At 65.5% G+C, this 54,463-nt stretch carries 57 protein-coding genes, 1 tRNA gene and 1 pseudogene (2 of these 59 cut by a window edge); 42 read left to right on the top strand and 17 right to left on the bottom strand.

The window, feature by feature from the left end; all coding sequences use genetic code 11:
* A protein-coding gene (gene purQ, locus ASD73_RS04805; RefSeq protein WP_056368689.1) for a phosphoribosylformylglycinamidine synthase subunit PurQ crosses the window boundary here: on the top strand, window positions 1-200 show its end. It extends 466 nt beyond the left edge of the window; the window shows 200 of its 666 coding nt (coding positions 467-666); its start codon lies beyond the left edge, outside the window; it ends in the stop codon at window positions 198-200.
* Here purQ and ASD73_RS04800 read toward each other — a convergent pair.
* Both ASD73_RS04800 and ASD73_RS04795 read right to left on the bottom strand, forming a co-directional pair.
* Window positions 162-620 carry a hypothetical protein gene (locus ASD73_RS04800; RefSeq protein ID WP_082521358.1) on the bottom strand — a complete coding sequence of 153 codons (459 nt, stop codon included), beginning with the start codon at window positions 618-620 and terminating at the stop codon, window positions 162-164. The two genes, purQ and ASD73_RS04800, sit on opposite strands and share 39 nt — an antisense overlap.
* A gap of 4 nt (window positions 621-624) precedes the next feature.
* Window positions 625-1,413, bottom strand: a complete 789-nt coding sequence (locus ASD73_RS04795) for a queuosine precursor transporter (protein ID WP_056368691.1) — start codon at window positions 1,411-1,413, stop codon at window positions 625-627.
* Window positions 1,414-1,484: 71 nt separating this feature from the next.
* On the opposite strand from ASD73_RS04795, the gene ASD73_RS04790 reads away from it, so the two are divergent.
* The 4 genes from ASD73_RS04790 (at window position 1,485) to ASD73_RS04775 (ending at window position 5,777) form a co-directional block, all read left to right on the top strand.
* Window positions 1,485-1,561: transfer RNA gene (locus ASD73_RS04790), tRNA-Arg, on the top strand.
* 140 nt (window positions 1,562-1,701) lie between these two features.
* Complete coding sequence (locus ASD73_RS04785) at window positions 1,702-2,781, top strand: NAD(P)H-dependent flavin oxidoreductase (protein WP_235534141.1); 1,080 nt, start codon at window positions 1,702-1,704, stop codon at window positions 2,779-2,781.
* 81 nt (window positions 2,782-2,862) lie between these two features.
* Window positions 2,863-5,136: an FdhF/YdeP family oxidoreductase gene (locus ASD73_RS04780; protein ID WP_056368694.1), complete on the top strand. Its 2,274-nt coding sequence runs from the start codon at window positions 2,863-2,865 to the stop codon at window positions 5,134-5,136.
* An 8-nt stretch (window positions 5,137-5,144) separates the two neighbouring features.
* Window positions 5,145-5,777, top strand: a complete 633-nt coding sequence (locus tag ASD73_RS04775; RefSeq protein ID WP_056368696.1) for a DUF1345 domain-containing protein — start codon at window positions 5,145-5,147, stop codon at window positions 5,775-5,777.
* Here the strand turns inward: ASD73_RS04775 and mobA are convergent.
* The 3 genes from mobA to ASD73_RS04760 are packed head-to-tail and all read right to left on the bottom strand — an operon-like array spanning window position 5,772 to window position 8,029.
* Window positions 5,772-6,281: a molybdenum cofactor guanylyltransferase gene (mobA, locus tag ASD73_RS04770; RefSeq protein ID WP_056368698.1), complete on the bottom strand. Its 510-nt coding sequence runs from the start codon at window positions 6,279-6,281 to the stop codon at window positions 5,772-5,774. The two genes, ASD73_RS04775 and mobA, sit on opposite strands and share 6 nt — an antisense overlap.
* Entirely contained in the window at window positions 6,278-7,081 is an 804-nt protein-coding gene (gene fdhD / locus ASD73_RS04765; RefSeq protein WP_056368700.1) for a formate dehydrogenase accessory sulfurtransferase FdhD, read from the bottom strand. Before fdhD ends, mobA begins: the two co-directional genes overlap by 4 nt.
* A 33-nt stretch (window positions 7,082-7,114) precedes the next feature.
* Window positions 7,115-8,029, bottom strand: a complete 915-nt coding sequence (locus ASD73_RS04760; protein ID WP_056368702.1) for a LysR family transcriptional regulator — start codon at window positions 8,027-8,029, stop codon at window positions 7,115-7,117.
* Between the two features lie 89 nt (window positions 8,030-8,118).
* On the opposite strand from ASD73_RS04760, the gene ASD73_RS04755 reads away from it, so the two are divergent.
* Genes ASD73_RS04755 through ASD73_RS04745 form a run of 3 tightly spaced genes read left to right on the top strand, consistent with a single transcriptional unit; the run spans window position 8,119 to window position 11,031 of the window.
* Window positions 8,119-9,153, top strand: coding sequence for an aldo/keto reductase (locus tag ASD73_RS04755; protein ID WP_056368704.1), 1,035 nt, complete (start codon window positions 8,119-8,121; stop codon window positions 9,151-9,153).
* A gap of 14 nt (window positions 9,154-9,167) precedes the next feature.
* Window positions 9,168-10,331: an MFS transporter gene (locus ASD73_RS04750; RefSeq protein WP_056368706.1), complete on the top strand. Its 1,164-nt coding sequence runs from the start codon at window positions 9,168-9,170 to the stop codon at window positions 10,329-10,331.
* Window positions 10,332-10,371: 40 nt separating this feature from the next.
* Window positions 10,372-11,031: an MOSC domain-containing protein gene (locus ASD73_RS04745; protein WP_056368707.1), complete on the top strand. Its 660-nt coding sequence runs from the start codon at window positions 10,372-10,374 to the stop codon at window positions 11,029-11,031.
* A 9-nt stretch (window positions 11,032-11,040) separates the two neighbouring features.
* On the opposite strand, the gene ASD73_RS04740 is transcribed toward ASD73_RS04745, so the two are convergent.
* Window positions 11,041-12,591 carry a glycerol-3-phosphate dehydrogenase gene (locus ASD73_RS04740; RefSeq protein WP_056368709.1) on the bottom strand — a complete coding sequence of 517 codons (1,551 nt, stop codon included), beginning with the start codon at window positions 12,589-12,591 and terminating at the stop codon, window positions 11,041-11,043.
* 125 nt (window positions 12,592-12,716) lie between these two features.
* Here ASD73_RS04740 and zwf point away from each other — a divergent pair, with 125 nt between their 5' ends.
* The 11 genes from zwf (at window position 12,717) to ASD73_RS04685 (ending at window position 27,172) form a co-directional block, all read left to right on the top strand.
* Entirely contained in the window at window positions 12,717-14,180 is a 1,464-nt protein-coding gene (gene zwf / locus ASD73_RS04735; RefSeq protein ID WP_082521357.1) for a glucose-6-phosphate dehydrogenase, read from the top strand.
* Window positions 14,173-16,014: a phosphogluconate dehydratase gene (edd, locus tag ASD73_RS04730; RefSeq protein WP_056368711.1), complete on the top strand. Its 1,842-nt coding sequence runs from the start codon at window positions 14,173-14,175 to the stop codon at window positions 16,012-16,014. Before zwf ends, edd begins: the two co-directional genes overlap by 8 nt.
* 91 nt (window positions 16,015-16,105) lie before the next feature.
* Window positions 16,106-16,729: a bifunctional 4-hydroxy-2-oxoglutarate aldolase/2-dehydro-3-deoxy-phosphogluconate aldolase gene (gene eda, locus ASD73_RS04725; RefSeq protein ID WP_082521356.1), complete on the top strand. Its 624-nt coding sequence runs from the start codon at window positions 16,106-16,108 to the stop codon at window positions 16,727-16,729.
* 89 nt (window positions 16,730-16,818) lie between these two features.
* Window positions 16,819-18,390 (top strand): HAD-IB family hydrolase, encoded by a 1,572-nt coding sequence (locus tag ASD73_RS04720; RefSeq protein WP_235534138.1) that lies wholly within the window; start codon window positions 16,819-16,821, stop codon window positions 18,388-18,390.
* A gap of 3 nt (window positions 18,391-18,393) precedes the next feature.
* Window positions 18,394-20,733, top strand: coding sequence for a glycerol-3-phosphate 1-O-acyltransferase (locus ASD73_RS04715; protein WP_056368716.1), 2,340 nt, complete (start codon window positions 18,394-18,396; stop codon window positions 20,731-20,733).
* A 125-nt stretch (window positions 20,734-20,858) separates the two neighbouring features.
* Window positions 20,859-22,415 (top strand): wax ester/triacylglycerol synthase family O-acyltransferase, encoded by a 1,557-nt coding sequence (locus ASD73_RS04710; RefSeq protein ID WP_056368718.1) that lies wholly within the window; start codon window positions 20,859-20,861, stop codon window positions 22,413-22,415.
* 24 nt (window positions 22,416-22,439) lie between these two features.
* Window positions 22,440-23,888 (top strand): DUF3336 domain-containing protein, encoded by a 1,449-nt coding sequence (locus tag ASD73_RS04705; RefSeq protein ID WP_056368719.1) that lies wholly within the window; start codon window positions 22,440-22,442, stop codon window positions 23,886-23,888.
* A 2-nt stretch (window positions 23,889-23,890) separates the two neighbouring features.
* On the top strand, window positions 23,891-24,751 hold the full coding sequence (locus ASD73_RS04700) for an alpha/beta hydrolase (protein ID WP_056368722.1): 861 nt from the start codon (window positions 23,891-23,893) through the stop codon (window positions 24,749-24,751).
* Window positions 24,748-25,680 (top strand): alpha/beta fold hydrolase, encoded by a 933-nt coding sequence (locus ASD73_RS04695; protein WP_056368723.1) that lies wholly within the window; start codon window positions 24,748-24,750, stop codon window positions 25,678-25,680. Before ASD73_RS04700 ends, ASD73_RS04695 begins: the two co-directional genes overlap by 4 nt.
* Before the next feature lie 38 nt (window positions 25,681-25,718).
* Complete coding sequence (locus ASD73_RS04690) at window positions 25,719-26,720, top strand: NAD(P)H-dependent glycerol-3-phosphate dehydrogenase (protein WP_056368725.1); 1,002 nt, start codon at window positions 25,719-25,721, stop codon at window positions 26,718-26,720.
* Window positions 26,721-26,833: 113 nt separating this feature from the next.
* Window positions 26,834-27,172, top strand: a complete 339-nt coding sequence (locus ASD73_RS04685; RefSeq protein ID WP_056368727.1) for a hypothetical protein — start codon at window positions 26,834-26,836, stop codon at window positions 27,170-27,172.
* Window positions 27,173-27,379: 207 nt separating this feature from the next.
* On the opposite strand, the gene ASD73_RS23415 is transcribed toward ASD73_RS04685, so the two are convergent.
* Entirely contained in the window at window positions 27,380-28,003 is a 624-nt protein-coding gene (locus ASD73_RS23415) for a TlpA family protein disulfide reductase (protein WP_056368729.1), read from the bottom strand.
* Here ASD73_RS23415 and argH point away from each other — a divergent pair.
* Genes argH through ASD73_RS04655 form a run of 5 tightly spaced genes read left to right on the top strand, consistent with a single transcriptional unit; the run spans window position 28,002 to window position 32,856 of the window.
* Window positions 28,002-29,378 (top strand): argininosuccinate lyase, encoded by a 1,377-nt coding sequence (argH, locus tag ASD73_RS04675; protein ID WP_056370288.1) that lies wholly within the window; start codon window positions 28,002-28,004, stop codon window positions 29,376-29,378. The genes ASD73_RS23415 and argH overlap by 2 nt on opposite strands.
* Window positions 29,378-29,629: a hypothetical protein gene (locus ASD73_RS04670; RefSeq protein ID WP_056368731.1), complete on the top strand. Its 252-nt coding sequence runs from the start codon at window positions 29,378-29,380 to the stop codon at window positions 29,627-29,629. Before argH ends, ASD73_RS04670 begins: the two co-directional genes overlap by 1 nt.
* 17 nt (window positions 29,630-29,646) lie before the next feature.
* Window positions 29,647-30,912: a diaminopimelate decarboxylase gene (lysA, locus tag ASD73_RS04665; RefSeq protein ID WP_056368735.1), complete on the top strand. Its 1,266-nt coding sequence runs from the start codon at window positions 29,647-29,649 to the stop codon at window positions 30,910-30,912.
* A 1-nt stretch (window position 30,913) separates the two neighbouring features.
* Window positions 30,914-31,684 carry a precorrin-2 dehydrogenase/sirohydrochlorin ferrochelatase family protein gene (locus ASD73_RS04660; protein WP_056368737.1) on the top strand — a complete coding sequence of 257 codons (771 nt, stop codon included), beginning with the start codon at window positions 30,914-30,916 and terminating at the stop codon, window positions 31,682-31,684.
* Complete coding sequence (locus ASD73_RS04655) at window positions 31,681-32,856, top strand: aminotransferase (RefSeq protein WP_056368739.1); 1,176 nt, start codon at window positions 31,681-31,683, stop codon at window positions 32,854-32,856. Before ASD73_RS04660 ends, ASD73_RS04655 begins: the two co-directional genes overlap by 4 nt.
* Here the strand turns inward: ASD73_RS04655 and ASD73_RS04650 are convergent.
* Entirely contained in the window at window positions 32,853-33,803 is a 951-nt protein-coding gene (locus ASD73_RS04650) for a YncE family protein (RefSeq protein ID WP_056368741.1), read from the bottom strand. The two genes, ASD73_RS04655 and ASD73_RS04650, sit on opposite strands and share 4 nt — an antisense overlap.
* A 173-nt stretch (window positions 33,804-33,976) precedes the next feature.
* Between ASD73_RS04650 and ASD73_RS22710 the strand changes: the two genes are divergently transcribed.
* The 8 genes and pseudogenes from ASD73_RS22710 (at window position 33,977) to ASD73_RS04625 (ending at window position 42,161) form a co-directional block, all read left to right on the top strand.
* Entirely contained in the window at window positions 33,977-34,123 is a 147-nt protein-coding gene (locus tag ASD73_RS22710) for a hypothetical protein (protein ID WP_156377285.1), read from the top strand.
* A 68-nt stretch (window positions 34,124-34,191) separates the two neighbouring features.
* Window positions 34,192-35,262, top strand: coding sequence for a HEAT repeat domain-containing protein (locus ASD73_RS04645; RefSeq protein ID WP_056375946.1), 1,071 nt, complete (start codon window positions 34,192-34,194; stop codon window positions 35,260-35,262).
* Complete coding sequence (locus ASD73_RS04640) at window positions 35,250-36,134, top strand: hypothetical protein (RefSeq protein ID WP_056368745.1); 885 nt, start codon at window positions 35,250-35,252, stop codon at window positions 36,132-36,134. Before ASD73_RS04645 ends, ASD73_RS04640 begins: the two co-directional genes overlap by 13 nt.
* 45 nt (window positions 36,135-36,179) lie before the next feature.
* Window positions 36,180-38,003 (top strand): translation elongation factor 4, encoded by a 1,824-nt coding sequence (gene lepA, locus ASD73_RS04635; RefSeq protein ID WP_056368747.1) that lies wholly within the window; start codon window positions 36,180-36,182, stop codon window positions 38,001-38,003.
* A complete protein-coding gene (locus tag ASD73_RS23140; RefSeq protein ID WP_235534135.1) occupies window positions 38,003-38,950 on the top strand; it encodes a site-specific DNA-methyltransferase in 948 nt (315 codons plus the stop codon). Before lepA ends, ASD73_RS23140 begins: the two co-directional genes overlap by 1 nt.
* Window positions 38,938-39,009: pseudogene (locus ASD73_RS23135) on the top strand (DNA methyltransferase); the annotation flags it as partial. The gene ASD73_RS23140 and the pseudogene ASD73_RS23135, both read left to right, overlap by 13 nt.
* 12 nt (window positions 39,010-39,021) lie before the next feature.
* Complete coding sequence (locus ASD73_RS23130) at window positions 39,022-39,534, top strand: hypothetical protein (RefSeq protein WP_235534133.1); 513 nt, start codon at window positions 39,022-39,024, stop codon at window positions 39,532-39,534.
* Window positions 39,534-42,161, top strand: coding sequence for a DEAD/DEAH box helicase (locus ASD73_RS04625; protein WP_056368748.1), 2,628 nt, complete (start codon window positions 39,534-39,536; stop codon window positions 42,159-42,161). The genes ASD73_RS23130 and ASD73_RS04625 overlap by 1 nt, the downstream gene beginning before the upstream one ends.
* On the opposite strand, the gene ASD73_RS04620 is transcribed toward ASD73_RS04625, so the two are convergent.
* A complete protein-coding gene (locus tag ASD73_RS04620) occupies window positions 42,162-43,394 on the bottom strand; it encodes a hypothetical protein (protein WP_056368750.1) in 1,233 nt (410 codons plus the stop codon). It lies immediately after the preceding gene.
* 247 nt (window positions 43,395-43,641) lie between these two features.
* Window positions 43,642-43,983 (bottom strand): helix-turn-helix domain-containing protein, encoded by a 342-nt coding sequence (locus tag ASD73_RS04615; protein ID WP_056368753.1) that lies wholly within the window; start codon window positions 43,981-43,983, stop codon window positions 43,642-43,644.
* Window positions 43,984-44,151: 168 nt separating this feature from the next.
* Here ASD73_RS04615 and ASD73_RS04610 point away from each other — a divergent pair, with 168 nt between their 5' ends.
* The gene (locus ASD73_RS04610; protein ID WP_056368755.1) at window positions 44,152-44,793 is read left to right on the top strand and encodes a GNAT family N-acetyltransferase; all 642 of its coding nucleotides are present in this window, start codon (window positions 44,152-44,154) and stop codon (window positions 44,791-44,793) included.
* A 209-nt stretch (window positions 44,794-45,002) separates the two neighbouring features.
* Here the strand turns inward: ASD73_RS04610 and ASD73_RS04605 are convergent, their stop codons facing one another.
* The 3 genes from ASD73_RS04605 to ASD73_RS04595 all read right to left on the bottom strand — a co-directional run bounded on the left by ASD73_RS04605 (window position 45,003) and on the right by ASD73_RS04595 (window position 46,252).
* Window positions 45,003-45,281: a hypothetical protein gene (locus tag ASD73_RS04605; RefSeq protein ID WP_235534131.1), complete on the bottom strand. Its 279-nt coding sequence runs from the start codon at window positions 45,279-45,281 to the stop codon at window positions 45,003-45,005.
* A 288-nt stretch (window positions 45,282-45,569) separates the two neighbouring features.
* A complete protein-coding gene (gene sciP / locus ASD73_RS04600; RefSeq protein WP_037518529.1) occupies window positions 45,570-45,869 on the bottom strand; it encodes a CtrA inhibitor SciP in 300 nt (99 codons plus the stop codon).
* 2 nt (window positions 45,870-45,871) lie between these two features.
* The gene (locus tag ASD73_RS04595) at window positions 45,872-46,252 is read right to left on the bottom strand and encodes a hypothetical protein (protein ID WP_056368758.1); all 381 of its coding nucleotides are present in this window, start codon (window positions 46,250-46,252) and stop codon (window positions 45,872-45,874) included.
* A 132-nt stretch (window positions 46,253-46,384) separates the two neighbouring features.
* Here ASD73_RS04595 and mnmA point away from each other — a divergent pair, with 132 nt between their 5' ends.
* The 7 genes from mnmA to ASD73_RS04560 all read left to right on the top strand — a co-directional run bounded on the left by mnmA (window position 46,385) and on the right by ASD73_RS04560 (window position 51,340).
* Entirely contained in the window at window positions 46,385-47,539 is a 1,155-nt protein-coding gene (gene mnmA, locus ASD73_RS04590; RefSeq protein ID WP_200934876.1) for a tRNA 2-thiouridine(34) synthase MnmA, read from the top strand.
* A 63-nt stretch (window positions 47,540-47,602) separates the two neighbouring features.
* Window positions 47,603-48,025: a hypothetical protein gene (locus ASD73_RS04585; protein WP_056370291.1), complete on the top strand. Its 423-nt coding sequence runs from the start codon at window positions 47,603-47,605 to the stop codon at window positions 48,023-48,025.
* A gap of 11 nt (window positions 48,026-48,036) precedes the next feature.
* Window positions 48,037-48,522: an NUDIX domain-containing protein gene (locus ASD73_RS04580; protein ID WP_056368760.1), complete on the top strand. Its 486-nt coding sequence runs from the start codon at window positions 48,037-48,039 to the stop codon at window positions 48,520-48,522.
* A 119-nt stretch (window positions 48,523-48,641) separates the two neighbouring features.
* A complete protein-coding gene (locus ASD73_RS04575) occupies window positions 48,642-49,226 on the top strand; it encodes a histidine phosphatase family protein (protein ID WP_056368762.1) in 585 nt (194 codons plus the stop codon).
* Window positions 49,227-49,572: 346 nt separating this feature from the next.
* Window positions 49,573-50,265, top strand: a complete 693-nt coding sequence (locus tag ASD73_RS04570; protein ID WP_082521355.1) for a DsbA family oxidoreductase — start codon at window positions 49,573-49,575, stop codon at window positions 50,263-50,265.
* Window positions 50,266-50,321: 56 nt separating this feature from the next.
* The gene (locus ASD73_RS04565) at window positions 50,322-50,642 is read left to right on the top strand and encodes a hypothetical protein (protein ID WP_056368764.1); all 321 of its coding nucleotides are present in this window, start codon (window positions 50,322-50,324) and stop codon (window positions 50,640-50,642) included.
* A 122-nt stretch (window positions 50,643-50,764) separates the two neighbouring features.
* Complete coding sequence (locus tag ASD73_RS04560; protein ID WP_156377284.1) at window positions 50,765-51,340, top strand: thermonuclease family protein; 576 nt, start codon at window positions 50,765-50,767, stop codon at window positions 51,338-51,340.
* Here the strand turns inward: ASD73_RS04560 and ASD73_RS04555 are convergent.
* Window positions 51,337-52,110 (bottom strand): hypothetical protein, encoded by a 774-nt coding sequence (locus ASD73_RS04555; RefSeq protein ID WP_156407302.1) that lies wholly within the window; start codon window positions 52,108-52,110, stop codon window positions 51,337-51,339. The two genes, ASD73_RS04560 and ASD73_RS04555, sit on opposite strands and share 4 nt — an antisense overlap.
* 138 nt (window positions 52,111-52,248) lie before the next feature.
* Between ASD73_RS04555 and ASD73_RS04550 the strand changes: the two genes are divergently transcribed.
* Window positions 52,249-52,488, top strand: a complete 240-nt coding sequence (locus tag ASD73_RS04550) for a DUF2171 domain-containing protein (protein WP_056368769.1) — start codon at window positions 52,249-52,251, stop codon at window positions 52,486-52,488.
* A 258-nt stretch (window positions 52,489-52,746) separates the two neighbouring features.
* On the opposite strand, the gene ASD73_RS04545 is transcribed toward ASD73_RS04550, so the two are convergent.
* From ASD73_RS04545 to ASD73_RS04540, 3 genes are all read right to left on the bottom strand, one after another.
* Window positions 52,747-53,253, bottom strand: coding sequence for a hypothetical protein (locus tag ASD73_RS04545; protein WP_056368770.1), 507 nt, complete (start codon window positions 53,251-53,253; stop codon window positions 52,747-52,749).
* Between the two features lie 158 nt (window positions 53,254-53,411).
* Window positions 53,412-53,576, bottom strand: coding sequence for a hypothetical protein (locus tag ASD73_RS22990; protein WP_200934875.1), 165 nt, complete (start codon window positions 53,574-53,576; stop codon window positions 53,412-53,414).
* 76 nt (window positions 53,577-53,652) lie between these two features.
* Complete coding sequence (locus ASD73_RS04540; RefSeq protein WP_056368772.1) at window positions 53,653-53,862, bottom strand: hypothetical protein; 210 nt, start codon at window positions 53,860-53,862, stop codon at window positions 53,653-53,655.
* A gap of 430 nt (window positions 53,863-54,292) precedes the next feature.
* On the opposite strand from ASD73_RS04540, the gene ASD73_RS04535 reads away from it, so the two are divergent.
* Window positions 54,293-54,463, top strand: the 5' portion of a protein-coding gene (locus ASD73_RS04535; protein WP_156377283.1) for a hypothetical protein. 327 nt of this gene lie beyond the right edge of the window; 171 of the gene's 498 nt are visible here — the first part of the coding sequence; its start codon is at window positions 54,293-54,295; its stop codon lies beyond the right edge, outside the window.

Here is a 54,463-nt window from a genome sequence, read left to right as displayed (position 1 = left end):
ACCGTATCGAAGGCGAGGGGCGCGTCGCGTTCCGCTATGCCGACCCCGTCAACGGATCGGCGCGCGATATCGCGGGCGTGCTCAACGATGCGGGTAATGTCCTGGGCATGATGCCGCACCCCGAACGCGCGATCGACCGCGCGCACGGCGGCACCGACGGGCTACGCCTGTTCGAGGCGGCGCTCGGCGTACTCGCCTGAGCGCAAGGGCGCTTCGCCGGCAAAGCCTGCGTCCGCTTTCCCGTGAAAGGATACCGGTGCGTCGTCGCTGTACGCGACGATCGCCGAAGTGTTGAAAGGGGGCTCCAGCCACCGCCCGAACAGCAGCAAGACCGTCGGCCAGAACATCGTATTCCAGATATCGTGCCAATGCGCTGCATCGGGCTGGATCGCCGAGCGGCTGAGTTCGGCCGTCACGTCGAGCCACTCGCCGCCGCACGCCATGGCGAGGACCACAAGCCACGCGACGACCCATCCGCCGCGCCAGCGCCAGGCAAGTCGCACCGCAAGAAACACGGTCAGCCCGAAATAAATGTGCAACGCATCCTTATCGAGGCCCGTCGCATCGATGACCGACACTTTTCGCGCCTCGAACAGCGAGGCGATCTCGATTAAAGTCATGCGGTCAAACCTTGGCGCCGAATGGATTGAAATCGGTGCCTTCGTCGAACACATCGACACCTTCGCGCCGCTTCAACGCCCCCACCACCAGATAGGTTGCCGGGGTCAGCGCGGCTTCCCAGGCGACCTTCATCGCCCAGTTCGTGGTCAGGACGAGCAGCACCTGCTCGGTTTCCCAGATGCCGAGGAAGGCGATGGGATAGAAGATCAGGCTGTCGATACCCTGTCCGACGACAGTCGACCCGATCGTGCGCATCCACAGAAAACGCCCGCCCGTCGCCAGCTTCATCCGCGCAAGTACATAGCTGTTCACGAACTCGCCGGCCCAGAAAGCCGCCATCGAGGCGAGGACGATGCGCCACGCGCTGCCGAACACGCTTTCGTAGCTTGCCTGGCACACCGGACCCGTCCCGCCGGCTTCGCCCGCCTTGAGCGTCAGCGCGTCGGCGCCGCTGCACCACCAGTCCTGTGCGGGCGGCATCGCGAGCACGACCCAGCTCATCACCGCCATGAACAGCAGCGCACCGAACCCGGCCCAGATCACGCGGCGCGCGCGCGCATAACCATAGACTTCGGTCAACACGTCGCCGATCACATAGCTGACTGGGAAGAACAGAATGCCCGCGCCAAAGGTGAAGCCGCCGACTGTCGACAATTTCGATGCGCCGATGATGTTGCTGAGCAGCAGGACCGCAACGAATGCCGCCATTACGAGGTCATAATAGCGAAAATGCCGGATGCTCGCGGCGCTGACATGGGCGGGTTTGGCGGGCGGGGTGTCGGAATCGATCATCGGCCGCTGCTTAACCCGCTTTGCAGCCTACGCAAACCACGCTATTCGCCGCGCGACGCAAGCAACGCTGCGCGCCCGTAGCTCAGCTGGATAGAGCACCCGCCTTCTAAGCGGGTGGTCGCAGGTTCGAATCCTGCCGGGCGCGCCATTCCTGTTTGCATGTCGGCTATCGCCGACCCAGGCTGAAGGGCCTGCGCGGCACTCGACGAGGGCGGTCCCGCCGGCGCCGCACGATATGCTCACCCTGCCGGCGCGGCCGATCAGATATGCTCAACCTCGGAGACGATGATGACCAACCGCCTTCTACGCCAGCTGCTTGGCATCGAATTGCCGATCATCCAGGCGCCGATGGCGGGTGTCTCATCGCCCGCCATGGCCGCCGCGGTTAGCGAAGCCGGCGCACTCGGTTCGATCGCCGTCGGCGCGACCGACGCGGGCGGGGCGCTGGCGATGATCGCCTCGGTCCGTGAGCGGACCCGGCGGCCTTTCAACGTCAATCTCTTCTGCCATCGCCCGGCGGTCGCAAATGGCAGCGTCGAACGCGCGTGGATCGATCGCTTCCGCGACCTGTTCGGCGAATATGGCGCCGCGCCGCCCGACCATCTTTCCGAAATCTACCAGAGCTTCGTCACCGACGACGCGATGCTGCGAATGCTCGTTGCCGAACGGCCCGCGGTTGTGAGCTTCCATTTCGGCCTGCCGCCGGCGGAGGCGATCGGTGCGCTGCGTGATGCCGGTATCGTCCTGTTCGCCTCGGCGACAAATCTCGCCGAGGCCCGGGCCGTCGCGGCTGCCGGAGTCGACGCGGTGGTTGCGCAGGGATGGGAGGCGGGTGGGCATCGCAGTGCCTTCGACCCCGACGCGCCCGACGATCGGCTCGGTACGGCCGCGCTGGTTCGCCAGCTCGTTGGCGCGGTCGACCTGCCGGTGATCGCGGCAGGCGGCATCATGGACGGCGCGGGTGTCGCGGCGGCGCTGCGGCTCGGTGCCGCGGCGGCACAGCTCGGCACCGCCTTTCTTGCCAGCGACGAGAGCCTCGCCGATGCGGGATACCGCGCGGCGCTCGCCAGCGATGCGGCCCATCGAACGGCGATGGTGCGCGCGGTATCGGGACGGCCGGCGCGGATATTGGCGAACAATTTCGCCGCGCTCGATGCCGACATCGTCCCCGCCGCCATTCCGGCCTATCCGATTGCCTACGATCTCGGCAAAGCGCTGAACGCCGCCGCCAGGGCGCGCGGCGAATATGGATATGGCGCGCAATGGGCCGGGCAGGGCGCGCCGTTCGCCCGCGCCATGGCGGCGGCCGATCTCGTCGCGGCGCTGGCCGCCGAATTGTCGTCCGCACTGGAGCGGGACGACGGATGACTTTGGCGCAATGGAAACGGCGACGGGCGCATGCAAAGAGCGATGGATATGCCGGGGTCGCTATGCTTTAATCGGGCGGCGATGGCTGACGATAGACCCCGGTACAAATCCTACAACAGCCCCGCCGGCGGCTGGGGCGCGGCCGCCGCGACCGCGAAGGTGCTGCTCGAGCAAAGCGTCGTTACCAAGGGATCGCGTGCGTTGCTGTCGATGAACCAGCCGGGCGGCTTCAAATGCCCGAGCTGCGCCTTTCCCGACGCCAGTTGCACCAAGAAGCTCGAATTTTGCGAAAATGGCGCGAAGGCGCTCGCGCACGAGGCGACGAAGTTCCGCGTGACGCGCGAATTTTTTGCGCAGCACAGCGTGACCCGCCTGATTGAACAGTCGGATTATTGGCTGGAGATGCAGGGGCGGCTGACCGAGCCGATGCGTTATGACGCCGTGACCGATCATTATGTGCCGGTGAGCTGGGACGACGCCTTCGCGCTGATCGGCGCGCACCTCCGCGCGCTTGCCAGCCCGCACGAGGCCGAATTCTACACCTCGGGCCGCACCGCGAACGAGACGGCGTTCCTCTATTCGATCTTCGTGCGCGAATTTGGCACCAATAATTTCCCCGACTGTTCGAACATGTGCCACGAACCGACGAGCCGCGGGCTGCCGCATTCGATCGGGGTCGGCAAGGGCACGGTGATCCTCGACGATTTCGAGCACGCCGAGGCGATCTTCCTGATCGGGCATAATGCCGGCACCAACGCGCCGCGAATGATGACGCCGCTGGTCGAGGCGCGCAAGCGCGGGGTGCCGATCGTCGCGGTCAACCCGATGCCCGAACGCGCATTGGTTCGCTTCACCGAGCCGCAGGACATCGTCCAGATGGCGACTTTCGGTTCGACCGAAGTCACCAGCGAGTTCGTGCATATCAGGATCGGCGGCGACCTCGCGCTCTTAAAGGGCATGATGAAGGCCATGTTCGAACGCGAGGCGGCGGGCGAGATCGTACTCGATCACGCCTTCATTGCCGAGCATACGTCGGGTTTCGCCGAACTGAAGGCCGATATCGAGGCGCAGCACTGGCCCGACCTCGTTGCCGCGGCGGGGATCGACGAGGCGCAGATCCGTCGCTGCGCTGAAATCTATATCCGATCGAAGGCGACGATCATCTGTTACGGCATGGGTGTGACCCAGCATCAGCAGGGGTCGCAGCTGGTCCAGCAGATCGCGAATATCCTGTTGCTCAAGGGCAATTACGGCAAGCCAGGGGCGGGCATCTCGCCGATCCGCGGCCATTCGAACGTGCAGGGCGACCGCACCGTCGGGATCGACGAGAAACCGAGTCCGGCCTATCTCGACAAGGTTCGCGATGTCTTCGGCTTCGAACCTCCGCGCGCGGACGGCCATCACAGCATCGAATCGGTCGAGGCGATGATGGCGGGCACCGCGAAGGTGTTCATCGGCCTCGGCGGCAATTTCGTTCGCGCGGTGCCCGATACCGATCGCTCCTACGAAGCGATGCGCAAACTCGACCTGACCGTCGGGATCGCGACCAAGCTCAATCGCGGGCATCTCGTTCATGGCCGCGACGCGCTGATCCTGCCCGTCGTCGCGCGTTCCGAACGCATCGAAACCGCGGCGGGCGAGCAGTTCGTCACGATCGAGGATTCGATGTCGAACGTCACCGCGTCGCGCGGCGTGCTCGAACCCGCGAGCGAGCATCTGATGTCCGAGACCGAGATCGTCTGCCGCATGGCGATGGCGACATTGCCCGACAGCAAGGTCGATTGGGCCAGCTATATCGACGATTATGACCTCATCCGCGACAAGATCGCCGCGGTATATCCCGAAATATACAGCGATTTTTCGGAGCGCATCAAGGCGCCGATGGGCTTTCACCTCGACATTCCGCCGCGCCGCCGCGTGTGGGCGACGCCGAACGGCAAGGCCAATTTCCTGATCCTGCCGGGGCTAGCGGTCAACGCGCCGGTTGCCGATCCCGACATGCTGCGGCTTGCGACCGTCCGCTCGCACGACCAGTTCAACACGACGATCTACAGCTACAACGACCGCTATCGCGGCGTGTATAACGACCGCATGGTCCTGTTCATGAACGCCGACGATATCGCGGCGCGCGGGCTGGAGGCGGGAACGAAGGTCGCGCTCGAAACGATCAGCGCCGACGGCATCGTGCGTCGGGTAGAGGGGCTGACGATCCTCGACTATCCGATGTCGCGCGGCTCGGTCGCGGGCTATTATCCCGAGCTCAACCCGCTGCTGCCGCTGGCCCATTACGACAGGACAAGCGGCTGTCCTGCCGCCAAGTCGATCCCGGTGCGCGTCGTCCGGGCCGCGGACTGACGCCGCCGATGGCCGTCGGCAAACATATCGCGCCCGTTCGTTTCCTTATCTTTGCGTTCGTGCTGGCCGCCGCGATGGGAGCGGCGCTGGCATCGCATATCGACCCGCGCGCCGCGTTCCTGATCGGCTTCGACGTCGCAGCCTTCGTCTTTCTTTGCACGGTGATGCCGCTGCTGCGTGCCGACGCCGACCAGATGCGCCGCCGCGCCGAATTCAACGACGCGAACCGCGTCGGCCTGCTCGCCATCACCGTGCTGCTGTCGCTCGTCATCCTGTTCGCCGTGGGGACGCTGATCGCGAGCCCGGGCAAGCTGGGCCGCTGCGACGTCATACTGATCATCGCGACGCTCGCGCTCGCGTGGCTCTTCGCGAACATCGTCTTCACGCTCCACTATGCGCATCTCTATTATCTGCAGAAGGACGGACGCGACCGCGCGGGGATCGAGGTGCCGGGGGTGCATGAACCCGGTTACTGGGACTTCCTCTATTTTGCCTTCACCCTCGGCATGACCTTCCAGACGTCGGACGTCACGATATCGGGCGCGCATATGCGGCGCGTCGTGCTCGGCCACTGCATGGCGGCGTTTATCTTCAACATGGGCATTTTGGCGTTCACGGTAAACGCTATTGGTGGATCATGACCCCGCCAGCCGATCGAGGTCGACGGTGCTATTGATGTTCGGCGGCACGAAATCGCTGGAGACCGCCCGCGCGCCGATCCGGCGGGCATAGGCCCGGACCGCAAGGTCGCGTCCGTCCTCCAGGATGGCCCGCAGGTCGTCGATCGAGGCAACCGGCCAGAGACCGATCACCGGCTGTGTCTCGAGAAAGGCCGGCGCCGGTTCTAGAAGCGCGCGAAGATCGTCGGGCAGGCGCACGCAATCGACCGGCGCCGTCAGCACCCGATCGAAGCCCTGATCCGCAGCATGGATAAAGGCCCCCGCCATGCCGCCGAGCGGGCCCATGTCGAGGCGCGGCCAGTCGGCGACTTCGTCCCGACCGACAACGACCACGGCATCGCAATGCGGGCGCAGCGCCGCCAGCGCATGGTCGAGCAAGGTCCGCCCATCCAGCATCGCGAGCGCCTTGTCCGACCCGAAGCGGCTCGACCGCCCGCCCGCGAGAACCGCGCCGAGCGTCCTCACGCGATCATCCCGTGCGGATCGCTGACGACCAGCGCCGAATCGGCCCGCGCCAGCGTCACGAGCGTCAGCCCCGCCTGCACCGCGCGTTCGGCCGCAAGGCTGGTCGGTGCCGAGATGGTGACGAGCATCGGGCAGCCTGCGCGAACCGTCTTTTCGACCAGCTCATAGCTGCACCGCGCCGACAGCAGAATGAAGCCGGAGGAGGGATCGATACCCGCGCGCGCCAAGGCGCCGATCAGCTTGTCGAGCGCATTGTGCCGTCCGACATCCTCGCGTGCGAGCAGGATCTCGCCCGCGGGCGAGCAGAAGGCGGCGGCGTGGACTGCGCCCGTCGCCCGACCGAGCGGCTGATGATCGTGCAGCGCCGCGAGCGCCGCCGCGATGGCGGCGCGGTCGGTTGTGATGCGCGCGGTCACGGGCGACAGCGGCCGCAGCACCTGCTCGATATTCTCGATCCCGCAGAGGCCGCAGCTGCTTTCGCTGACGCGCTTGCGCGCGCGTTCGAGCGCGATCGCGTTGCGCTCGGGCGGTAACCAGATGCGTACCGCCCAGCCGCCTTCGATCGGGTGCGCGTCGATCCGCCCGATCTGATCGGCAGTTTCGACCAGCCCCTCGCCGAGCGCAAAGCCGACGGCATAGTCATCGAGATCGGCCGGGGTCGCCATCATCACCGCATAGCCGATGCCGCCGACCTCGATCGAAACCGGCGCCTCGATGGCAATGCTACGGGTCAGCGCTGCATCGCCGGGCTCGGCGAGGCCCAGTCGCCGGACCGGAAGGTCGATCATCTCTTGGTTCATGTTCGCACCGTACCGCATCCGCGCTCGCCTGTCTCAACCGGCACGGCCGAGCCGTTCGGCAAGGAAATCGACAAACACGCGCACCCGCGCCGGGGTGTTCGCGCCGCCGGCAAACACCGCGTGGATCGCCTCGACATCGCCCGGATTATAGTCCTCCAGTATCGGGACGAGCGCGCCGCTCGCGATCTGGTCGGCGATGCTGAATGCACCGACACGTGCGATGCCGACGCCCGCGGCGGCAAGCTGTCCAAGCGTCTCGCCATTGTTCGCTTCGATATTGCCTTGCACCGAAAGGGCGAATTCACGGTCGCCGTCGCGAAACGGCCAGGTCGGTTCGGCGCGGCGGAAGTTGAAGTTCAGGCAATTATGCCCGTGCAGATCTTCGGGCACGAGCGGTGTGCCATGCGCTGCCAGATAGGCGGGTGAAGCAATGATGACGCGGCGGCTTTCGCCGAGCTTGCGCGCGGTAAGCAGGCTGTCGGCGAGCGGGCCAAAGCGGATAGCCACATCGGCCTGGCCCGTGGCGAGGTCGACGAGCCGGTCGGCGAGGCTGATGTCGACAAGGATATGCGGATGCAGGCGGACGAAGTCGCCAAGCAAAGGCACGATGCTGAGCCGCCCGTGCGCCTGCGCCGCGCTGACGCGCAGCCGCCCGCGCGGCGCGCCCTGATCGGCGATCGCCTGTTCGGCATCGTCCAGATCGGCGAGAATGCGCCGCGCGGCGCGCAGATAGGCCTCGCCTTCGGCAGTGAGCGCGAGCGCGCGGGTCGAGCGCAGCAACAGGCGGACGCCCAGCCGCGCTTCGATACGGTCGATCGTGCGGCTAACCGCCGACGGGGTGAGCCCCAGGCAGCGGCCGGCGGCGGAAAAACTGCCCTCGGCGACCGCGACGGTAAAGACTTCCATCGCGCGCGCCCGGTCGCTCGTTTCGGCGATCTTTGCGTTCATATCAAAAATCCTTCGCTTTTGGGGACGCTACTGCGTGCGGGCTTGCGCGTCCATCTATGCCTCAACATCGCAAATGAAAGGGCAGGATCATGGAATATCGCCAGTTGGGATCGTCGGGCCTTCGTGTTCCGGCCTTGAGCTTCGGCACCGGGACGTTTGGCGGGCAGGGACCGCTGTTCAGCGCATGGGGCACGAGCGACGCGACCGAGGCGCGGCGGCTGATCAACATCAGTCTCGACGCCGGGGTGACGTTGTTCGATACCGCCGACGTCTATTCGAACGGCGCGTCCGAGGAGATATTGGGCGAAGCGATCAAGGGGCGCCGCGATGCGGTGCTGATCTCGACTAAAACCGGGCTGCCGATGGGCGATGGCCCACAGGACTGGGGCGCCTCGCGCAGCCGGTTGGTCCGCGCGGTCGAGGATGCGCTGCGGCGGCTTGGCACCGACCATATCGACCTCTTGCAACTTCACGCCTTCGACGCCTCGACCCCGGTTGAAGAACTGATGGACACGCTCGCTACGCTGATCGCCGCGGGCAAGCTCCGTTACGCCGGCGTCTCCAACTATCCGGGCTGGCAGCTCATGAAGGCGCAGGCCGCCGCTGACCGTCTCGGCACGCCGCGCTTCGTCGCGCACCAGGTCTATTATTCGCTGATCGGCCGCGCTTATGAGGCCGACCTGATGCCGCTCGCCGCCGATCAGGGCGTCGGCGCGCTGGTGTGGAGCCCGCTCGGCTGGGGCCGCCTGACCGGCAAGATCGGACGCGACCGCCCCGTTCCCGCGGGCAGCCGCCTGCACGAAACCGAACAGTTCGCCCCGCCGGTGACCGATGAGTTGCTCTATCGCGTCGTTGACGCGCTCGAAATGATCGCAGCCGAAACCGGCAAGACTGTGCCGCAGATTGCGATCAACTGGCTGCTCCGGCGCCCGACCGTGTCATCGGTGATCATCGGCGCGCGCAACGAGGAACAGCTGCGCCAGAATCTTGGCGCCGTCGGCTGGGCGCTCACCGCCGAACAGATCGCCGCGCTCGACGCCGCGAGCGACGTGCTGCCGCCCTATCCGCACACGCCATATCGGCAGCAGGCGGGTTTCGCCCGGCTGAACCCGCCGCTCGTCTGACAGGATTCTCTCCCATGAAGATCAACTTTCCCCTCCTCGCGCTTGCGACGGGTGCCTTCGGCATCGGCATCACCGAATTCGCCCCGATGGGGCTACTCCCCGACATGGCCGAAGGGCTGGGCGTGTCGATCCCCGCCGCCGGGCTGCTCGTCTCGGCCTACGCGCTCGGCGTGCTGATCGGCGCGCCGCTGATGACACTTACCACCGCGCGGATGAACCGGCGGACCTTGCTGATCGGCCTGATGGCGATCTTCACGCTCGGCAATTTCCTCTCCGCCGTCGCGGGCGATTACACGACGTTGATGGTCGCGCGCGTGATCACCTCCTTGAACCACGGCGCCTTCTTCGGCGTCGGCTCGGTCGTCGCTGCGAGCCTCGTCGCGCCCGAAAAGCGAGCGAGCGCGGTCGCGGCAATGTTCATGGGGCTGACGCTCGCCAATGTCATCGGCGTGCCGCTCGCGCCATGGGTCGGCGAGACCTTCGGCTGGCGTACCGCGTTCGGCGCGATTGCGATATGGGGCCTGATCACGATGTTCGCGCTTCGCTTTGCGCTTCCCGACATCCCGCGCGCCGAGGGCGGCAACATGCTCGCCGAACTGGGCGTGCTGAAGCGCCGCGAGGTGCTCGTCGCATTGGCGCTCACCGCGATCGGTTCGGCCGCGATGTTCACCGTCTTCACCTATATCGCCCCGATCCTGACCGAAGCGACGGGGGCAGGGACCCTGTTCGTGACCGCGATGCTGGTGATCTACGGCCTCGGCCTCACCGCAGGCAACTGGCTCGGCGGGGTGTATGCCGACCGCTCGATCGACCGCACGCTGATCGTCTCGCTCAGCGGGCTCGCGGCGATGCTGCTCCTGTTCGCGGTGACGATGTATTCGCCCATCGCGGCGGCCGTCACGATCTTCCTGTGGGGCGTCGCGACCTTCGCCATCGTCCCGCCGCTCCAGATGCGCGTGATGGAGGCGGCGTCCGATGCGCCCAATCTCGCCTCGGCGGTCAATATCGGCGCGTTCAACCTTGGTAATGCCATCGGTGCTGCGGTCGGCGGCGGGGTGATCGGCCTCGGCCTCGGTTTTCCCGCGGTGTCGATCGCGGGCGCGGTGATGGCGGTTGCGGGTCTCGTGATCGTGCTGGCATCGCGGCAACGCGCTGTCCCCGCGCTCGCGCAGGTCTGACGATTGCCATTTCGGCGGCGGGGTCTATGCAATCGACGGCATGGAAACACCGATTCTCGCTGTCCTCCTTGGCAAGTCACAGCCCTTTCGGGGCGACGAACCCAGCGCCATCGGCAAGCTGCCGGTGGCGGATGTAGTCGCCGTCGGTGCGATGGGCCTCGCGGGCGACGAGCAGGCCGACCGTACGGTGCATGGCGGCATCGACAAGGCGATCCATCATTATCCCGCCGATCATTATGACTGGTGGCGAGGGTATCTGGGCGATGCGCCGCTGCTCGATGCACCGGGCGCGTTCGGCGAGAATATCTCGACCGCGGGCCTCGACGAGCAGAATGTCTTCCTCGGCGACCGCTTCCGCCTCGGCTCCGCGCTCGTCGAAGTGACGCAGGCGCGCCAGCCGTGCTGGAAACTCGATCATCGCTTTGGAACCAAGGGCGTGATGGCGCAGGTGGTCAAGACGCGGCGGACGGGCTGGTATTACCGTGTGGTCGAACCCGGTCAGGTGCGTGCGGGCGATGCATTGGAGCTTGTCGAGCGGCGCTATCCCGACTGGCCGCTGGCATCGCTGTTCGCCTTGCTGATCGGCGGCGAGGCGAAGGATCGCCCGGCGGACCTGCGCGCGCTCCGCGACGTGCCCGTGCTCGCCGAAACGTGGAAGGTAAGGCGCGCCAAGCTCGCCGAGCAGTTCGGCGCGGATTAGGGTCAGGATCTAGCGGGTTCGTTCGTCGTCGAAAAATTCGACGTCGGACTGCCGCGCTTCAGCAGCGAGGCGTTCGACAGGACCCGCGAGACGCTCGGTTTCCGCGGGTGTGAAATGCAGCCCTAGCTTGCTGCGCCGCCAAAGGACATCGTCGGTGGTGCGCGCCCATTCGCGCATCGCCATCCAGCGCAGTTCCGCCACGCTCAGCCCATGCGCGATCTCGCCGCCGAGTGCGTCCCAACCGTCGGCCTGCCCGAGCCACGCCTGCGCATCGGTGCCATAGGCGCGGGCGATGCGGTCGACCGTCGCCGCCGTCAGGAAGGGATAGGAAAGCCTATATTCAGCCTTGAGCGCCGCCACGCCGTTCGTCGGGAAGTTGCCGCCGGGGAGCGGCGCCTTTGCGGTCCAGTGCTTGGCCGACAGCGCCGGAACATGATGGACAAGCTCATCGACGGCGGCCTCGGCGACATGGCGGTAGCTTGTGATCTTGCCGCCATAGATGGTGAGCAGCGGCGCGCCCTCGGCCCTGTCGAGGTCGATGCGGTATCCGCGCGTCGCGGCTTCGGGTCGGCCCGAACCGTCCTCGATCAGCGGCCGCACGCCCGAATAGGTCCAGACGACGTCGGCGGGCGTGATCGGCTCGCGGAAATAAAGGCTCGCGCCTTCGCACAGATACGCGATTTCCTCGTCGCTTGCTGTGGCTTCGCTCGCCGGTCCGTCATGATCCTGATCGGTCGTTCCGATCAGCGTGAAATCGCGCTCATAGGGAATGGCGAAGAAGATGCGCCCGTCGGGAAGCTGGAAGAAATAGGCATAGTCATGCTCGAACAGCTTGCGCACGACGATATGCGAGCCGCGCACCAACCGCATCTGATGGTCGGGTTCGGCGTCGGCGCGTTTGAGCAGGTCGAGCACCGCGGGCCCCGCCGCATTCACGACGCTCCGGCCGGAGAAGCGATACTGATGCCCCTGATCGTCGCGTGCATCGACGACCCACAGGCCATCCTCGCAGCGCAGCATTTCGGCGCGCGTCCGCGTGCGAACGCGCGCTCCGCGGTCAGCCGCATCGCGCGCGTTGAGCGCGACCAGCCGCGCATCGTCGGCCCAGCCGTCCGAATATTCGAAGCCGTGAACATATTGCGGTTGCAGCGGCCCGCCCGCAGCGTGGCGGCGCAGGTCGACCGAGCGCGTCGCGGGCAGCTTCTTGCGGCCGCCAATATGATCGTAGAGGAAGAGCCCGAGCCGCAGCAGCCAGCGCGGCCGCAGCCCCGGCCGGTGCGGCAGGACAAAGCGCAGCGGGCGGATGATGTGCGGCGCGATGCCCCACAGTATCTCGCGTTCCTTCAGCGCCTCGCGGACGAGCCGGAATTCATAATGTTCGAGGTAACGCAGCCCGCCGTGGATCAGCTTGGTCGATTTCGACGACGTGCCCTGCGCGAGATCGCCCGCTTCGAGCAGCAGCACGCGCGCCCCGCGCCCCGCGGCGTCACGCGCCACGCCGGCACCGTTGACGCCGCCGCCGACGACGATGACATCATAGGGTATGGCGCTGTCAGGCATGATGAAATCCCTATGGCAGCGTTGTCGGATTTGCCAAGTGAAGACATCGTATGCGGCCTACGTATGCGCGTTGCATTCGGGCGGCGCATCCGCCAATTCTCGGGCGATATATCTAGGGGACGAATGTGAGCGTGAAAGTCGAAACATTGGTGCTGTTCGGCGCGACGGGCGACCTCGCGCAGCGCATGCTCTTTCCCTCGCTCTACAATCTTCACCTCGACGGGCTGCTCGCCGACGCGCTGACGATCATCGGATCGGGGCGGTCGAAGATGGACCGCGCGGCGTTCCAACAGCAAGTCCGCGATGCGCTGACCGAGCATCTGCCCGCCGACCGCGTCGAAGAGGCGGGCGTCGCGGCCTTCCTCGCGCGGATCGACTATTGCGCGATCGATGCCGGCGCGGGCACGGGTTATGACGAACTCGCGGCGCTGCTCGCTGGCCGCATGGCCCGCCCGATCGGCGTCTATCTCTCGACCCCGCCGTCGATGTTCGGGCCGATCGCGCAGGGCCTAAATGCAGCGGGCATCGCCTGCGCCGAGTGCCGCATTGCGATGGAAAAGCCGATCGGTCACGACCTCACCTCGTCGCGCGACGTCAATGCGCAGGTCGGCGATGCCTTTGCCGAGGACCGCGTCTTCCGCATCGACCATTATCTCGGCAAGGAAACGGTGCAGAACCTGCTCGCGCTGCGATTTGCCAATATGTTGTTCGAACCGCTGTGGAACGCGCAGGCGATCGACCATGTCCAGATCACCGTCGCCGAAACCGTCGGCCTCGAGGGCCGCGTGTCCTATTATGACGGCGTCGGCGCGCTGAAGGACATGGTCCAGAACCATATGCTTCAGCTGCTCGCGATCATCGCGATGGAGCCGCCGTCGAGCGTGTCGTCGACCGCGGTGCGCGACGAGAAGGTCAAGCTGCTGCGCAGCTTGCGCAAGATGACGGCGGCCGACGTGAAGGCGCACAGCGTCAAAGGGCAATATACCAGCGGCGCGGTTAACGGCGGTGCCGTTGCGGGTTACGCCGACGAACTCGGCAATCCGTCGAACACCGAAACCTTCGTGGCGCTGAAGGCCTATATCGACAATTGGCGCTGGAAGGGCGTGCCCTTTTATCTGCGTACCGGCAAGCGGATGCCGCAGCGCAAGTCGGAGGTGCTGATCCAGTTCAAGCCGGTGCCGCACAATATCTTCGCGCGCGTTGGCGCGGGCAAGCTCGATGCGAACAGCATGATCATCAACCTGCAGCCCGAAGAGAATATCCGGGTCAAGGTGATGGCGAAGCAGCCCGGGCTCGACCGCGACGGCGTGAAGCTGAAAGAGGTGACGATGGACGTCTCGCTCTCGCACAGCTTCGCGGGCGAGCGGCGACGCATCGCCTACGAGCGCCTGCTGCTCGATTTCATCGAGGGCGACCAGACCTTGTTCGTGCGCCGCGACGAGGTCGAGGCGCAGTGGCAGTGGATCGACTCGATCCGCGACGCCTGGGCCGAGGTCGATATGGCGCCGCAGAATTACACCGCGGGAAGCTGGGGCCCGTCGAGCGCAATCGCGCTCATCGAACGCGACGGAGCGAGCTGGCATGACTGATCTGAACCCCGTAATCGCTAAGGTTACCGACCGCATCATCGAGCGCAGCGCGCCGCGCCGTGCGGCCTATCTCGGCCTGATGGATCGCCAGCGCGAGGCGGGCACCAATCGCGGCAACCTGTCGTGCGGCAATCTTGCGCATGGCTTTGCCGCGTCGGGCGAGGACAAGCCCGCGATCCGGTCGGGCGCCGAGATGAACATCGGCATCGTCACCAGCTATAACGACATGCTCTCGGCGCATCAGCCGTACGGCCGCTACCCCGAACAGATCAAACTCTTCGCGCGCGAAGTCGGCGCCACCGCGCAGGTCGCGGGCGGCGTCCCCGCGATGTGCGACGGCGTGACGCAGGGGCAGGCGGGCATGGACCTGTCGCTGTTCAGCCGCGACAATATCGCGCAGGGCACGGTGATCGCATTGAGCCACGCAATGTTCGAGAGCGCGCTGCTGCTTGGCATCTGCGACAAGATCGTCCCGGGCCTGCTGATCGGCGCGCTGCGTTTCGGCCATCTGCCGCAGATCCTGATCCCCGCGGGCCCGATGCCGTCGGGCCTTGCGAACAAGGAAAAGCAGCGCGTCCGCCAGCTTTATGCTGAGGGCAAGGCGACCCGCGATCAGCTGCTCGAGGCCGAGGCCGCGAGCTATCATGGCGCGGGCACTTGCACCTTCTATGGCACCGCGAATTCGAACCAGATGATGATGGAACTGATGGGGCTGCACGTCCCCGGCAGCGCCTTCACGAACCCCGGCACCAAGCTGCGTCAGGAACTGACGCGCACCGCGACACACCGCGTGGCAGAGATCGGCTGGGACGGCGACGATTACCGTCCGCTGTCGCGCTGCGTGGACGAGAAGGCGATCGTCAACGCCGCGATCGGCCTGCTCGCGACCGGCGGATCGACGAATCACGCGATCCATCTGCCCGCGATCGCGCGCGCGGCGGGGATCATCATCGACTGGCAGGATTTCGACGAGCTGAGTCACGCGGTGCCGCTGCTCGCGCGCGTCTATCCGAACGGCGCGGGCGACGTGAACAATTTCCATGCGGCGGGCGGGATCGGCTATGTCGTGCGCGAATTGCTGGGGGCAGGCTTGCTCCACGGCGATGTGCTCACCGTCGGCGGGACGATGGCCGATTATGCGTCGGAGCCGGTGCTGGTCGACGACGAACTTCACTGGCAGGCAGCACCCACGACAAGCCGTGACGACACGATGCTGCGCCCCGTCGCTGCGCCTTTCTCGCCTGACGGCGGGATGCGCCTGCTCGCGGGCAATCTCGGCCGCGCGATCATCAAGACCAGCGCGGTTGTCGAGGATCGCTGGACGATCGAGGCGCCGTGCCGGATCTTCGACGACCAGAACCAGGTGCTGACCGCATTCAAGGCGGGCGAGCTCGAACGCGATGTCGTCGTCGTTGTGCGCTTCCAGGGGCCGCGTGCCAACGGGATGCCCGAACTCCACAAGCTGACGCCGGCGCTCGGCGTGCTGCAGGACAAGGGTTTCCGCGTTGCGCTGCTCACCGATGGCCGCATGTCGGGCGCGAGCGGCAAGGTTCCCGCGGTCATCCACCTCTCGCCCGAAGCCTTGCCGGGCACGGATGGGGTGAGCGGCCCGCTCGCCTTTCTCGTCGACGGCGACATTGTCCGCGTCTGTGCGCGCAAGGGGGAGGTGCTCGCGCTCGTCGATCCCGCCATTTGGTCCGCACGCACCGCCGCGGTCCCGCCGCCGCCCGCTGTCGGCGTTGGCCGCGAGCTGTTCGCCTTGTTCCGCCACCATGCCGACGAAGCCGAAAAGGGTGGGTCGGCGATCCTCGCGGCGATGGAAACGGTAATCTAGCTCGTCGCCCCCGCGAAGGCGGGGGCCGCTGGCAACCATGCGCAACACTGATAGCGGCCCCCGCCTTCGCGGGGGCGACGAAGGAATTGAAATGACCGACAAAAGCATCGACCAGATCATGCGCCTCGCGCCCGTCATCCCGGTGATCGTCATCGACCGCGTCGAGGACGCGGTGCCGATGGCCGAGGCGCTCGTCGCGGGCGGGCTGACCGTGCTGGAAGTCACCTTGCGCACCCCCGCCGCGCTCGACGCGATCGCCGCGATGAAAAGCGTCAAGGGTGCGGTCGTCGGCGCGGGCACGGTGCTCGACCCCGCAATGCTCAAGGGCGCGATCGCCGCGGGCGCTGAATTCATCGTCTCGCCCGGCCTGACCGACAATCTAGGCAAGGCCGCGGTCGCTAGCGGCATTCCCTTCCTCCCCGGCACCGCCAACGCTGGCGACATCATGCGCGGCATGGATCTCGGTCTCGACCGCTTCAAATTCTTCCCCGCGGCGACCAGCGGCGGCATCCCGGCGCTGAAGGCGCTCGCAGGCCCCTTCGGTCAGGCGCGCTTCTGTCCGACCGGCGGCATCAGCCTCGCGACCGCGCCCGACTGGCTCGCGCTTGAAGCGGTGCTGTGCGTCGGCGGCAGCTGGGTCGTCCCCTCGGGGACGCTCGACCCTGCAAAAATCGAGACGTTGGCGCGCGAGGCCGCCGCACTTTCACGCCATTGATTAACCCCATTTTACCTGTCACTGTGCAGGGATAAGGCGGCAATATAGCCGTTGGTGGGGAGACAGGCGTGCCGAGGCCGCAACCGCATTTGGACGAAGTTCTGGCGTCGGAGCCGGGGTCGCATATCGCCGCGCTGTTCGATTTCGACGGCACGATCATCTCGGGCTATTCCGCGACCGCGATGCTGCGCGAGAAATTCCAGCGCCGCGAAATGTCGGTCGAGGAGATTGCGGAGACCGCGCAGGTCGTTGCGCAGCACAGCCTCGGCACGATCGGTTTTTCGGGGCTGATGTCGGGCGCCGCGAAATTCATGCGCGGCGTCGACGAGGAAAGCTTCATCGAGTTCGGCGAGGAACTCTACAAGAAGCATATCGCGCGCAAGATCTATCCCGAGACGCGCGCGATCATCGAGGCGCATCAGGCCAAGGGCCACCGCGTCGCGATTATCTCCTCGGCGACGATCTACCAGATCGAACCGACCGCGCGCGACCTCGGCATCGAGGATATCAAATGCTCGGCCTATGAGATCGAGGATGGCGTCTTCACCGGGGAGATCATCCGCCCGCTCTGCTTCGGCGAAGGCAAGGTGCTCGCGGCCGAGGAACTTGCCGCCGAATATGGCCTCGATCTCGACCAGAGCTTTTTCTATTCGGACAGCGACGACGATATCGAACTCTTGGAGCGCGTGGGCAAACCGCGCCCGCTCAACCCCAATCTGAAACTCAAGGCCATTGCCGAAGAAAATGGCTGGCCGGTGCAGCGCTTTGCGAGCCGCGGGACGCCGAGCTGGGTCGATTATACGCGTACCATCTACGCCACCGGCTCGCTCGTCGGTGCTTTCGCCGCGGGGCTGCCGATCTGGGCGCTCACCCGTTCGCAGCGCGAGGCGGCGAATTTCTCGATCGGGCTGTTCGGCGATTTCGCGACCGCGATCACCGGCGTCGAACTGGAGGTCGAGGAGGAGAAGCATCTCTGGTCCTCGCGCCCGTGCGTCTTCATCTTCAACCACCAGAGCAAGGCGGACGTCATGATCCTCGCCAAGCTCATCCGCCGCGACATGGGCGGGGTGGGCAAGAAAGAGATCAAGGACATCCCCATCCTCGGCAAGCTGATGGAATGGGGCGGCACCGTCTTCGTCGACCGCGCTGACGGCAAGAGCGCGATCAAGGCCATGGAGCCGCTGGTCGACGCGATCAAGATCGAGGGCAAGTCGATCTGCATCTCGCCCGAGGGCACGCGCAGCCTGACGCCGAAGCTCGAACCGTTCAAGAAGGGCGCCTTCCATCTCGCGATGCAGGCCGGGGTGCCGATTGTACCGATCGTGATTCATAATGCCACGGACGTCGCGCCGAAGAACGAGTTCGTGATGCGCCCCGCGACGGTGCGCGTCACCGTGCTGCCGCCGGTCGACACGTCGAAATGGAGCCCGCGGACGATCAACACGCATGTCCGCGACGTCCGCAACATGTTCCTCCGCACGCTCGGCCAGCCCGAGGAAAGCGTCGCGGAATCGGTGGCGAAAGAGCCCGCGCCCGGGGCCGCGCCGCCCGAAGCCAAGACCGAAAAGGCCAAGCCGAAAAAGGCAGCCGCGAAAAAGCCCACCGCAAAGAAAAAGGCCCCCGCCAAAAAGCCTGCGGCCGCCAAGGGAAAGACCGGCTAAGCGGTGGCCGACGGAACGCCCCGCACCCCGATCGTGACGGAGCAGGCGGCCGACCGGCTCTATATCATCGACGCGCGCAACGGGGTCGAACGGCGCTTGTTGCTCGACTGGATGCATTCGACGAGCGGCGATGACGAGCCGGCATGGGCCAGCCTCGACATCGAGGATGGCGATCATGCGCTGCCCGTAGACGTGCTGCAGGCGCGGCTTGGCGGCGCGCCGTCGCGGCTGGTCGTGCCGCTGCGCGTCGCGTGGCGCATTCCGGGGTTCGACAAGGACCGCGCGCTCAAATTCCGCCACCTGATCTTCGGTGATCCGCGGCATCCCGGGCCGCTCCGCTCGCGGCTGATCCTGCTTCGCGACCGCCGTCGCGCGCAGATTTTGGTGGGCGAGGCGGCGACGCTCGACGCGCTCCGCGACCGTTTCTGCCAGCAGACCGGCGGCGGCGACGGCGAAGGAACCGATAGCCCCGAATTCGCGGGCTTCGTCGCGCGGCAGGCCTCGCTTGCCCTCGACGTCGCCGAACGCGGTATCCGCGGCACGCGCTACAAGGTGCCGCGCTTCGTCTCCGACGGGCTGCGCACCAGCCCCAAATTCCGCTCCGCGCTTGCCGAATTGTCCGAGGCGACGGGCCGCCCGGTCGCCGAACTTTTCCGCGAGGCGCGGCCGTTGATGAAGGAGGTCATCGCGCGGCCTTCGGCGCTTTTTCTCGATCTTCGCGCGCGTCTCGATCGGATGATGTTCGGCGGCTACGCGCCCGAGATGGAGGTCGACGCCGCCGAACTCGCACGGCTGCGTTCGATCCTGCGTGAGCATCCGACCGCGATCCTCTTCACGCACAAGACCTATATCGACGGCGCGACGCCCAGCCGGCTCACTTATGAAAACGACATGCCGATGCTGCACAGCTTCGGCGGCGCCAATCTCGACTTCGCGGTGATGGGCGAATTTTTCCGCCGCTCGGGGATGATCTTCATTCGGCGGAGCTTCCAGGACCAACCGGTCTACAAGCTCGTGCTGCGCCACTATATCGCCTGGCTGCTCGCCAAGCGCTTCCCGCTGTCGTGGGCGTTCGAAGGGACGCGCTCGCGGCTCGGCAAGCTGATGCCCCCCAAATATGGCCTGATGAAATATGTCCTCGACGCGGCGCACGCGACCGGGACGCGCGATGTGCATTTCGTGCCCTTCGTCACCAGCTTCGACCTGATCCGCGACGTCGAGGAATATGCCGCCGAGCAGACCGGGCGAAACAAGAAGCCCGAGAGCCTGTCGTGGTTTCTCGGCTATATGAAGAGCCTGAAGGAGCCCTCGGGCCGCATCCGGCTCGACATCGGCAATCCCGTCGTGATCGACGAGGCCCCAGGCCCCGACGACAAGCGCGCGCTCGAAACGATCGCCTTTGCGGTTGCGGTCGAGGCGAACCGCGTCACGCCGCTGACGGTCACCTCGGTGATGTGCCTGATCCTGCTCGGCATGGCGCCGCGCGGCGCGACTGCCGCCGAACTGCTCGGCGCGATCGGTGCAGTGACCAACTGGGCGCGCGCGCGCTGCATCCGCCTCAGCAGCGAGCTCGAAAGCGGCGACGACAGCGCGCTCTCCGCGACCGTCGACACGCTCGTCGAGAGCGGCCTGCTGACGCGCTACGAAGCGGGCAGCGAGAATGTCTATTCGATCGACCCCGCCAAACATCCGATGGCGAGCTATTACCGCAACATCATCGCACATCATTTCCTCGATCGCGCGATGATCGAGCTCGCGCTGTTCGAACTCCGCGATGGCGACAGCGGCGATGCGACCGCGGCCTTCTGGGCGAAGATCGATCGCCTGCGCGACCTGTTCAAATTCGAATTCTTCTATCCGCCACGCGACGAGCATCGTGCCGCGATCGAGGCAGAGCTGACACGCATCGATCCCGTATGGGACCGCCGCCTCGCGAGCGGCGATCGCGGTATCGCGCAGCTTCTCCGCCGCTGCCAACCCGTCGTCGGCCACGCGATATTGCTGCCCTTCGCCGAGGCCTATTCGGTCGTCGCCGAACAGCTCGCGCGCGCCAAGCCCGGTGATGTCGTCGATGAAAAGGCGCTGCTCGACGCAGCGCTCGTCGAAGGCCGGCAGGCCTATCTGCTTCGCCGGATCAGCAGCGAGGCGGCGATCGGGAAATTGCTCTTTGCCAACGGCCTTTCGCTGATGCGCCATATGGGGCTCGCGGAGGAGGCGACGCCGGTGAACCTCGCCGCGCGCCGTGCGCTGCTGATGGAACTGCGGGGGTTGGCCAACGTCATGGAAACGATGCGCCTGTCGACAGTGGCGCTGGCCGATCGGTTGCCGGGCGCCGGAGAATGAACGTGCGTTATCCGATTTTCGTCATTGCGAGCGTAGCGAAGCAATCCAGAGCGGTTTACGCCTACTTTGGATTGCCGCGTCGCCTTCGGCTCCTCGCAATGACGGCACGGTAGAAGGAACCCGACATGCTAAAACAGCTCAGCGCGCAGGACGCCCAGTTCCTCTACACGCAGACCGCGAACAATCTGACGCACATCATGGGGGTCTATATCTACGACCCCTCGACTGCGCCCGGCGGCTTCGTGCGCTTCAAGGATATTATCCGCCACGTCGAAAGCCGCGTTCACACCTCGCCCTTGTTCAAGCGCCGGCTCCACCGCCTGCCGTTCGACATGGACCATCCCTATTGGGTCGAGGACGAGCATTTCGACATCGAAGCGCATATGAGCCACGCGCGGCTGCCCGAGCCGGGCGACTGGCGGCAATTCTGCATCGCGGTCGCGCGCTGGTTCTCGAAGCCGATGGATATGAACCGCCCGCTCTGGGACATTTACATCATCGAAGGGCTCGACCGGATTCCGGGCATTCCGAAGGGCAGCTTCGCGATGCTCCACCGCGTCCACCATGCCGCAGTCGATGGTGCCTCGGGCGCGCATGCCTTTATCGCGATGAGCGACATCGATGCGAAGGGCACGCCCGCGATTGCCGAGCCGCCGCCGGTCGAGGAGCTGGGCAAGGCGCCGTCGAGCACCGAAACGCTCTCGCGCGCCTGGTCGGCGTCGATGCAGTCGCCGGTCAAGTTCATGAACGCGCTGATAAAGATGTCGCCTGCGATCATCTCGTCGGCGCGCAAGTCGATAGCCGAGGGTGGCATGACCGCGGGCGTCCCCGAAACGCGCTTCAACGTGCCCGTCGGCCCGCACAAGATGTTCGACGCGACGACGGTGGCGCTCGCCGATGTCGCCGAGATCCGCAAGAAGGTGCCCGGCGCGACGGTCAACGACGTCGTGCTCACCACCGTTGGCGGGGCGCTCAGGAAATATCTCGCGAAGCACAAGGAATTGCCGAAGGACAGCCTCGTCGCGGTCGCGCCGATCAACTTGCGCGGGAAGGGCGGCAAGGCATCGAAACCGGGCAATCAGGTGTCGGCGATGAGCGTGCCGATCCGCACCGACATCGCCGATCCGCTCGAACGGCTCGCGGCGGTTCGCGACTATACGGCCGAGGCGAAGGAGGCGAAGGCGGGAGTCAGCGCACGCATCATGACCGACCTGTCACAGCATATTCCGGGCGCAACGATGGCGGCGGTGGCGCGGCTCGTGACCAGCGAACGCTTCGCGGTGCGCGGGACGAACCTCTTCATCTCGAACGTCCCCGGCGCGCAGGTGCCGCTCTACCTCGCGGGCGCGCAGCTCGTGCAGCAGCACGGCATGGCGCCGCTCGCGAACAATATGGGACTGTTCGTCGCGACCCCCAGCTACAACGGCCGCATCGCCTTTTCGCTTATCTCCGAACGCGCGGTGATGCCCGACATCGCCTTTTTCCGCGAATGTATCGACGAAAGTTTTGCCGACCTGATGGCCGCGGTGCCGAAGGACGAAAAGCCCAAAGCCGCTACGGCAACGCCGAAACCCGCGGCCAAGCCCAAGCCGAAACCGAAAGCCGCTCCAAAACCTGCTGCGAAGGACAGGGTGAAACCGGTTGCTAAAGCGAACGCAACCGGCAAGACTCGTAAAAAATAGACCATGCTCTCGCAGGATTACCGAATGCTTTTCACCCCGACGCTCAGCGCCGACCGCGATCTGGTGACCGCGCCCGATTATGCCGCATGGAGCAACGCTGCGCGCGAACATGACCGGAAATCGGGGCTGCAGGCGTGGCGCGACGCCGACGAAAGCAAGCATTTCGATTACAAGGCGATCCGCGCGCGGCTCGAAAAGCTGCGCAAGCTGTCGGCGGCGGGTGACGTCAAGGGGCTGCTCTTCGTCCTCAACGAAGGCATTCACGGCAATATCGACGGCATGGGGCACGAGCGCCTCTATCAAAAGGCGCGCTTCGGCACGAAAAAGCTGGTCGAGGATTATGTCGCCGAGGTCGTCGCCTCATTGGGCAAGATCGGCGCGTCGCGCAGCATCACCCGCGAGGAAAAGCGCGACTTCTTCCGCCGCGCGCAGCATTGCTACGGCCGCTCGGCGCTGCTGCTTTCGGGTTCGGGCAGCTTCCTCTTCTTCCACATCGGCGTGGTGAAGGCTTTGTGGGAAGAAGGCGTGCTGCCCGCGATCATGTCGGGCGCGAGCGGCGGCTCGATCGTCGCCGCAATCGTCTGTACGCGCAAGAACGCCGACATCGGCGCCTTCCTCGAAAGCAACCGCCTCGCCAATCCCGACCGCGACCCCGAACAAAGGCGCCTCGCGCCCGACGAGGTGCGCGAACGCCTTGCCGACCTGATCCCCGACCTGACCTTTCAGGAAGCCTATGAGGTCAGCGGCCGCCACCTCAACGTCTCGGTCGCGCCGGCCGAAAAGCATCAGAACGGCCGCCTGCTCAACGCGATTACCGCGCCCAACGTGCTGATCCGCGAAGCGGTGCTCGCGTCGTGCGCCGTGCCCGGCGTCTTCCCGCCGGTGATGCTGATGGCGCGCGACGACCGGGGCGAGCGCATCCCGTACCAGCCCGACCGGCGCTGGGTCGACGGATCGGTGACGCACGATATCCCGACCAAGCGGCTCGAACGCCTCTATGGCGTCAACCACCATATCGTCAGCCAGGCGAACCCGATCGCGCTGCCCTTTGCGACCGACACGCGCAAGCAGATGGCGCCGATCGAGGCCATTCAACACGCGTCGATGGCGACCTTCAAGGCGTGGCTCAACGCGAACATGGTGATCTTCCAGAAACCGCTCGAATGGGTCCCACCGCTCAACAGCCTCGCCAATATGGCGCGGTCGGTGATCAATCAGGAATATACCGGCGACATCAACATCATCCGCCCGCCCAAATTCTGGTCGCCGGCGAAGATTTTGAGCGATCTCGCGCAGGAGGATATCGACGAGCTGATCGACACCGGCGAACGCACCGCATGGCCGAAGGTCGAAATGGTCCGTACCCAGACCGCGATCAGCCGCGCGCTCGAAGCGATTTTGGCGAAGATCGACAAGGCTGGCGACGACGGCCCCGGCCACCGCAGCGCGGCGCTGAAGAAGGCGGTTCGCTGAACATGGCGGCGGGTGCGGTGATCCTGCCTGCCGGTTCCGCCGGCGCGGGGGCAAAACTCCACGTCACCCACTGGCTGCCCGACGGCCGCCCGCGCGCGATCATCTTGCTTGCGCACGGCTATGCCGAGCACGCCGGGCGTTACGAATATGTTGCGAAACGGCTGACCGACGTGGGCTATGCCGTCTATGCGGTCGACCATTGGGGGCATGGCAATTCGGACGGCGAGGGCGGTTTCGTTCCGCGCTTTTCGGCCTTTCTCGACGGGATGAGTGAGCTTCTGACGCTCGTCGAAATCAACCATGCCGATACCCCGCGCCTGCTGCTCGGGCATAGCATGGGCGGGCTGATCGCGACCCTGTTTCTCGTCCAGCGCCAGAATGCCTTTGTCGCGGCGGCGCTTTCCGGCCCGGCGATTCTGCCCGCCGAACCGCCGTCGCGCTTCACTGTGTGGATCAGCCGCTTTCTGTCGTGCTTCTTCCCGCGCTTTGGCGTGCTGTCGCTCGATTCAAATGGCGTCAGCCGCGATCCGCAAGTTGTTGCCGCCTATCAGGCCGATCCGCTCGTCTATGGTGGCAAGATCGGCGCGCGGCTCGGCAAGGAATTCATGGACGCGATGGCGGTTGCACAAGCCGACGCACCCAAGATCCATCTGCCGATCCTGATCCAGCACGGCGAAGCCGACCGGCTGACCGCGCCGGCCGGATCGCGCTATCTGTTCGCCAATGTCGCGTCCAAGGACAAACGCCTCGAAATCTACCCCGGCCTGTTCCACGAAATCTATAACGAGCCCGAACGCGACGCCGTCCTCGACGATCTCATTGGCTGGTTCGACGCCCATGTGAAAGGCGCGCCCGCCGCATGAGACTCCTGCTCGTCCTGATCTTCGCGCCGCTGATCGCGCTCGCGCTGATGTATTTCGTCTTCCCGGGCCGCCTCGTCGCAATCGGCCGCGCATTGCTCCGCCGCCGCGGCGGCATGGTGCAAAAGAGCGTCGTCGTCGATGGCCGCACCTGGCCCTATCTGGAGGGCGGCGATCCGTCGAAGCCGTTGCTGATGCTCGTCCACGGCTTTGCGGGCGACAAGGATAATTGGTCGATGATCGCGCCCTATCTGACACGCGATTATCATATCATCGCGCCCGACCTTCCGGGGTTCGGCGAAAATGAGCGCAATCCCGACCTCGCCTATGACCTGCAGGCGCAAACCGCGCGGTTGAAGGTCTTTGCCGATACCCTCGGCCTCCAGCGTCCGCATGTCGCGGGCAACAGCATGGGCGGCTGGATCGCGCTGCGCTATGCGATCGATTATCCCGACGCGCTCGCCAGCCTGACCTTGCTCGACAATGCAGGCGTCAACGGCGCGAATGAAAGCGAGCTTCAGAGACTCGCGGCAAACGAGGATTATAATCCGCTTATCCTCGCCAATCTGGACGATGCCGACCGGCTGGTGGCGATGGTCGTGCACAAGCCGCCGTTTATTCCCGCACGGCTGAAACCCGTGCTCTACGCCGACGGCCTCAAATATCGCGATCAACTCGACAAGATCTTCTGGGTGATCGCGACCGAGGGGCGCGACCACCCGCTGAACGGCCGCCTCGGCGAGGTGAAGGTGCCGACGCTGATCATCTGGGGGCGTCACGATAAGCTGCTCGACGTCAGCTGCGTGCCCGTGCTCGAAGCGGGCATCGCGGGAAGCGAGAGCCATATCTTCGAACATGTCGGCCATGTCCCGATGATCGAGGATCCGAAGGCGACCGCCGCGGTGATGAAGGGCTTTCTTGCCAAGCATTGAAATGCGCGTCAGTCTCTCCCGAAAATAGGGAGAGTGGGATGCGGTTGAAGGTGGGGCTGCTCGGCGGGGGCAGCTGGGGGACGACGGTCGCCTCGGTGGTATCGCGCAACGCGCCGATCACGCTGTGGGCACGCGACGCCGAAACCGTCGACGGCATCAATGCCGATAACGAGAACCACAAATATCTGCCGGGGATCAAGCTGCCGCCGGCACTGCGCGCGACGAACGACCTCGCCAAAGTCGTAGCGGGCTCCGATGTCCTGGTCATGGGCGTGCCGTCGCACAGCTTCCGTGCGGTACTTGAGGAGGCGAAAAACCATCTCCGTCCATGGGTGCCGGTGATCAGCCTGACCAAGGGGCTCGAACTGTCATCGGGCAAACGCATGACCGAGCTGATCGAAGAGGTGCTGCCCGGCCATCCCGTCGGCGTGCTCACCGGCCCCAACCTCGCGCGCGAGATCATGACCGGGCAGGCGGCGGCAAGCGTGCTGTCGATGGAGGACGAGATCGTCGTCCGCGCGCTGCAGCCGGTGTTCCACTCGGGGCTGTTCCGCGTCTACACGAACACCGACCTGCTCGGTTGCGAGCTCGGCGGAGTGCTCAAGAATATCATCGCGATCGCTGTCGGCATGGGCGACGGGCTCGGCGCTGGCGACAACACCCGCTCGGCGCTGATGACGCGCGGGCTTTCCGAGATTACCCGCCTCGGGGTTGCGATGGGCGGCCGCGCGGAAACCTTCGCGGGCCTCACCGGCATGGGCGACCTCATCGCCACCTGCACCAGCCCCTTGTCGCGCAACCGCCATGTCGGGGTCGAACTCGGCAAGGGGCGCCCGATCGACGAGATCATCGCGGGCATGAACATGGTCGCCGAAGGGGTGAAGAGCGCCCCGACCGTCATCGCGCTTGCCGAACGCTATGGCCTCGACATGCCGATTGCGCGCGATGTGTATGATGTGACACAGGGCAAACGCAGCGCGCAGGACGTGTTTCGCGGGCTGCTCCGCTCGGCGGTGGGCGACGAAGCGCACCCCGGCTGAACGATTACGCCGCCAAGCGTGCTGAATCTCCGTCCAGCCGGGAAGAAAACGGCCGCGCGCTTCGTTGACTCCCCTGACCGCCCCGCAAAGGGCGGGCAATCAGGAGATGGACGATGAAAAAATGGACCAACCTCGCAATTCTCATGGCTCTCCCCGCCACCGCCGCGGTCGCGGCCGTTCCCTATGGCTCGCAGCCGCCGGGATTCGAAGCGCCGCACATCCGCACCAGCCCCATCGCGGGCGTCGTCAACCAGCAATGGTATAATTACAAAGCCGATATTCTCGAGGCGGAGAAGGAGCTGACCAGCGACCTTCGCCATTCGACCGACCGCGAAGACCGCTGGGACGCGTGGGATGAATGGGAGACCGAGGTGGTCGACGCCGACAAGGATTATGTGAAGGAAATGCGCAAGAAGGGTTATCGCACCGGCCGCGTGACGGTCGGCGGCTAAGCCTCTCCCCGGAGCCTTGCTCTGGGTCGCAGGGAAGGGCGGGTGTCATGGGGCACCCGCCCTTTCTTTGCATCGCCCCTCCCGCAAGTGGGAAGGGCAGCGAGACTTACCAGCTTGCGGGTTAGTCGCAGCGGGGGTGGGCATGATCTAGGGCGCACGCTCGCTACGCTTGCCCCGCCCCTAACCCCTCCCGCCTGGGGAGGAGGACTAAGTACCAGCCTCGGCCAGCAGCGCCTTCGCTTCCGCACCCTGCCAGTCGATCGCGCCCACAATCCGCCAGATTTCGCGCCCCTCGGCGTCATAATAGATACTCGTCGGCAACGCGCTGTTCGCCGCGTCGAGCAAACCATTCTGCGGATCGATATAGGGTTGTAACGCTTTCAACCCCGCCTTCTGGAACCACGGGTCGACAATTTCGGCGCCTTGCAAATCCTCCGCGACGGCAATTACGGTCATCCGTTCGGCGCTTTTCGCCGCGAGCGCATCGAGCGTCGGCATTTCGGCGACGCATGGCGCGCACCAGGTCGCCCACAGGTTGACGAGCAGCGGACGCCCACGAAACGACGCCAGCGTCACAGGGGCGTCGTCAGGTCCACGAAAGCCGACCGCGGGTGCTGGCTCGCCCTTGTGACTGCGATCGACAATGTGCTCGAACTTCCCGAGCCCCTTCGCTTGGCCCGCCGAAACATTTGCTTGGCCTTGCCCCGCTTGCCCGTCCGGCTGCTTTTCCCTATCGCAGCCGGCGATTGATCCGGCCAGAAGCACGGCGAGGATCGCAAGGGACGGATTTGGGACGCGGCGGATGGCGAATACTCCGGACAGCAACAGCATGTGGGGCGGCCGCTTCGGTGGCGGACCCGCGGCGATCATGCAAGAGATTAACGCATCGATCCCGGTCGACAAGCGTCTGTGGGAAGAAGATATCGCCGCAAGCCGCGCGCACGCCGCGATGCTCGGCGCCGCGGGCATCATCGGCACCGACGATGCGGTGGTGATCGACCGCGGGCTTGCGCAGATCGCCGACGAATTTGCCGCGAATGGCGTCCCAGTCGACCTTGCGCTCGAAGACATCCACATGACCGTCGAATCGCGGCTGAAGGACCTTGTCGGCGAAGCAGCCGGACGACTCCACACCGCGCGCTCGCGCAACGATCAGGTCGCTACCGATTTCCGCCTCTGGACGCGCACCGCGTGCGAGCGCATCGATGCGGGATTGCAGGCGATCCAGACCGCGCTGCTCGCGCGCGCCGACGAACATGCGGACAGCATCATGCCCGGCTTCACGCATCTGCAGGTCGCGCAGCCGGTAACGCTCGGTCATCACCTGCTCGCCTATGTCGAGATGTTCGGCCGCGACCGTTCGCGCTTCATCGATGCGCGCCGCCGCCTCAACGAATCGCCGCTCGGTGCCGCCGCGCTCGCGGGCACCGGCTTCCCGGTGGACCGCCATGCGACCGCCGCGGCGCTCGGCTTCGAGCGCCCGATGGCGAACAGCATCGACGCCGTGTCAGACCGCGACTTCGCGCTCGAATTCTGCGCGTCGGCGTCGATCGCCGCGATCCACCTGTCGCGCCTTGCCGAAGAGATCGTGATCTGGGCCAGCCAGCCCTTCGGTTTTATCAGCCTGCCCGACGCCTGGTCGACGGGCAGTTCGATCATGCCGCAAAAGCGCAATCCCGACGCCGCCGAACTGGTGCGCGGTCGCGCGGGTCTGCTGCTCGGCGCCTTCCAGCGGCTCGCGGTGATCGTGAAGGGGCTGCCGCTGACCTATTCGAAGGATCTGCAGGACGACAAGGAAACCGTCTTCGGCGCCTTCGACGCGCTCGCGCTGTCGCTCGCCGCGATGACGGGCATGGTCGAAACGCTGATCTTCCGCACCGACCGCATGCGCGCGCTGGCCGCATCGGGCTATTCGACCGCGACCGATCTGGCCGACTGGCTGGTGCGCGAGGCGGGGCTGCCGTTCCGCGAGGCGCATCATGTCGTCGGCTCGTGCGTGAAGCGCGCCGAGGAATTGGGCGTCGAACTGTCGGCGCTGCCCGCAACCGACGCCGCGGCGATCCATGCCGCGGTCACGCCCGACGTGCTGGCGGCGTTGACCGTCGAGGCGTCGGTCGCCAGCCGCTTGAGCTATGGCGGGACGGCGCCCGAACGGGTAAGGCAGGCCATCGCCGCGGCCCGTGCGGCGCTCGAAGGAACGATTTGATGGCGACCAAGCGCCTCATCACTGTTGGCATGGCTGCAATCGCGCTGCTCGGCGCGTGCGGCAGCAAGGAAGATCTGAAGCCCGTGGCAGGCCAGCCTGCGCCGGTTATTCCCGTCGGCGCCACCCGCGCCCCGACTACGGAGGAGCTTACGACGCCTGACGCGCAGGCCCGGCCCGCGCGCAGCGACGAACTTCTCAAACGGTCCGAACAACGCGAACCCGACGATTTTGACTTGCCGCCTCCGGGCTGAGCCTCAGGACTTTACCAATGAATCATTTTGAAATTCGTGACGGCGTGATGCACGCCGAAGACATTCCGCTGCCACGCATTGCCGAAGAAATCGGCACCCCCGTCTATGTCTATTCGCGCGCGACGCTCGAACGCCACGCGCAGGCGTTTCGCGACGGGCTGAAGGATGTTCCCAGGAAGCACCTCGCCTTTGCGATCAAGAGCAACCCCAACCTTGGCGTGCTGCGCGTTCTCGCGCGGCAGGGCTATGGCGCCGACGTCGTATCGGGCGGCGAACTCGAACGCGCGCTGGCGGCGGGCATGGCGGCCGAGGACATCGTCTTTTCGGGCGTCGGCAAGACGCGTGCCGAACTCGCTCAGGGGCTCGACCGCGGCATCGGCCAGTTCAATATCGAGCATGAGCCCGAGGGTATCGCGCTTGCCGAGATCGCGCTCTCCAAGGAAATGACCGCGCCCGCGGTGCTGCGCGTCAATCCCGACGTCGACGCGGGCACCCATGCCAAAATCTCGACCGGCAAGGCCGATAACAAGTTCGGCGTCGGGATCGACGTCGCGCCCGAAATCTTCGCCCGGTTGTCGGCGCTGCCGGGGCTCAACTTGCGCGGCATCGCGGTCCATATCGGCAGCCAGCTGACCAGCCTCGCCCCGTTCGAGGCGGCGTTCAAGCGCGTGGGCGAACTCGTCGCTGACCTGCGCGCCGCGGGGCACAGCATCACCCATGTCGACCTCGGCGGCGGGCTTGGCGTGCCATATCGGGCGGGCGACAATATCATTCCGCCGTCGCCCGCCGACTATGGCGCGATGGTCGCGCGCGTAACGCGCGATTGGGACGTTACGCTGATGTTCGAGCCCGGCCGCGTGATCGCGGGCAATTCGGGGGTTTTGCTGACCGAGACATTGTGGGTGAAACCCGGCGCAACGCATCCCTTCGTCATCGTCGATGCGGCAATGAACGACCTTGCCAGGCCCGCGCTCTATGACGCCTGGCATGATTTCGTCGCTGTAAGGCCGTCGGGTGAGACGATGACCGCGTCGATCGTTGGACCGGTCTGCGAAACCGGCGACACCTTTGCACGCGACCGGCTGATCGACAAGGTCGAGGCGGGTGATCTCGCGGTCTTCTGCAGTGCGGGGGCTTATGGTGCGACGATGGCGTCGACCTACAACAGCCGCAGCCTTGTTCCCGAGGTGCTCGTCGACGGCGACCGCTATGCCATCGTTGCCGACCGGATCACGGCGGGCACGATCATGGCCGCCGAGCGCGTGCCCGACTGGATCGACTGACATGGAGCAGCTTCCCATCTTCCTGAACCTCAGCGGCCGTACGGTCGTACTGGTCGGGGATGGGGAGGCTGCCGATGCCAAGGCACGGCTGATCGTCCGCGCGGGCGGGCGGATCGTCCCGGCGTGGGAAGACGGCGCGACGATCGCTTTCGTCGCGTTGGACGATGAAGACGAGGCACGCGCCGCTGCGCAGGCGCTTCGCGCGTGCGGGCTTCTCGTCAATGTCGTCGACCGCCCCGCTCTTTGCGATTTCACCACCCCGGCGATCGTCGACCGCGCGCCGATGACGATCGCGATCGGGACGGGCGGCGCGTCGGCCGGCCTTGCAAAAGCCGTCCGGCAGCGCGTCGAAGCCTTGCTCCCGGCCCGCCTTGGCGCGCTCGCCGCGGCGCTCCACGCCGCGCGCGCTGCGATGAAAACCCGCTGGCCCACCGCCGACGACCGCCGCCGCGCAATCGATGCCGCACTCGCAAGCGGCGGTGCCCTCGACCCGCTCGACCCCGATGCGGCCGACAAGGTCGAAAGCTGGCTGGCAAGCGATGCGTTGATCCAGCCTTCGCGCCTCGAAACCATCCACCTCGCCAGCATTGACCCCGACAACCTCACCCTGCGCGCCGCACGCCTGCTCGGCGAGGCCGACCACATCTTCCACTCCACGAACATCCCCGCCACCATCCTCGACCGCGCCCGCGCCGATGCGGTGCGCCACATCGCCGATGCGCCGCCCGCCGATCCGCCGCCGGGCCTGTCGATCTGGCTTTCGCAGCCATGAGCCCGGTCCACCCGCTTTATGCCGCGATGGAACCGACGATTTTCGAGCATATGTCGGGGCTCGCGCGGGCGCATGACGCGATCAACCTCGGCCAAGGCTTCCCCGACGAGCCGCCGCACCCGGACATGATCGCCGCCGCGTCGCGCGCGCTCGCCGAAAAGTCGAACCAATATCCACCGGCGTTCGGATTGCCCGAGCTGCGCGATGCGATCTGTCGCTTCTATGCCCGGCGGCAGGGGCTCACGCTGTTGTCCGAGCAGGTAATCGTGACCTCGGGCGCGACCGAAGCGCTTGCCGCAGCCATCCTCGCGTTCGTCGGACCGGGCGACGAGGTGATCCTGTTCCAGCCCGCATATGACAGTTACGCGCCGATGGTCCGCCGGGCCGGTGGCATTCCGGTTTCGGTCGCGCTAACCCCGCCCGACTGGCGCTACGACGCCGATGGGCTCGCGGCGGCGATCACGCCGCGCACGCGCGTGCTGATGCTCAACGATCCGCTCAATCCCGCCGGCACCGTTGCCAGCGAAGCCGAACTTGCGATGATCGCCGACGCCTGCGTGCGCCACGACCTCGTCGCAATCTGCGACGAGGTCTGGGAGGATGTCCGCTTCGACGGAGTGCCGCACCGTTCGCTGATGTCCTTCCGGGGCATGGCCGAACGCGCGGTGAAGATCGGCTCGGCGGGCAAAATCTTCGGCCTGACGGGGTGGAAGACCGGCTGGCTATGCGCCGCGCCCGAAATGGCAACCGCGCTCGGCCGCGCGCACCAGTTCCTCACCTTCACGACGCCGCCCGCGCTGCAATGGGCGGTGGCGGAAGGGCTCGACCGCCCCGACGCATGGTTCGCGGAGCAGCGCGAAGGCTGGGCTGCATCGCGCCAACGCCTCGGTGACGCGCTGGGCGCCCGGGGCTTCACCGTCCTGCCGAACGCCGCAACATGGTTCCTGTGCATCGACCTCGCTGCATCGGGGATCGCGCTGTCCGACCGCGAATTCAGCGAACGCGCCGTGCGCGAAGCGGGGATTGCCTCGATCCCCGTCTCGGCACTCTTCGAAGGCGATGGCCCGCGCCACATCCTACGCCTCTGCTTCGCCAAGAACGGCGCGATACTCGACGAGGCGGTCCGGCGCCTCGCGGCCTTTCGCGAGAGGCTGCGTGCCGAAAAAGCCTAGGGCGCGATCGCCAGCCCGTCGCCATTCTTCCCCGCGGCGATCCGGCGCAGCACTTCGCCGCTCGCGACGTCGATTTCCGCGACCTTGTCGTGCCCCGTCTCCGCCGCATAAAGCCGCTTCGAATCGGCGCTGAACAGCAACGTGACCTGCCCCTTGGCCTGCTCGCCCGACACCTTGATCGTCCGCACCGGCGCGCGCGTTTCGGCATCGAACAGGCTGATCGTGCCGCTCGCAATATTGCTCGTCGCGACCAGCTTGCCGTCGGGGCTGGCGAGCACGCGGATCGCGACCGGATCGACCGGCTGCTCGGCGATCTTCTTGCCGGTCTGCGTATCCCAGATCGACACCCGCGGCGCGTCGAGGTCGCCGACCCACAATTCGCGTCCGCGCTTCGTCAGCGCCAGCCCCTCGGGCTTGCCGCCGGCGGCAAGATCGCGCAGCTTCTTCGCGGTCTTGAGGTCGAGCACACTCACCGTCCCCGCCGCGATATTCGCGGTATAGGCGGTGCGGTTGTCGGGCGCGACGACGATCATATGCGTGCCCTTCTGCCCGGTCGAAATCGACGTCATCTTGCCATCGGGCGCGACCACCGCGACCGACTCGCTGCCCTCGGTCGTCGCGACCAGCCGCCCGTCGGACAGCCACAGCAGCCCGTGCGGCCGCTGGTTGGGGCTGAGGTCGATCGTCCTCACCTTGGTCCGGCTTGCCACATCGAATACGTCGATCGTCGTGCTGCCGTAGGCGACGACCGCCGCCTGCTTGCCGTCGGGCGAAATCGCGATCTCGTGCGGCATCTTGCCCGTCGGCAGTCGCGCCAGTTCCTCGCCCGATGCCAGCGCGATGAGGCTCAGCGTATCTTCGCCCTTGTTGCCGACGAGAAGCGTCTCCGCCGCGGCGGGCGCTGCGAGCAAGAGGGCGCAGAAGGCGGCGGCAATAGTGCGGTGCATGACAGATCTCCCGGTTGCGACGGGGCACCCTATCCCCGGCGGCGGCTCCGGCAACCCCGCTTCGACCAGCGACATGACCGCGATTACGATAAGTTAACTGGGAAGCGCGCCCGCGCCTTCCTACCCATGTTCCGGGCGGCAGGTCGCGCCGCCGATCAGGACAGGAGGGGAATATGGGTCTGCCAACCATCGATATCGAGGCACTGCCTTTGCTCGACACCGCGGTCGGACTGTTCGGCTCGCTGATGGGCGAAAGTGCATCGTCGGGGCCGTCGGTGTTCGAACTCGCCGTCGCCATCGCACTGATCGTCTACGATTGAGTTGCGGCGGGAACGGAGGGCGCCACCAACCCGGCGCCCTCCGTTCCCCGCATTTCGCGATACCCATCATGTCATCCCGCCACGACCATTTCCCCCGCGCCAATGTCGCGCGCCGTCTGGCCATGCGCCGCGCGGTCTCGGACCTCGACGCTGCATGGAGAGCGGCCGACGCCGCCCCCGACGGGTTGGTGACCGCCATCGCGGCGCTCGCCGACGCCTCCGCCGATGTCGCGATAGCGCGCCTTCTCCCCTGGCTCGCCGACACCGATTGGCTTCGCGGTCGGCTCGATGCGGCGCTGGCGTTGCTCGCCGCCGACCCCTTCGCGCGTCCGCCGATGCGGATGGTCGGCGGCAGCGATGGCGGTGCCGGCGGACTGGTTCTCGCCGATAGCGGGGCGATTCGCCTGACGCTTCAGCTACGGCCGTACACCGCGAACAGCGCCGCGCCCGGCACCGCGGTATTCGTCCCCGGCCGCGCGGCGATCCATGTCCTCGATTGCGGCGGCGCAGAGCTTCGCGCGTATGCGGTGGCGGTCAGCGCAGCCGAGGAGGCCGGCGGCTTCACCGCCAGCAACGCCGCTCCATGCCTCACTCAGCCGCCGCGCCCGTTGCGGACAGGCGAGACGCTGATCCTCGACACTGCGCGCCAAAGCTTCACGCTTCAGGGCACCGGCCACGACGTCCTGCTCCTCGAACTCACCGTCCAGCCGCCGTCGCGTCTCCCGATCCGCGCCTATGACATCGCAAGCGGCCGCCTGACCCATATCAGCGCCTCGCGCCGCGACAGCAGCTTTCGCCAGATGGCGCTCGCGCTGCTGCGCCAGCTCGGCCGCACCGACGCCGCGCCGCTCTTCATTGCCGAGACGGCGAGCGAAGATTTCGCCGCGCGCTGGAACGCGATGCGCGAATTGGTCGCGCTCGACCCCGCGGCGGCGCTTCCGCACCTCGCCGCGATGGCGGCGCGCGATCCGCATCCCGAGGTTCGCCGCGCCGCCGCCGCCACGCACGCGCTCTTCTCCCTGCCTTCCGGTGAGACGGGGCGGGAGCGGGGTGGAGGGCCGGGGCCGTGCACAAGCCCGGCGCCATCCACCCCCAAACCGGCGCCGCATACGCTCGATCGTGCCTCATGCCGCGCCTGATCGATCCGCCCGCCGGCCCCGCGCTCGACATCGAAGAGGTCACCGCCCGCCTCGACGAAAGCGGCGTCGTCCTCACCGACGAGGCGAGCATCGCGCGCTGCACCGACCTCCTCGCCGGCCTGTCGCGCAACCGCGATTTCCTCGCCGACCGCGTGAGCCACGCCCTCAAGGCGAGCTATACGAACCAGCTCGAACTTAACCGCTATACGGCACAGGTCTTCCTCCTCCACCGCAGCCCGCGCGGCTTTTACCTCCGTGCCAACCTATGGCCCTCCGAACGCGACGCCGCCTACACGACAAGCGGCCCCGCAGCCTTCTCCTACGGCGTCCCGCACGACCATAATTTCAGCTTCCTCACCGCCGGCTATTTCGGCCCCGGCTATGTCAGTGACTATTATGATTACGACCCCGAAACCGTCGACGGCTGCCTCGGCGAGCCGCTGAATCTCAAATTCGTCGAACGCAGCAGCCTAAGCCAGGGCAAGATGATGCTCTACCGCGCCCACCGCGACATCCACAGCCAACTCCCTCCCAAAAGCCTCTCGGTCAGCCTCAACATCATGGACGAGGGCGAACATGTTCCGTGGCGTGACCAATATATTGTCGATCTCGACCATGGCACGATTGCGAAGCGCCCGACGCTGACGAGCGGCGAAATGCTGCTCCGCTGCGCGATACATTTGACCGAGAATGGGCGGGATGTGACCGAGCAGTTCGCGAAAGCGCACCCGGTGCCGCGGGTGCGCGCGAATGCGACCGCGGCGCTGGCGGCTGTGGAAGAAGGCGACGCGCGAGCTGCGGTGCTGAAGCGCGGAATGGCCGACAGCGACGCGCGTGTCCGCGACGATTGCCGGCGCTGGCTGGCGCAATAGCTTAGCCTGCTGACAGCGCGGCTTTCCGCTGCTAGGGCGCGGCGCATGACCACTCCGCTTTCGCATATCCGCAACTTCTCGATCATCGCGCACATCGACCATGGCAAGTCGACGCTCGCCGACCGGCTGATCCAGTTCACGGGCGGGCTGACCGCGCGTGAGATGTCGGCGCAAGTCCTTGATAATATGGACATCGAGAAGGAACGTGGGATCACGATCAAGGCGCAGACGGTGCGCCTGAAGTATAAGGCGCACGACGGCGAGACGTATGAGCTCAACCTGATGGACACCCCGGGCCACGTCGACTTCGCCTATGAAGTGTCGCGGTCGCTCGCGGCGTGCGAGGGCGCACTGCTTGTCGTCGACGCGGCGCAGGGGGTCGAGGCGCAGACGCTCGCGAACGTCTACCAGTCGATCGAGCACGACCATGAGATCGTGCCGGTTATCAACAAGATCGACCTGCCCGCGGCCGACGTCGACAAGGTGAAGGCCGAGATCGAGGACATCATCGGGCTGCCCGCCGACGACGCGGTGCTCGCCAGCGCGAAGGCCGGGATCGGCATCGAGGAAGCGCTCGAGGCGATCGTCACGCGCATCCCGCCGCCGAAGGGCGACGCGACCGCGCCGCTCGTCGCGATGCTCGTCGACAGCTGGTACGACCCGTATCTGGGCGTCGTCATCCTGATCCGCGTGATCGACGGCGTGCTGAAAAAAGGCCAGCAGATCAAGTTCATGCAGGCGGGCACCACCCACCTGATCGACCGCGTCGGCTGTTTCACGCCGAAGATCGAGCAGCTCACCGAACTCGGCCCCGGCGAGATCGGCTTCATCACCGCGCAGATCAAGGACGTCGCGCAGGCGCGCGTCGGCGACACCGTCACCGACGCCAAAAAGCCTGCGGCACAGGCGCTGCCGGGGTTCAAGGAAGTCCAGCCCGTCGTCTTCTGCGGCATGTTCCCGACCGACGCGAACGACTTCGAAAAATTGCGCGAGAGCATCCAGAAGCTCCGCCTCAACGACGCGAGCTTCAGCTTCGAGATGGAAAGCAGCGCCGCGCTCGGTTTCGGCTTCCGCTGCGGCTTCCTCGGCCTGCTCCACCTCGAGATCATCCAGGAGCGGCTGACGCGCGAGTATGACCTCGACCTGATCACCACCGCGCCGTCGGTGGTTTACAAGCTCAAGCTCGGCCACACCAAGAATGAGGCGGCGAAGGAGATCGAGCTCCACAACCCCGCCGACATGCCCGACCCGAACCGCATCGACGAGATTCAGGAACCGTGGATCGAGGCGGTGATTTACGTGCCCGACGAATATCTCGGCCCGATCCTGAAGCTGTGCCAGGACCGCCGCGGGGTGCAGAAGAATCTGACCTATGTGGGCGGCCGCGCGCAGATCACCTATGAACTGCCGCTCAACGAAGTCGTGTTCGATTTCTATGACCGGCTCAAGAGCATCAGCCGCGGTTACGCCAGCTTCGATTATCACCAGATCGGCCACCGCCCCGGCGACCTCGTCAAGATGAGCATCCTCGTCAACAACGAGCCGGTCGACGCGCTCTCCATGATCGTCCACCGCGGCACCGCCGAAACGCGCGGCCGCGGCATGTGCGAGCGGCTGAAGGACCTGATCCCGCGCCACATGTTCAAGATCCCGATCCAGGCCGCGATCGGCGGCAAGGTGATCGCCCGCGAAACCATCGCCGCGCTGCGCAAGGATGTGACCGCCAAATGCTACGGCGGCGACGCGACCCGCAAGAAAAAGCTGCTCGAAAAGCAGAAAGAGGGCAAGAAGCGGATGCGCGAATATGGGAATGTGAACATTCCGCAGGAAGCGTTTATTGCTGCATTGCGGATGGGGGATGACGCTTAATGCCGACGCTTGACTGGCTGACACGCGGAGAGGACATCAAAGCGGCAGCCAGTGTTCCCTATCGTCTATTAGAGGCAGATCCAGTCCTGTCTGCCGGCGATCAAGCTAGCGGCAATATGCTGATCCAAGGCGATAATCTTGAAGCGCTGAAGAGCCTGTTGCCCTATTATGCGGGACAGGTGAAATGCATCTATATAGACCCGCCCTATAATACCCGGTCGGCCTTTGAGCACTACGACGACAATCTGGAGCACAGCCAATGGCTGGCTATGATCTGGCCTCGATTAGAGTTGTTGCGCGAGCTGCTGTCCGACGACGGAAGTATTTGGGTATCGATTGATGACAATGAGGGGCACTATCTCAAGGTCATCATGGACGAGGTATTCGGGCGGCGGAATTTTGTAGTAAATGTACTTTGGCAAAAGCGGATTGGTCCCGATAACCGGCTGGCGTTGGGCGATGCTCACGATCACATTCACGTTTATGAAGGATCTCGCGGTTCCTTCCAAAGTGGTGCTAACAAGCTTCCTTTGACGCCCAAGCAATTGGCGGAATTCAAGAACCCTGATGATGATCCTCGCGGTCCTTGGACTTCTTCGTCCAATTTTTCTGCGCAAGGATATCGACCCAATCAAATGTACGAAATCGTTACGCCCGGCGGAGTGACGTACTCCCCCCCTCCCGGAAGATGCTGGGTAACAATCGAACCCGAGTTCAAGCGCCTACTCGCCGAAGGCCGTATGTGGTTTGGCAAAGACGGGAAGGGAATGCCTCGTAAGAAGACTTACTTGCGAGAGCAGGAAGGGCGGACGGCTTGGTCGTGGTGGACAAATGACGAAGTCGGTAATACCCAAGAATCCAAGAAGGAAATCATCGCGTTGTTCGGCAGCGACGATATCTTCGGGACTCCCAAACCCGAACTCTTCTCCACCGTATACTTCAAATAGCGACGAATCCGGGCGATCTCGTTCTCGATAGTTTCCTCGGTTCTGGCACGACGGCGGCCGTCGCTCACAAGATGGGGCGGCGCTGGATCGGCATCGAGATGGGCGAGCACGCCGTTACCCATTGCGCGCCGCGCATGAATAAGGTGATTGAAGGCGAACAAGGTGGGATTTCGCAAGGAGTGGGCTGGCAGGGCGGCGGCGGCTTCGCCTTCTATCGGCTGGGCGAGCCTGTGTTCGACGCTGACGGGCGGATCAAGGCTGGTATCTCGTTCGCCAGTCTCGCAGCGCATGTCTGGTTTTCGGAGACGGGGACGCCGCTTTCATTCGCCGCCAGCCCGTCGCCTCTTCTCGGCACGCACGACGGGCGCGGTTATGCGTTGCTCTATAACGGCATACTCGGAGACAAAAGGCCGCAGGGGGGCAATGTGCTAACCAGTGTAACTCTTGGCTTGATCCGCGAGGCGGCGGACGGTTTTGCCGGGCCGATGACCATTTATGGCGAGGCGAGCCAGTTGAGTGCCGCGCGATTGAAGCAGGAGGGGATCGATTTCAAGCAGACCCCCTATGACGTGAAGGCGCGTTGATGCTGCTCAAGCCTTATCAAGACCGGGCGCTGGCGCAGCTTCGCTTTTTCTTCCGCCAATGCCGTTCGGGGGATTTCGGGGCAGCCTATGCGGCGACGATCGCGCGCATCGAAAGCGACGATGAAGTGAGCGATGACGGCGCCGCCGCTTTTGCCAGGGGTGGCTATTCGGCGGTCGAGGGACTGGAACGCGAGGCACCCTATTGCTGTATTCGCCTGCCGACGGGCGGTGGCAAGACGCTGCTCGCGGCGCATGCGGTCAAGATCGCCGCCGACGAGTGGATGGAGCGGCCGAAGGTGCCGGTGTTGTGGCTGGTTCCCTCGAACCCGATCCTGACGCAGACGATCGATGCTTTAAAACAGCCGCGCCACCCCTATCGACTGGCGCTGGAGGATGCGTTTGGCGCGATCGCGGTTTTTGACGTCGAGGAGCGGCGGCAGATCGCGCCGCAGGATTTCATCAACAAGACGGTGGTGATTGTCGGGACGATGCAGACGTTCCGCATCAACGACACCAATATGCGTAATGTGTACAGCACCGACGAAAATCTGGAGCGGCATTTCCGCGATGCCCGGATGGGCGAAGGGTTGGAGGTCGAAGACAGCGGTCCGCGTCGGGGTGATGTTAAATACAGCTTTGCCAATCTGTTGCACCGGCAGCGCCCCCTGCTGATCCTCGACGAAGCGCATAATTTCATGACCGGCCTGTCGGGCAACGTGAAACAGCGACTGAATCCATCGGCGATCATCGAATTCACGGCAACGCCCAAGCCGCGATCGAACGTCATTTCCGCTGCCAGTGCGCTGGAGCTGAAAAACGCGGAAATGATCAAGATGCCGATCCATTTGACCCAGCATGGCAGCTGGCAACAGGCGGTGAATGCAGCGGTAATGAACCGGGCGGCGTTGGAGCCGATCGGACGGGGCGATCCCGGGCGCATCCGCCCGATCGCGCTGTATCAGGCGCAGCCACAGACCGAAGGGGCGGAGGCGACGGTCGAATTGCTCAAGAAGCATTTGATCGAGGTCGAGAAAATCCCTGAGGAGGCGATTGTCGTCGCGACGGGTGACCAGCGCGGACTGGATGGCGTCGACCTGTTCGATCCGGCGTGCAAGGTCGAACATGTCATCACCGTTCAGGCGCTGAAGGAGGGCTGGGACTGTTCCTTTGCCTATATTTTCTGCTCGGTCGCGAGCATCCGGTCAGCGGGCGCGGTCGAACAGCTTCTTGGCCGTGTTCTTCGCATGCCCTTTGCACAAAGGCGGGTGTCGGAGGAACTGAACCGCGCCTATGCTCATGTGTCCGAAGCTAATTTTGCGACGGCGGCGCAGGCTCTGACCGACAAGCTCACCGAAATGGGCTTTGACGAGCGCAGCGCACGGCAGGCGATCATCGAAACGCCGCCTGAAATGCAATTGGACGGCGGGGATTCACCGTTGTTCCGGAGACCAGCGGCGCCCGTGCACCGTTTGCCGTCGCGTCCCGATATTTCGAACCTGTCGCCTGAAGCGCAGCGAGCGACGCGGATGGCCGACGACGGCGAGGGCGGTGTTGCGCTGACCGTCGCGGAGGATGCGCCGGAGGAGGTGCAGCGCGAAGTTGCGGCGGCGATCGAGCCGTTCGTCCCGGGATCGATCGAGTCGGTTGAGCGCTATATCGAGCAAGCTGCGGCAGCGCGATCGCCGGCCGAACGGGGCGTGAAGCTGGAAGTTCCTCGGCTGCAACTGTCGGTGCAAGGCGAATTGGATCTTGCCGAGACCGAGACCTTCATCGACTTGGCCGGTTGGGATTTGCTCGACGATCCGGGGAAAGCGGAGCTTCCGGCATTCCATTATAGCGAGACGGGCGAAGGTTTTGCCTTTGACATCGAAGGCGACACAATCATCTGCCGCAATATCGACGAGCAGATCGAATTGGCGCTTGATGACGCGACTGACTGGGACGCTGCGGCGTTGTCGCGTTTCCTTGACCGTTGGACGAAGCAAATTCACACGTCACAGCCTGTATATCTGGAATATTGCCGCCGGGTTGTGCAGCATCTTTTGGATGTTCGCAGGATGCCGCTGGCGGTGCTGGTTCGGGGTAAATATGCTTTACGCCGCGCGGTTAGCGACAAGGTAAAGCTGCTTCGCGAGCAAACAGCCCGGCAGGGTGTGCAAATGTTCCTCGAGGGGCTTGGCGAGCCGCTGGTTTCGGACGAGTCGGCGTTTCGTTTTGAGCCTTATTTTTACAACGCGGCGTCCTATTACAGCGGTTCGTTCCGACCAAACCGTCACTATTATATGCGCATGGGGAAGCTCAACAATTTCGAGGTGGAGTGCGCGCGGATCATCGATGGCTTGCCTGAAGTCGAAACATGGGTCCGCAATGGCGAAGCGATGCCGGGCAATTATTCGCTCCCCACGTCCAAGGGCAATTTCTTTCCCGATTTTGTGGCGAAACTGCGGGATGGAAGTGTCTTCGTCATCGAAGCCAAGGGACGCGTCGATGAATATGACCGTGAGAAGGACAATATTGGGCGCCGCACCGCCGAGGTGAGCGGCGGCAAGATGCGATTTGTCATGGTGTGGAAGGACGACAAAGATGGGCGCGACGTGGCGACGCAAATCCGAGCGGCTTTGGCTTAACTATTTTGTCCCCGCCTTCCACGCCGCCCAGCTCGCCTCGCTGTAGGCGGCGTTCCATTCGCGTTCGAGCGCCGCGATCTCGCGCTCGGCGCGGCGGCGGGCGGCGTCGCGGTCGCGGCTGGTCGGACCGCTTTGGCTGTGGGTGTCGGCGAGGAAGTCGTGGGGGTGCTGGATCACGGGCGGGCGCGCCTGTTGCCAGCCCTCGGCGCGCTCGCGCAGCGTGTAGGCGGCCATGCGGACGTCGCCGCGGGTGATCTTGCCGCTGGCAAGGTCGCTTTCGCCGGCCTCGCCCTCGATCATATGTTCCTCGAAGCGGTCGAACCACAGCTCGTCCTCTTCACCGCCCTCGGTCCAGCGGACATGGTCGGCGGGCGGCGGGGTTGGGTTCGAGAGGTCGCCGCCCTCGGCCTCTTCCCAGTCGACATTGCCCGCTCCGGCCGACAGCGGGACGATCATGTCGGGGTGGTGCATGTGCCATTCGTGCTTCTGCGGGTTGATATAGGCGTCGGCTTTTCGCACCGCGGCCCAATCGGTGCCGGGGCCGGTGAGCAGGTCCCACGCGGCGCGCTTGACGGGGTCGTGCGAAATCCTGCGCTGATAGGCGGTGCGGATGGTGCGGAGCCGGTCGTCGAGGTCGGTGTCCTGCCGGTTCGCGCGGGCATTGCGTTCCATCAGCCGCGCCTGGCGCTCGGCCTCCCACTCGGCCTGCCATTTCTCGCGCAGGCGACGGATCGCGTGGGGGAGGGCGGTGGCGGGGGCGTCGACGGGGTTGATGCCGGCGCCGAAGGATTCGGGGAAGCGGCTCGCGGCGATATGCTGCATCGCGCGCACGTTCGGCCGGCGGCGTTCGAGGATGACGCGGCCTTCCTTCGACAGCGTCTCGGGCACGCCATAGATCGCATATTCCATGAGCAGGTCGGCAACGCGGCGCGCGCCCGCCTCGACCGCCCGGTCCCATGCCGCGGCGAAGCTGCCCGCGTCGTCGCGCTTGCGCAGTTGGTAGAAGGCCGAGGTCGAGTGGCCCGCGATCTTGGCCGCCATGCTGACCGCGCCGGTCGCGGCGAGATGCGCGATGAAGAGGTGCTGTTTCTGCGCGGTGATGCCGGTCCAGCGCTTGCTGCGCTGTTCGACGGGGGTGAAGGCGAGTTCTTCGGGGAGGTCTTCGGCGTCGATCGCGGGGTCGGCCTCTGCGTCGATGACCGCGGGGAGGGGCGGAAGGATTTCCTGTTTCATGAGCTTGGTTCCTGTGGTTCGTTTGAATTTTATAAACGAACCATATGGGAACAATATAGGAAAGAGGAAAATTGGAGCCCCGCTGCATCGTCATCCCGGGCTTGATCCGGGGTCCATTTGCGCGCGGTTAGCTGGATCCCGGATCAAGTCCGGGATGACGATGCAGTGGGACGAGAGGAGGCGCGCCCAACGCCGCCCCGTGTCAGGGCGGGGCGACGAAGGGGGGAGGGTGTGACGGCGCGGGCGCCTACATCTCAATCGTGATGCGCACCTTCGACGGGGTGGTGCCCGCGGCGTGGGCGATTTCGGCGCGCATGCGGGTGACGAGGTCGGACAAATGGTCGCTGCCCGGCGCGCTGTCGCGGCTCAAGAGCTCGGTCGGCGAGGTGCCGAGGAGGTCGGCGAGCGCCTGCAGCCGCGCGAGCCGCGGGCGCGAGCGGCCCTGTTCCCAATAGCAGATCGAGGTGACGGTGACGCCGAGCCGGCCGGCGATGTCGGTCTTGCTGAGCCCCCTGGCCTGACGCAGCCGCGCGAGACGGTCGCCGAGCACTTCATAGCGTGTGCCGCTGTCCGGGTGGGCGTGGATCACAGACGTGCAACCTTTTCGACTTCGAGGTGCAACATACCAAAGTTAAGGGGGGTCCGGCTTTCAACATTTCACCGATTATGGCGGGGAGAAATGCGTAGGGCGAGCCGCCAAGCGGGTGGATTGCGGGCGGGGCGCGGTGCCCCTATCGTGCGGGGACAGGAGACTGCGATGACCGCGACGGACGGGCAGCCAGGTGTGAAGGTTTATCCGCGGATCGAGGACATCGCGGTGCATTGCACGCTGAACGACGGCACCGCGGTGTGCCTGCGCACGATCACTCCCGACGACGCCCCGCTGATCCGCGAGGGAATCGCGAAGCTGTCGGCGGAGTCGCGCTATCTGCGCTTTTTTTCGCCCGCGCCGGTGCTGCCCGACGCGGTGGTCGAGCGGCTCGCCGATGTCGACGGGCACGACCATATCGCGTGGGGCGCGATCTGCACCGAATGCCCGGGGCAGCCGCCGATCGGCGCGGTGCATGCGGTGCGCCACCGGGCGGGCGGGCCGGTGGGCGAATTTTCGATTGCGGTGCTCGACGCATTCCAGGGGCGGGGGCTGGCGCGGATGATGACCGCGGCGCTGCTTGTCCATTGTCATGCCGAGGGGCTCGACATGCTCGAGGTGCATATGCTGTCGGAAAATGCCGCGGCGCGGCGGCTGGTGAAATCGCTGGATGCGGCGTGGGCGGGCGAGTCGGCAGGGGTCGCGGACTATAAGCTCGATGTCGCGGCGGGGATCGCGGCGCTGCGCGCCGACAGCGACGCGCCGGGGGTGCAGGATGTGCTGCGCGGGCTCGAACAGACCGGCGGCTAGTCCCTCCCGCCGCCCTGGGTCGCTGGTGGCGGCGGAAGGGTGGTCCGTGAAATGGTTCGCTGAAAGCGAGTTCCCGTCCCGTTCAGGGTCAATATCCGCGATTGCCCGGGGCGGGGGTGATCGAGATCACAGGTCCGCGAAAATATGCACGATAAAGGGCGCCGGAATGAACCGGCGCCCTTCACCCTGCCCTTTAGGGCAGGCAGCCCTTACTTCTTAGCGGGGTCGGCCGGCGGCGTGGTGGGGGCGACTTCCGACGGGGCGATCTCGCCATTGTCGTCCATCGCGTTGGCCTTTTCCTCGCCGGCGGCTTCGACGGCATCGGCCTTAGCTTCGGTTGCTTCCTTGGCCGCGCCTTCGGGCATGGCGTCGGCCTGCTCGTCGATCACGTCGGCCTTGGCTTCGGCCTGATCCTCGACCTTATCGGCGGCCGGGCTCTGGCAGGCGCCGAGTGCGAGGGCCGAGGTGGCGGCGAGGGTGATGAACATCTTACGCATATTGAATGACTCCCAAAGTTGACTTGGAGGCTTAACGCGGGGTGAACGGAAGGGTTGCAAAGAAAACGTCAAGAGCATGAAATCGCGCGTATTTCTTTTGATGCGGCGTTGTTTGGGGGTGGGAATTCAGGGAGCATCCCTTACCCTGGCATAGACGTACCCGACGACGTCAAGCCATCCGGCGAGCGTCCGGACGCGCACCTGTCCATCCATGGGCCCCGGCAAAAAAAGAGGGCGCCCGAAGCGCCCTCTCTCATGCCTGGTCCGGTCCCGCGGCCCTTAGAAGCGCTGTTGGCGCTCGTAGAGGTCGCGGTAGTGCTGGATGCGCGTGACGCGCAGTCCGGGCATGCCGCTGCGGTCGATCGACCGCTGCCAGCCGGCAAATTCCTCGAGGGTCAGCCCATAGCGTTCGCACGCCTCGTCGACGGAAAGGAGTCCGCCGTTAACGGCCGCGACGACCTCTGCCTTGCGGCGCACGACCCAGCGGGTCGTCGACGGGGGCGGCAGCGAGTCCAGCGTCAACGGCTCCCCGAGGGGGCCGATAACCTGTGCGGGCCGGATTTTCTGATTCTCGATCATAGTCATTCCACATTATTACCGTCGGAGGGGGGTATGTCCGACGCATTCGTATCTAGATCAGAGGGGTTCAACATCGGCTGAAATCCTCTGGTAAACAGGCCGTTCATAGTTTCGGGCAGGGCGTTCGGATCGTCGGACAAATCGAAGAAGCGAACGACGCGCGGGGCTTTTTGTTCCGCCCTTGCGCGCGTCCCGCAAAATATGTGGCGCACGGCGTTAAGCTTCGCCGCATGGCGTTCGCGATGCGCCTGCGTGCGCAGCTGCCGCACGGTCGGGAGGGCGGCCTGGCGTGCGCTGGACACGGCCAATATGATGTCGAAGCCGGGCTTTGACAGCTTGGCCGCACCGGCGATGCGCGGAAGATCGGATGGAACGAAGTTCATGCGACTCGTCTACGCCAGAGGAGCTAAGGTCCCGTAAATGCCCGTTTCAGACCCTGTTAGCGAAGCTTAACCCCCGTCAATATCTTGACACTTTGCGCGGAAAAGCTGGCATTTTTGCGTATGCATCCCTAGATGGCGCCGATCATGATCGAGACGATTCCTTCCCCTGCCGGGCTTGCCCAGGCCGACTTTCAGCTGCCGATGCCGCTGAAAGACCGGCGAATCGTCGTTGCGATGTCGGGCGGAGTCGACTCGAGCGTCGTCGCGGCGCTCGCCGCGCGTTCGGGCGCCGAGGTGATCGGCGTGACGCTCCAGCTTTACGATCATGGCGCCAAGGCGAAGCGCGTCGGCGCGTGCTGCGCCGGACAGGATATCCGCGACGCGCGCGCGGTCGCCGACCGGCTGGGCTTCGCGCACCATGTCTATGATCATGAAAGCCGCTTCCGCGACACGGTGATCGACCAGTTCGCCGACGAATATCTGTCGGGGCGGACGCCGATTCCGTGCGTGCGCTGTAACATGGGGGTGAAGTTCACCGACCTGTTCCGGCTCGCCAAGGAGCTGGGCGCCGACTGCCTTGCGACGGGTCATTATGTCCGCCGTATGATGGGCCCCGCGGGCGCCGAACTGCACCGCGCGGTCGACCCGGCGCGCGACCAGAGCTATTTCCTGTTCGCGACGACGCAGGACCAGCTCGACTTTTTGCGCTTTCCGCTCGGCGGGCTCGAAAAGAGCGTCGTGCGCGAGATTGCGCGCGACCTTGGCCTTGGCGTCGCGGGCAAGCCCGACAGCCAGGATATTTGTTTCGTGCCCGACGGCGATTATGCGACGCTGGTGCGCAAGCTGCGCCCCGAGGCCGACGATCAGGGCGAGATCGTCCATGTCGACGGCACCGTGCTCGGCGCCCACAAGGGCCTGATTCATTATACGGTCGGACAGCGGCGCGGGATCGAGATCGGCGGACAGGCCGAGCCGCTTTACGTGGTGCGCCTCGAAGCCGGGACGAAAGCGGTGGTTGTCGGGCCGCGACGCGCGCTCGCGGTTTCCGGCGCGCGGCTGGGCGAAGCGAACTGGCTGGGCGCCGTCGACGGGCGCGATGTGATGGCAAAGGTGCGCAGCATGGCGAAGCCGGTGCCCGCGCGTGTCGCGGGCGACCGGCTGATCTTCGCCGAGGCCGAATATGGCGTCGCGCCGGGACAGGCGGCGGTGCTGTACGATGCCGCCGACAATTCGCGCGTGCTGGGCGGCGGCTGGATCGAAGAGACCTTCGCGGCGGACGGCCTTTAACCCGGAATAGATTGAACTTTCTTCCCCGATGGCGCAGCTTCGCCGGAAACAGGGAGAAGAATGATGGTCAATTGGGTCTTGCGCGGCGCCGTCCTGCTGTGGGCGCTGTTCTTTGTCATCGTTGGCGCGCGCGGGTTGTTCGACCCCGCGAGCTATACCGAGACCTTTGGCATATTGGTCGAGGGTCCCGCGACCAATACGATCCGCGCCGACCTGTCGGCCTTTTTCCTTGTCGCCGCCGGCGCGGCCGCGATCGGCGCGCTGGTGCCGGGCTGGCTGCGCGCGCTGCTCGTGCCCGCCGCACTGTACGGCACGGCGCTTGCCGGCCGGTTGTTCGGGGTGGCGAGCGGCGACGCGGTCAATACGGGGATCGTGCAGGCGATGATCATCGAGGCGCTGACCGTGCTGCTAATGGTCGGAAGCTGGTGGGTGTTGTCGCGGCCGGTGGCGGCGGTTGATAATGCGATGCCCGTCGACGCTGGATAGCGGGCGATCCGATGAGTTTCGCGGACAGCTATCTAGGAAAGTTGCGTTCGCTCGTCGGGAGCCGCTGCCTGCTCGTCCCGGGCGCGCGCGTCGTGATAATCCGGAGCGACGGGTCTATTCTCCCGCAACATCGAAGCGACTTCGGCGTGTGGGGCCTTCCCGGCGGAAATGCGGAAGAGGGCGAAGATCTGACGGAGGCGGTCGTCCGCGAGACGCTTGAAGAGACGGGACTTCGCATTCGAAATCCCGTGCCCTTCGGCTTCGGCAGCGATCCGGGCTATGAGACGGTGCGCTTCCCGAACGGCGATGTTTGCCAGTTCTTCGTCATGATGTTCTACGCGACCGAATTTGACGGCGCTGTAACCGCCGACGGATCGGAAACGCTGGACCTGCGATGGTTTCGCCCGGACAACCTGCCCCCGATGCTCGAGAATATGCGCCGAAGCATCGAGGCTTATACCGCTTTTGAGAAGAGCGGGTCGTTTCAGATGATCTGATCCATGAATGGTTCGGCAAGGCGCCGACGAGCCGGACATCGGCGGGAGCATGCTAGTGGCGGCCGAGGCGTAGCACTTGTAAGAGTCTCGGAACCAGAATTGGAAGGTGTTCCGTGGCTATGTCGTCGCAAAATGAAATTTATCTGGTTCGGCATGGTGAAACCGAATGGAACGCCTCTGGCCGCTTTCAAGGAAAGCTCGACTCTCGCCTGACAGAAAAGGGTGCGGCACAGGCAGCCGCATACGGACGGTACCTTGCCGCAGTGGCGGCCGAGATAGATGTGTTGGTCGCAAGTCCGTTAGGCCGAGTGCGCGAAACCACCGCCATCATCAAAACTTTTGGAAAGTTTCCGGAGCCCCAGTGGGAGCCCCGAATTGCCGAGGTTTCGGTTGGTTCGTGGGACGGTCTTACACATATGGACATCGACGCCCAGTGGCCGGGGCGATTGGACGAAACGACCCCGTTCGACTGGTTTTTCCGGTCACCCAATGGCGAAAGCTATGATGCTGCCATGGCGCGAGTGTCTCAATGGCTGGATGGCTCACAAGGCGTCGTACTTGCCGTGTCGCATGGATTAGTGGGGCGCCTCATTCGGGGAGCCTATCTCGGTCTGGCCAAGGACGATGCCCTCGGTTTGCCCGTTCCGCAGGACGTAATATGGCGGTTAGCCAATGGGCGCGTTGAGCCTATTCGCGTCAGCTGACGCGGATCGGGGATGTCCGCCATTCGAGATGTGGCTGCAAACTGCCTGTCGTATCCACCCCAAGGCTGACCCGCCCACAAACGGCGGATTTCCCGCGTTGCTTGTCTTTTTAACCATTTTGTGAGTTATTGCGCGCCGGGTCGCTTCTGTTTTCCTTTGTGGTGGGGAGGAAGCGTATGACAAGCGATGAGGACAAAAGGGCGAGTTCGGAGCGGCGGTCGAGTGACCGCCGGACGACCGACGACCCGAATTACAAAGGGCCGGATCGCCGAAAGGGCGATCGGCGGACGGGTAAGGATCGCCGTTCCGACTGAGTGCGGCGGCGCGTGCCGGCAGGAGAAGAAATTTGACCGAACCGCGCGTGCCGCGCCTGAGCGTCGACATCGTGTCCGACGTGATGTGCCCCTGGTGCATCATCGGCTGGCTGAAGTTCCGGAAGGTCATGGACCATTTTGCGGGACGGCTGGATTTCCGCGTTCAGTGGCATCCGTTCGAGCTTAACCCCGATATGTCGCCCGAGGGCGAGGATGCCGGGGCGCATGTCATGCGCAAATATGGGATCAGCGCCGAGCAGAGCCGCGCGAACAGCGGCAAGATGGCGGGGGTCGCCGCCGACCTTGGCTTCACCTTCAATCGCGGGCCGGAGTTCCGGATGCGCAACAGCTTCGATGCGCACCGCCTGCTCACCTGGGCGGGTGCGCTCGAAGAGCCCGAGCAGGATGCGGCGACGGGCGTCCAGACCGCGTTGAAGCTCGCGTTGTTCACTGCGCACTTCACCGACAATCGCGATGTGAGCGACCATGATGTACTGGCCGATGTCGCGGCGTCGGTAGGTCTGGACCGCGCGCGGGCGGCGGCGATCCTGGCGTCGGGCGAGTTCGGCGAGATGGTGCGCACCGAGGAAGCCTATTGGGCCGACCAGAATATCACCGGGGTGCCCGCCTTCATTCTCGGCGGGCGGATGCTGATCCCGGGGGCGCAGGATCCCGAGGTGTTCATTCGCGTGATCGAGACGAAAGTGCTGGCGGCCGCCGCCTGAGGAACGGCGGCGCAATCCCGCGCGTTTCCCGGCTACCCCACTAAAAGGAGCCGGCCATGATCGACGATCCCCGCAAAGCAGATGTCCAAGCCGACGAGGCGCCCGAAGCGCGCAACCGCGAGCAGGATGACGAGGACGCGCAGGCGCAGAGCGTCGCTGAAGCCGCGCGCCGCGACCGCCCGCAGGAAGACAGCGACAAGGTCAGCAGCGGCGACGATAGCGACGATGTGCAGGATCTGGTCGATCATATGAACCAGATGGAGCGGTCGGGTGTGATCGACATGGACGCCTATCGCGGCGAACGCAGCGACGACGACGAGGATGACGAGCTTGGCCCGGGCGGGGTCGAGGACGACGAGCCACGCGGCGCGCCCTGATCGTTCGCCGCCAGGTTGAGGGTCAAAACGGCGCCGTACCGGGCGTGATTGACGCCCTTTGTTCGCCATAGCGGAGCCGCCTCGTTGGGATTTTGCTAAGCCTCGACCGCTAGGGTCGCGGCATGTCCGGACCCGATTTTCACTATCCGCAGCGCCGTATCGCCCGCCGCAGCAGGCCGGTGCGCAGACGGCGCGCCATCCGGTCGAATTTGTGGCTGGCGCCGGTGATGGCGGTCGCCTTCGTCGCCGCGCTCGCGCCCTTTCAGCGCTTTCCGGGCGGCGCCGAAGCGGTGTCCGCGCCCGTGGCGTCCATGTTCGCGGGCGGCGAAGGCGCAGCAGCGCGCGACGCGCTGTCGGCGCGCTTCGCGCTCTGTCACAGCGGCGGCGGCAGCAATTGCGTCGTCGATGGCGACACCTTCTGGTTCGCGGGCGACAAATATCGCATCGCCGACATCGACACCCCCGAAACGCATCCTGCGCGCTGTGCCGAGGAGGCGGCGCTCGGCGAGGCCGCGACCGAACGGCTCCGCGCATGGCTGAATGCCGGCGCCTTCAGTCTGGAAAGCGCCGGGCGCGGCACCGACCGTTATGGCCGCAAGCTGCGCATCGTCACGCGCGGCGGGGCAAGCGTCGGGTCGGTGCTCGTTGATGAAGGGCTGGCGCGACCTTGGGAGGGGCCGCGGCGCGCCTGGTGCTAATCGTTCGGGATGACGGCTTCGGCCTCTTTGGCCGCTGCATCCGCCGCCGCGTCGGCGGCCTCGGCGGCCGCCTGGGCTTCTTCCACCGCTTCCTCGATGGTGTCGTGTTCCGCCGGAGGGAGTTCGATTGAGCCCTTCAGCGGCGCGTTCGGTCCGGCGAGCTGGCGGTCGATGTCCGCGGCGATCAGCTGGGCGACCGGGTCGTCGCCAAGCGCGCCGAGTTCGTCGCGGCGCGCGGTGAGCGCGGCGGCGCGGTCTTCTTCGGGCAGCCGCGCGACCTCGATGTAGAAGCGCACCGCCTGCAGCCAGGGGGCGTCGTCGGTCAGCACATCCTCGGCCCAGCGGCTGAACGGGCCGCCCGCCGCGTGCCATGTGCCGTCCTGCCGATCGAGGAAGAAGAGCACGCGCGACCCGCGCGGAAAGACATAGCGGACGCACGCGCCGGCAAGGCTCTGCGGATGCGCTTCCTGAAGTTCATAAGGATTGCTGAGCTGAATGTCGGCATCGGCCGCGATCATGGCGGGCAGGGCGATCGGCGCGTTCGGCATCGCGCCCTTGAGCGCCGCGAAGGGCTCCACCGCAATCATCTGTTCCGGCGTGCTGTCGGGTTCGAAATCGCCTGCGGTCACGGTGCCGAGCAGGATGAGGTCGGCGCCTTCGACCAGTTCGAGGTTGGTCGGGACGCGGTAGTCCGGTGCGACCGAGCAGGCGAGGGCGGGGAGCGGCGCGGCAAGAAGCGCGACGGCAGCGAGCATGGAAAGGGGGCGCATCGCCGGAGGGTAGCGGTGCGGCGGCCGTATGGAAAGCGGCGCGGCTTTGGGGCGGCTCGCCCTGGTGTATGGAGCCGACTCGCTTTCTGCGCGTATGATGGCCAGGCTCCCCTCCCCGGAGCGGCAAGGAGAATGACCATGGCAGAGCATGACCATAGCGCGATCAAGGAAGGTCTGAATGTTGTCGGCGCGGACGGCGTCCACATCGGCACCGTCGACCATCTCGACGGCGAACGCATCAAGCTGACCAAGGCCGACAGCGGCGACGGCAAGCATCACTACCTGCCCGCCGGCCTCGTCGCGGCGGTCGAGGGCGACACGGTCCGCCTGTCGGCGAACGCCGCGAACGCGGTCGACCTGTTCGAAGAGGCCGAATAGCCCCGACGAGATAACAGAGGGCCGGCGGCGCAATCGGGCGCGCCGGCACCGAACTGGCCCGTCCCCTCCCCTGGGGCGGGCCATTTTCATTTGCGGGCTCGGCACAACGGCGAAAGGGAGCCGGTGTCCCGGCTCCCTCCCCGATCGCTGGCGCGATGCGGTCTCCTGAATTTTAAGGCGGGGAGCCGAGTGCACCCGGCTCCCCCCAGCGCGGCCACGTCCCTTATTGCAAGGGGTCGCCGCGGCTAGTTCCGTGTGTCAGCGCGATTCGATCGCCGCGGTGGTGCGTGCCTGGATTTCGGCGCTCGACAATTTGGTGACGAGGCCGTGGGTCGCACCCACCGCGCCATGATAGATCTGGGCGATCGGCACGTTGTAGAGCTTGCCGCCGCGGACCACGACCGCAGTGTCGCCCTCGACGCTCTGTACCGTTCCGACGCTGTTGCCGCCGGTGTCGTAAAGTTCGGCCCCCGCGCGCACCTGTTCGCGCGTCGCAAGAGTAAGGTTCGCGGCATCGACGGTCTTGCCGACCGTGCTGTCGACGCGGTCGACAGTGCCGCCGACGGGGTTGGTGACGCCATCGACAGCAGCATCGACCGCGCCGCCTTTCAGTCCGACCTTGCCGACGAGATTGACGTTGGCGCTGCCGTCGGGGGCGAGCTGGGCCGGCGCGGGCGCGGGCGCGGGCGCGGGTGCGGTCTGGGCGAGCGCGGGGACGACGAGGAGGGCGGGGGCGACCGTCAGAAGGGCAAATGCTTTGCGCATGTCTGTCTCCGTCGTGGGATCTGGGTCAGGCATCGGCGCGCCCCGCGGGGGGGAAGGGGGCGGCGCCGATGCCTTAACGGGACAAACTTGTGCAATGTCCGATTGTTGCATCGCGCCCGGCCGGTTGCGACGGACCGGCGCGCGCGAGCGACGAGTGGCTAATGCGGTTGCGAACGTGATGGTTTTCGGGGCGCGGCGATCAGTTTGTTGAGGGTAGCGAGGCGCTGGCGCGCTGCGGTCCAGTCGCGTTCGGGGTGCGCCTGAATCTGATCGAGGAGGATGCGAACCTCCTTGCGGCGGTCGCCTTCGGTTACAGCCTGCATGGGCTTTCTCCTTTCGCGCCGGAGTATAGCAAGGATCCGGCGCGGCGGGCGGCGATCCGTCGTGCGGCCGGGGCGGTTAGTCCGGTCGGGACGCCGCGTCGCGGCGCGCATTCTGACGCAGCTGTTCGCGCGCGCGCTGGCGGGCGATTTTGCGGTCGTGGCGGTTGTGGCGCAGGTACGCGATGCCGGCGATCGCCGCCGCGACCAGCAACAGGATCAGGCCGTAGGCAATGAGGATTCTGGTCTCGATGATCTCGACTCCCTGGGCGCAGCCGTCGCGCCGCATTACTTACGGATGCTTCACCCTTAGGTTCCCTTTGCAGCGTCGCGGTGCCCGCCGGTCGCCTGCCCGTCCGCGCCCTTTGGCGTTCGGCGAGTGGGATAAGCGGGCGGGCCGATGGGGGGGGCAGCTTGTCAGACTTGCCGCCTCTTCGCGCCTCGGAACAAGGCGTCGGCACGGGGGAGGGCGGAGCGAAGATCGCAAAGGTCGCCCACGGCGCGCCCGGACCAAAGGTCGCAAAGGTCGCGCGCGCGTGCGATGTATTCGCGCGGCGGGGCGGCTGCGGATTTCAACGGTTCAAAAGAGCGAGGGGCGCGAGGCTGGCACGCGGCGGCAATGTCGGAAAGGCGCGCGCGGTCCTGTTTCGCACCGGCGCGAAAGGGCATAAGCCGGGGCGGGGTAGCGCGGGGCGGCGACGATCCCTATTTAGGCCGCGATGACTGACGGGGACCGGAAAATGGTGGTGGTGGCACGGCTGCGCGCGGCGCCGCTGGTGGGGTGGCAATTCGCGTGCGCGGTGCTGCTCGGCGTGCTCGCCGCGCGGCTCGACTGGGGCGGCACTCCGGTCGATGCCTTCTGGAACATGGTGTTCGGGCAGCCGTTGCTG

Origin of the sequence: Sphingopyxis sp. Root154, assembly GCF_001427105.1 — a bacterium.
Taxonomy (GTDB): domain Bacteria; phylum Pseudomonadota; class Alphaproteobacteria; order Sphingomonadales; family Sphingomonadaceae; genus Sphingopyxis.
Note: the sequence above shows the minus strand (reverse complement) of the source record. Positions and strands in the feature narration are given on the sequence as shown.

Excerpts from the sequence above, each read along its gene's own strand:
- ASD73_RS04800 (WP_082521358.1), bottom strand. The coding sequence starts at position 620 with ATGACTTTAATCGAGATCGCCTCGCTGTTCGAGGCGCGAAAAGTGTCG.
- ASD73_RS04795 (WP_056368691.1), bottom strand. The coding sequence starts at position 1,413 with ATGATCGATTCCGACACCCCGCCCGCCAAACCCGCCCATGTCAGCGCC.
- ASD73_RS04785 (WP_235534141.1), top strand. The coding sequence starts at position 1,702 with ATGACCAACCGCCTTCTACGCCAGCTGCTTGGCATCGAATTGCCGATC.
- ASD73_RS04780 (WP_056368694.1), top strand. The coding sequence starts at position 2,863 with ATGGCTGACGATAGACCCCGGTACAAATCCTACAACAGCCCCGCCGGC.
- ASD73_RS04775 (WP_056368696.1), top strand. The coding sequence starts at position 5,145 with ATGGCCGTCGGCAAACATATCGCGCCCGTTCGTTTCCTTATCTTTGCG.
- fdhD (WP_056368700.1), bottom strand. The coding sequence starts at position 7,081 with ATGAACCAAGAGATGATCGACCTTCCGGTCCGGCGACTGGGCCTCGCC.
- ASD73_RS04760 (WP_056368702.1), bottom strand. The coding sequence starts at position 8,029 with ATGAACGCAAAGATCGCCGAAACGAGCGACCGGGCGCGCGCGATGGAA.
- ASD73_RS04755 (WP_056368704.1), top strand. The coding sequence starts at position 8,119 with ATGGAATATCGCCAGTTGGGATCGTCGGGCCTTCGTGTTCCGGCCTTG.
- ASD73_RS04750 (WP_056368706.1), top strand. The coding sequence starts at position 9,168 with ATGAAGATCAACTTTCCCCTCCTCGCGCTTGCGACGGGTGCCTTCGGC.
- ASD73_RS04745 (WP_056368707.1), top strand. The coding sequence starts at position 10,372 with ATGGAAACACCGATTCTCGCTGTCCTCCTTGGCAAGTCACAGCCCTTT.
- ASD73_RS04740 (WP_056368709.1), bottom strand. The coding sequence starts at position 12,591 with ATGCCTGACAGCGCCATACCCTATGATGTCATCGTCGTCGGCGGCGGC.
- edd (WP_056368711.1), top strand. The coding sequence starts at position 14,173 with ATGACTGATCTGAACCCCGTAATCGCTAAGGTTACCGACCGCATCATC.
- eda (WP_082521356.1), top strand. The coding sequence starts at position 16,106 with ATGACCGACAAAAGCATCGACCAGATCATGCGCCTCGCGCCCGTCATC.
- ASD73_RS04710 (WP_056368718.1), top strand. The coding sequence starts at position 20,859 with ATGCTAAAACAGCTCAGCGCGCAGGACGCCCAGTTCCTCTACACGCAG.
- ASD73_RS04705 (WP_056368719.1), top strand. The coding sequence starts at position 22,440 with ATGCTTTTCACCCCGACGCTCAGCGCCGACCGCGATCTGGTGACCGCG.
- ASD73_RS04700 (WP_056368722.1), top strand. The coding sequence starts at position 23,891 with ATGGCGGCGGGTGCGGTGATCCTGCCTGCCGGTTCCGCCGGCGCGGGG.
- ASD73_RS04695 (WP_056368723.1), top strand. The coding sequence starts at position 24,748 with ATGAGACTCCTGCTCGTCCTGATCTTCGCGCCGCTGATCGCGCTCGCG.
- ASD73_RS04690 (WP_056368725.1), top strand. The coding sequence starts at position 25,719 with ATGCGGTTGAAGGTGGGGCTGCTCGGCGGGGGCAGCTGGGGGACGACG.
- ASD73_RS04685 (WP_056368727.1), top strand. The coding sequence starts at position 26,834 with ATGAAAAAATGGACCAACCTCGCAATTCTCATGGCTCTCCCCGCCACC.
- argH (WP_056370288.1), top strand. The coding sequence starts at position 28,002 with ATGTGGGGCGGCCGCTTCGGTGGCGGACCCGCGGCGATCATGCAAGAG.
- ASD73_RS23415 (WP_056368729.1), bottom strand. The coding sequence starts at position 28,003 with ATGCTGTTGCTGTCCGGAGTATTCGCCATCCGCCGCGTCCCAAATCCG.
- ASD73_RS04670 (WP_056368731.1), top strand. The coding sequence starts at position 29,378 with ATGGCGACCAAGCGCCTCATCACTGTTGGCATGGCTGCAATCGCGCTG.
- lysA (WP_056368735.1), top strand. The coding sequence starts at position 29,647 with ATGAATCATTTTGAAATTCGTGACGGCGTGATGCACGCCGAAGACATT.
- ASD73_RS04660 (WP_056368737.1), top strand. The coding sequence starts at position 30,914 with ATGGAGCAGCTTCCCATCTTCCTGAACCTCAGCGGCCGTACGGTCGTA.
- ASD73_RS04655 (WP_056368739.1), top strand. The coding sequence starts at position 31,681 with ATGAGCCCGGTCCACCCGCTTTATGCCGCGATGGAACCGACGATTTTC.
- ASD73_RS04650 (WP_056368741.1), bottom strand. The coding sequence starts at position 33,803 with ATGCACCGCACTATTGCCGCCGCCTTCTGCGCCCTCTTGCTCGCAGCG.
- ASD73_RS22710 (WP_156377285.1), top strand. The coding sequence starts at position 33,977 with ATGGGTCTGCCAACCATCGATATCGAGGCACTGCCTTTGCTCGACACC.
- ASD73_RS04645 (WP_056375946.1), top strand. The coding sequence starts at position 34,192 with ATGTCATCCCGCCACGACCATTTCCCCCGCGCCAATGTCGCGCGCCGT.
- ASD73_RS04640 (WP_056368745.1), top strand. The coding sequence starts at position 35,250 with ATGCCGCGCCTGATCGATCCGCCCGCCGGCCCCGCGCTCGACATCGAA.
- lepA (WP_056368747.1), top strand. The coding sequence starts at position 36,180 with ATGACCACTCCGCTTTCGCATATCCGCAACTTCTCGATCATCGCGCAC.
- ASD73_RS23140 (WP_235534135.1), top strand. The coding sequence starts at position 38,003 with ATGCCGACGCTTGACTGGCTGACACGCGGAGAGGACATCAAAGCGGCA.
- ASD73_RS23130 (WP_235534133.1), top strand. The coding sequence starts at position 39,022 with ATGGGGCGGCGCTGGATCGGCATCGAGATGGGCGAGCACGCCGTTACC.
- ASD73_RS04625 (WP_056368748.1), top strand. The coding sequence starts at position 39,534 with ATGCTGCTCAAGCCTTATCAAGACCGGGCGCTGGCGCAGCTTCGCTTT.
- ASD73_RS04620 (WP_056368750.1), bottom strand. The coding sequence starts at position 43,394 with ATGAAACAGGAAATCCTTCCGCCCCTCCCCGCGGTCATCGACGCAGAG.
- ASD73_RS04610 (WP_056368755.1), top strand. The coding sequence starts at position 44,152 with ATGACCGCGACGGACGGGCAGCCAGGTGTGAAGGTTTATCCGCGGATC.
- ASD73_RS04605 (WP_235534131.1), bottom strand. The coding sequence starts at position 45,281 with ATGTTCATCACCCTCGCCGCCACCTCGGCCCTCGCACTCGGCGCCTGC.
- sciP (WP_037518529.1), bottom strand. The coding sequence starts at position 45,869 with ATGATCGAGAATCAGAAAATCCGGCCCGCACAGGTTATCGGCCCCCTC.
- ASD73_RS04595 (WP_056368758.1), bottom strand. The coding sequence starts at position 46,252 with ATGAACTTCGTTCCATCCGATCTTCCGCGCATCGCCGGTGCGGCCAAG.
- mnmA (WP_200934876.1), top strand. The coding sequence starts at position 46,385 with ATGGCGCCGATCATGATCGAGACGATTCCTTCCCCTGCCGGGCTTGCC.
- ASD73_RS04585 (WP_056370291.1), top strand. The coding sequence starts at position 47,603 with ATGGTCAATTGGGTCTTGCGCGGCGCCGTCCTGCTGTGGGCGCTGTTC.
- ASD73_RS04580 (WP_056368760.1), top strand. The coding sequence starts at position 48,037 with ATGAGTTTCGCGGACAGCTATCTAGGAAAGTTGCGTTCGCTCGTCGGG.
- ASD73_RS04575 (WP_056368762.1), top strand. The coding sequence starts at position 48,642 with ATGTCGTCGCAAAATGAAATTTATCTGGTTCGGCATGGTGAAACCGAA.
- ASD73_RS04565 (WP_056368764.1), top strand. The coding sequence starts at position 50,322 with ATGATCGACGATCCCCGCAAAGCAGATGTCCAAGCCGACGAGGCGCCC.
- ASD73_RS04560 (WP_156377284.1), top strand. The coding sequence starts at position 50,765 with ATGTCCGGACCCGATTTTCACTATCCGCAGCGCCGTATCGCCCGCCGC.
- ASD73_RS04555 (WP_156407302.1), bottom strand. The coding sequence starts at position 52,110 with ATGCGCCCCCTTTCCATGCTCGCTGCCGTCGCGCTTCTTGCCGCGCCG.
- ASD73_RS04550 (WP_056368769.1), top strand. The coding sequence starts at position 52,249 with ATGGCAGAGCATGACCATAGCGCGATCAAGGAAGGTCTGAATGTTGTC.
- ASD73_RS04545 (WP_056368770.1), bottom strand. The coding sequence starts at position 53,253 with ATGCGCAAAGCATTTGCCCTTCTGACGGTCGCCCCCGCCCTCCTCGTC.
- ASD73_RS22990 (WP_200934875.1), bottom strand. The coding sequence starts at position 53,576 with ATGCAGGCTGTAACCGAAGGCGACCGCCGCAAGGAGGTTCGCATCCTC.
- ASD73_RS04540 (WP_056368772.1), bottom strand. The coding sequence starts at position 53,862 with ATGCGGCGCGACGGCTGCGCCCAGGGAGTCGAGATCATCGAGACCAGA.